Annotated in this window: 31 protein-coding genes (2 of these 31 cut by a window edge); 15 read left to right on the forward strand and 16 right to left on the reverse strand. The window is 69.0% G+C overall.

What is annotated here, in order from left to right:
* On the reverse strand, positions 1 to 1566 hold the 5' portion of the coding sequence (locus ACFY2Z_RS28675) for a polymorphic toxin-type HINT domain-containing protein (RefSeq protein ID WP_390746979.1). Its footprint begins 345 nt before the window's first position; the window shows 1566 of its 1911 coding nt (coding positions 1–1566); it begins with the start codon at positions 1564 to 1566; its stop codon lies off the left edge, out of view.
* Positions 1567 to 3351: 1785 nt separating this feature from the next.
* A complete protein-coding gene (locus ACFY2Z_RS28680; RefSeq protein WP_390746980.1) occupies positions 3352 to 5337 on the reverse strand; it encodes an N-6 DNA methylase in 1986 nt (661 codons plus the stop codon).
* Positions 5338 to 5479: 142 nt separating this feature from the next.
* On the opposite strand from ACFY2Z_RS28680, the gene ACFY2Z_RS28685 reads away from it, so the two are divergent.
* The 4 genes from ACFY2Z_RS28685 (at position 5480) to ACFY2Z_RS28700 (ending at position 15584) form a co-directional block, all read left to right on the forward strand.
* The gene (locus tag ACFY2Z_RS28685; RefSeq protein ID WP_390746981.1) at positions 5480 to 6421 is read left to right on the forward strand and encodes a serine/threonine-protein kinase; all 942 of its coding nucleotides are present in this window, start codon (positions 5480 to 5482) and stop codon (positions 6419 to 6421) included.
* Between the two features lie 177 nt (positions 6422 to 6598).
* Positions 6599 to 7861: a protein kinase gene (locus tag ACFY2Z_RS28690; RefSeq protein ID WP_390746982.1), complete on the forward strand. Its 1263-nt coding sequence runs from the start codon at positions 6599 to 6601 to the stop codon at positions 7859 to 7861.
* A 143-nt stretch (positions 7862 to 8004) separates the two neighbouring features.
* Entirely contained in the window at positions 8005 to 11250 is a 3246-nt protein-coding gene (gene drmD, locus ACFY2Z_RS28695) for a DISARM system SNF2-like helicase DrmD (RefSeq protein ID WP_390746983.1), read from the forward strand.
* Complete coding sequence (locus tag ACFY2Z_RS28700) at positions 11247 to 15584, forward strand: Eco57I restriction-modification methylase domain-containing protein (RefSeq protein ID WP_390746984.1); 4338 nt, start codon at positions 11247 to 11249, stop codon at positions 15582 to 15584. The genes drmD and ACFY2Z_RS28700 overlap by 4 nt, the downstream gene beginning before the upstream one ends.
* 73 nt (positions 15585 to 15657) lie before the next feature.
* Here ACFY2Z_RS28700 and ACFY2Z_RS28705 read toward each other — a convergent pair whose 3' ends face one another.
* Together ACFY2Z_RS28705 and ACFY2Z_RS28710 are read right to left on the reverse strand one after the other, a co-directional pair.
* A complete protein-coding gene (locus ACFY2Z_RS28705) occupies positions 15658 to 15864 on the reverse strand; it encodes a DUF397 domain-containing protein (RefSeq protein WP_390746985.1) in 207 nt (68 codons plus the stop codon).
* Entirely contained in the window at positions 15861 to 16721 is an 861-nt protein-coding gene (locus ACFY2Z_RS28710) for a Scr1 family TA system antitoxin-like transcriptional regulator (protein ID WP_390746986.1), read from the reverse strand. The genes ACFY2Z_RS28705 and ACFY2Z_RS28710 overlap by 4 nt, the downstream gene beginning before the upstream one ends.
* Positions 16722 to 16970: 249 nt before the next feature.
* Here ACFY2Z_RS28710 and ACFY2Z_RS28715 point away from each other — a divergent pair, with 249 nt between their 5' ends.
* From ACFY2Z_RS28715 to ACFY2Z_RS28725, 3 genes are all read left to right on the forward strand, one after another.
* A complete protein-coding gene (locus ACFY2Z_RS28715; protein WP_390746987.1) occupies positions 16971 to 17471 on the forward strand; it encodes an ATP-binding protein in 501 nt (166 codons plus the stop codon).
* 89 nt (positions 17472 to 17560) lie between these two features.
* Complete coding sequence (locus tag ACFY2Z_RS28720; protein WP_390746988.1) at positions 17561 to 19480, forward strand: hypothetical protein; 1920 nt, start codon at positions 17561 to 17563, stop codon at positions 19478 to 19480.
* Between the two features lie 268 nt (positions 19481 to 19748).
* The gene (locus tag ACFY2Z_RS28725) at positions 19749 to 20453 is read left to right on the forward strand and encodes a hypothetical protein (RefSeq protein WP_390746989.1); all 705 of its coding nucleotides are present in this window, start codon (positions 19749 to 19751) and stop codon (positions 20451 to 20453) included.
* Positions 20454 to 20615: 162 nt separating this feature from the next.
* Here the strand turns inward: ACFY2Z_RS28725 and ACFY2Z_RS28730 are convergent, their stop codons facing one another.
* Positions 20616 to 21314 carry a hypothetical protein gene (locus ACFY2Z_RS28730; protein WP_390746990.1) on the reverse strand — a complete coding sequence of 233 codons (699 nt, stop codon included), beginning with the start codon at positions 21312 to 21314 and terminating at the stop codon, positions 20616 to 20618.
* 459 nt (positions 21315 to 21773) lie between these two features.
* Between ACFY2Z_RS28730 and ACFY2Z_RS28735 the strand changes: the two genes are divergently transcribed.
* Entirely contained in the window at positions 21774 to 21986 is a 213-nt protein-coding gene (locus ACFY2Z_RS28735; protein ID WP_390746991.1) for a hypothetical protein, read from the forward strand.
* 7 nt (positions 21987 to 21993) lie between these two features.
* Here the strand turns inward: ACFY2Z_RS28735 and ACFY2Z_RS28740 are convergent, their stop codons facing one another.
* A complete protein-coding gene (locus tag ACFY2Z_RS28740; protein WP_390746992.1) occupies positions 21994 to 25200 on the reverse strand; it encodes a type ISP restriction/modification enzyme in 3207 nt (1068 codons plus the stop codon).
* Between the two features lie 392 nt (positions 25201 to 25592).
* Between ACFY2Z_RS28740 and ACFY2Z_RS28745 the strand changes: the two genes are divergently transcribed.
* On the forward strand, positions 25593 to 27230 hold the full coding sequence (locus tag ACFY2Z_RS28745) for a competence protein CoiA family protein (protein WP_390746993.1): 1638 nt from the start codon (positions 25593 to 25595) through the stop codon (positions 27228 to 27230).
* Positions 27231 to 27343: 113 nt separating this feature from the next.
* On the opposite strand, the gene ACFY2Z_RS28750 is transcribed toward ACFY2Z_RS28745, so the two are convergent.
* Together ACFY2Z_RS28750 and ACFY2Z_RS28755 are read right to left on the reverse strand one after the other, a co-directional pair.
* Positions 27344 to 29356 carry a serine/threonine-protein kinase gene (locus ACFY2Z_RS28750; RefSeq protein ID WP_390746994.1) on the reverse strand — a complete coding sequence of 671 codons (2013 nt, stop codon included), beginning with the start codon at positions 29354 to 29356 and terminating at the stop codon, positions 27344 to 27346.
* A gap of 178 nt (positions 29357 to 29534) precedes the next feature.
* Positions 29535 to 29801: a hypothetical protein gene (locus ACFY2Z_RS28755; RefSeq protein ID WP_390746995.1), complete on the reverse strand. Its 267-nt coding sequence runs from the start codon at positions 29799 to 29801 to the stop codon at positions 29535 to 29537.
* A gap of 352 nt (positions 29802 to 30153) precedes the next feature.
* Here ACFY2Z_RS28755 and ACFY2Z_RS28760 point away from each other — a divergent pair, with 352 nt between their 5' ends.
* Complete coding sequence (locus ACFY2Z_RS28760; protein ID WP_390746996.1) at positions 30154 to 31686, forward strand: hypothetical protein; 1533 nt, start codon at positions 30154 to 30156, stop codon at positions 31684 to 31686.
* On the opposite strand, the gene ACFY2Z_RS28765 is transcribed toward ACFY2Z_RS28760, so the two are convergent.
* The 5 genes from ACFY2Z_RS28765 to ACFY2Z_RS28785 form a co-directional block, all read right to left on the reverse strand.
* On the reverse strand, positions 31671 to 34346 hold the full coding sequence (locus ACFY2Z_RS28765; RefSeq protein WP_390746997.1) for an ADP-ribosylglycohydrolase family protein: 2676 nt from the start codon (positions 34344 to 34346) through the stop codon (positions 31671 to 31673). The genes ACFY2Z_RS28760 and ACFY2Z_RS28765 overlap by 16 nt on opposite strands.
* 127 nt (positions 34347 to 34473) lie before the next feature.
* Positions 34474 to 35289 carry a hypothetical protein gene (locus ACFY2Z_RS28770; protein ID WP_390746998.1) on the reverse strand — a complete coding sequence of 272 codons (816 nt, stop codon included), beginning with the start codon at positions 35287 to 35289 and terminating at the stop codon, positions 34474 to 34476.
* Between the two features lie 40 nt (positions 35290 to 35329).
* Positions 35330 to 35929: a hypothetical protein gene (locus tag ACFY2Z_RS28775; protein WP_390746999.1), complete on the reverse strand. Its 600-nt coding sequence runs from the start codon at positions 35927 to 35929 to the stop codon at positions 35330 to 35332.
* A 42-nt stretch (positions 35930 to 35971) separates the two neighbouring features.
* Complete coding sequence (locus tag ACFY2Z_RS28780) at positions 35972 to 38518, reverse strand: DUF262 domain-containing protein (protein WP_390747000.1); 2547 nt, start codon at positions 38516 to 38518, stop codon at positions 35972 to 35974.
* A 106-nt stretch (positions 38519 to 38624) separates the two neighbouring features.
* Complete coding sequence (locus ACFY2Z_RS28785) at positions 38625 to 39464, reverse strand: hypothetical protein (protein WP_390747001.1); 840 nt, start codon at positions 39462 to 39464, stop codon at positions 38625 to 38627.
* A gap of 353 nt (positions 39465 to 39817) precedes the next feature.
* Here ACFY2Z_RS28785 and ACFY2Z_RS28790 point away from each other — a divergent pair, with 353 nt between their 5' ends.
* Positions 39818 to 45676 carry an AAA domain-containing protein gene (locus ACFY2Z_RS28790; protein WP_390747002.1) on the forward strand — a complete coding sequence of 1953 codons (5859 nt, stop codon included), beginning with the start codon at positions 39818 to 39820 and terminating at the stop codon, positions 45674 to 45676.
* A gap of 58 nt (positions 45677 to 45734) precedes the next feature.
* Here the strand turns inward: ACFY2Z_RS28790 and ACFY2Z_RS28795 are convergent, their stop codons facing one another.
* Positions 45735 to 47906 (reverse strand): UvrD-helicase domain-containing protein, encoded by a 2172-nt coding sequence (locus tag ACFY2Z_RS28795; protein ID WP_390747003.1) that lies wholly within the window; start codon positions 47904 to 47906, stop codon positions 45735 to 45737.
* Positions 47907 to 48088: 182 nt separating this feature from the next.
* On the opposite strand from ACFY2Z_RS28795, the gene drmA reads away from it, so the two are divergent.
* From drmA to drmC, 3 genes are read left to right on the forward strand one after another with little or no spacing between them, the layout of a single operon-like run.
* A complete protein-coding gene (drmA, locus tag ACFY2Z_RS28800) occupies positions 48089 to 51919 on the forward strand; it encodes a DISARM system helicase DrmA (RefSeq protein ID WP_390747004.1) in 3831 nt (1276 codons plus the stop codon).
* The gene (drmB, locus tag ACFY2Z_RS28805; protein ID WP_390747005.1) at positions 51916 to 53811 is read left to right on the forward strand and encodes a DrmB family protein; all 1896 of its coding nucleotides are present in this window, start codon (positions 51916 to 51918) and stop codon (positions 53809 to 53811) included. The genes drmA and drmB overlap by 4 nt, the downstream gene beginning before the upstream one ends.
* Positions 53808 to 54572: a DISARM system phospholipase D-like protein DrmC gene (gene drmC / locus ACFY2Z_RS28810; RefSeq protein WP_390747006.1), complete on the forward strand. Its 765-nt coding sequence runs from the start codon at positions 53808 to 53810 to the stop codon at positions 54570 to 54572. Before drmB ends, drmC begins: the two co-directional genes overlap by 4 nt.
* A 590-nt stretch (positions 54573 to 55162) precedes the next feature.
* On the opposite strand, the gene ACFY2Z_RS28815 is transcribed toward drmC, so the two are convergent.
* Complete coding sequence (locus ACFY2Z_RS28815) at positions 55163 to 55432, reverse strand: GntR family transcriptional regulator (protein WP_390747007.1); 270 nt, start codon at positions 55430 to 55432, stop codon at positions 55163 to 55165.
* Between the two features lie 153 nt (positions 55433 to 55585).
* On the opposite strand from ACFY2Z_RS28815, the gene ACFY2Z_RS28820 reads away from it, so the two are divergent.
* The gene (locus ACFY2Z_RS28820) at positions 55586 to 55852 is read left to right on the forward strand and encodes a hypothetical protein (RefSeq protein ID WP_390747008.1); all 267 of its coding nucleotides are present in this window, start codon (positions 55586 to 55588) and stop codon (positions 55850 to 55852) included.
* Between the two features lie 1603 nt (positions 55853 to 57455).
* Here ACFY2Z_RS28820 and ACFY2Z_RS28825 read toward each other — a convergent pair.
* On the reverse strand, positions 57456 to 57671 hold the end of the coding sequence (locus ACFY2Z_RS28825; RefSeq protein WP_390747009.1) for a hypothetical protein. 288 nt of this gene lie beyond the right edge of the window; the window shows 216 of its 504 coding nt (coding positions 289–504); the start codon falls outside the window, past its right edge; it ends in the stop codon at positions 57456 to 57458.

Below are 57671 nucleotides of genomic sequence, written 5' to 3' on the forward strand. Positions count from 1 at the left end.
GTCGACCAAAAGACTGCATTTGTCCTTCTTGGCGTTGTGGACCAGAAGCGGAGTGCTTCCTGCCAGGACGTAATACGTGTGCAGCTCGTCGACCGTGAGGTTGTAGACCTTCTCCTGGGCGGTCCAGGCGTCCACGTCGGTGATCCGGACGTGTGCACCGTTGTCCCCGCGAAGCCACATCCCGCTCTCGAGGTCGGCGGCGTCGGCCCAGTGGTCGGGGTGCTCGGCGCGGAAGGGGTGATGGTCGGTTGCGATGATGTCGGCCGTCTGGTCACCACTGTCACCATCAGTGTCCACGGTGATCTTCACCAGGTGCTTCACGCCTTCGCCGGTGATCAGGTCGGTGACCTGCTCCACCTGGTTCTGCCCGGTCTCCAGGTCGGCGGCGACGACCTTGTCACCAACGTGTACCTGCTCGATCGGCGTACGGGTGCCATCGGCCATGAGTACGAAGGTGCCTGCGGGGAAACTGTTCGCGGCGCACATGGCGATCTTCTCGCTCTCGCGGGCCTCGCGGATCTCCTCAGCGGTGAGGACCTTACCGCCGCTCTTGAGCCAGTGCAGGACGACCAAGGAGCCCAGCACACGGTCGGTGGTGGTGAGCTCCTCGCCGGTGGCCATGTCCTTGCCCGTGATGGCCTCCACGATGCCCTTGCCATCCCCGATACCGGGAAGCAGGTCGAGCAGCAGCGACATCCTGCGCTGCTGTTCCGCCTGCTCCGCGGCCGAGGTCCCGCCGAGCACATCGCCGATATGCGAGAAGTCGAAGTCGATGTCCGGCAGTTCGCGGAGCTTCAGCGCACCCTCCTTGATGCCAGGGACGGCCTTGTTGAGCTGCTCCATGCCCTTGTCGGCCTCGGAGATGCCCCTGTTCATCTGGTCAAGGCCGCCGTTGACCTCCTTGACGCCCTCGTTCATCTGGTCGAGGCCGCGGTTGGCCTTGTCCATGCCCTCGATCATTCGATCGAACACCTTGTTGAGCTCGGCGAGCTCCTTGCCGAAGTCGATGGCCGGCTTGGTGTCTACGTCCTTCGGCGGCTTGTACTCCGGGTAATGATCACCCACGGCGACGGTGAGTACGGCGAGGGCTTCGAGCGAGTTGCCGTGGGCGCCGATCAACCGCGAGGCCTTGGCGAGATCGTCACCCAGGCTGTCCAGCAGCGGTTCGGCCTCCTTCAAGGTCCTGACGGACTGTTCGAGAATCTTCCTTCGCTGCTCCGGGTCGGGCTCCTTGGACGGGTCGAGCAGCAAGGTGGGCCTGAGCTTGTACAGCGCGGCAAGTTCCTTGTTGAGTTTGTCGAAGGAGGCGCCGTGGTCCTTCATCGCCTCCTGGGTGACATAAAGGAAGAGTCCCACTCCGACGCCGAGCTTCAGCGATTTGATCGCGAAGTCCTTCGCACAGACCGGCCGTTCGAGCAGTGGAAGACGGTCGCAGTTCGCGTACTGGCGAACCCTCTCCACGATCTCCAGAAGCGTGGGATCCGGCTCCTTCTTCCCCGCCTTTTCTGCCGCTGCGGCGGATGCTCCGGCCGCTGCGGTGAAGGTGAGGAACAGGGTGGTGAGCAAGCTGACGGCCCTGTGTCTGAGGAGCCTGAATTGGACGTGCATGAGTTCCCTACTGATGGCGAGGGCCGGTTGCCGGCCTCGCTCCCCCTGGGGGCAAAGCCCGCCGAAGTTACTGGCGCGTAGCACCATGGTCGCCGGTCAACTTAGAGCGTTACCGGCAGTCATCGCGACTCTGGCCTCGGCGGGTCGCCGGTGCCCTGGTTCACGGTGATCGTTCCGAGGGCGATGGCGGCAGACAGTCCCTGGCCGCCAGAACAACCTGGATGTCCGCCTCGTTGCGTAGGCAGGGCCGGGGCAGCAGCTCGGCAGACGCCCCTGGCAGATCTTGCAGCCGGAGCCCCGCTTGCGCGACCACGTCCGTATCGTCAGTGGTCGAATCCGCCCTCGGACACTCCACTCCTCTCCTTATAACGATACGCAAGCGAGGGCCTCGACCTAACGGTCGCGGTCCTCGTTGTGTTGTCGTAGTGATCGTGATGCCCGGGGCTTCGCGGACTGGGCCCTTCCTGTCGGCGTCTGCTGGGCAGATACGTCGCGCAATGTCACCAAAACTCTTGATGATCTTGCGGATCTCGTCAGGGGCAAGCGGTGGATCCTTCTGTCGGGTGACGGCGGATAGGTCGTCGAACTTCTTCTGTGCCGCTTCCCTGTCGCGTTGGCGTCGTTGATCCACTGGGTGACCACGGCTGCGTCGGCTCCGGAGTCGAGGGCGGCCTGGTGGCGGGCGAGGCGCCGCTCGCACTCCTTGATCGCCTGGCGGGCTTGAGCCTGCTCGGGTGTTCGGTGCTCCGCGGCGCTTGCCGTGATGCTGGCCTGGCTGGGTACGGTGAGGAGGGCGGTGAGCCCGCTCGGGGGCGAAGGCGCGGGCGATCCATGCATCCAGGGCCCAGCAGAAGATGTCTTCGCGCAGGTTGAGGGTGCGGGGGGCAAGCCCGTGGTACAGGCCTGCTTCCTGTTCCTTGTACTCGCATCGGTAGTAGACGCGGTCGCGGATCGCGGAGGGCTGCATCTTCCGTCCGCACACCGGCCACCTCACCCGTCCTCGCAGGACGTAGGCCCGCCGGCCGCTTCGCCGGTTGGGCAGTTCCTGCCGCTGGTAGACGCAGGCGCGTTGCCTGCGGGCCCGCTGGACGGCCTCGCACAGTTCCTTGGCGATGAGCGGCTCGTGTGCGGGTTCGTTGACCAGACCCACTCGTCGCTGAAGTTGTGGGTCATGGTGGTGCGGTGGCCGAGGGTGACGTCGTCGAGGTCGATGAGGCGTTCGCGCTGTTTGTTCCAGACCTCGTAGCCGATATAGCGGGGTCGGGGGATAGCCTCATGCCGTCGGCGTGCTGGGTACCGACATAGAGGGTGAAAAGATGCGCAGCCCACCCCGGTCCACCAATGCGTTCACCAGAGCGGCGACACAGCCGAAGTGGTGGTAGAGGCTGCCGAGACGCGCGCTCTGCCCGACGCCTCACGTCACCGTCTGGGTGGACAGGGGTGGAGGCGCTGCAAGCTCTGCGGATCCTGACCGTTCTGGGGGAAATGGTTGACGCGGGCGCGGCGTGCATGTGAGATCAGGGCCAGCAGAAGTTGCGCCATCTCACTGATCGCCGGAGACGCGGTGTGCCGCATAGGCGCCCCTGCGCGCGCTCGGCCGGCACTCGCCGCCATGAAGCCTCCGCCATGACTCGATGACGAGGACTTCCGACGCAGGCGTCAGCGCGTCGCTGCGACCGTTCGGCGCGACACTGCATGGTCGTTACCGGTGTTTGCTGAGCCCGGCCGACCGGCCGGTAAGGGTCAGGTAGCCAGTCCACCTGCGGCAAGGCGATCGCTCATGTCGCTTACCAACCCCTTGCCTGAACGCTCGGCCCTGGCGACGAGCGTCTCGAAGGCCCTGAGGCGACGAAACGTATCCGCGTACACCATCTGCTTCTCCAGGGGAAGCTGGAGTACCTGCAACCGCCGGATGTCGACTCGGGAGGAACTGGAGGCGTGGGTGCCTGCCTGGCGTCCGTTGGCCGGAGCGCGCAGACAGCCGGCGAGGAAGTGGGGATCGAGTTTCTCCGGGTCCACCCGCAGGGTGTACAGCTGCGGGCCGAGAGCCATCGGTGCGCCCTCATGCACCCACGCCTTGAAGGCCCGGATCACTCCGGCGACCACTACATCGCCCTTTTCGGCAAGAGCGTGGGCCGATTGGGTGGCCAGCAGCCCGCTGGGCGCACCGTCGACCAGCAGGTCGGTGATGGTGAGGAACGGTACGGCGGTCCCGCTGACAGGTGCCGTCTTCTCCGGAGGCTGCTGACCGGCGCGCAGCGTCAGCGCACCGGCCTTGACCAGGTCTCCCACTGTCGTCGTGGTCTGCTGGGTGCCGGCCTCGACGTCGAGTGCGGACAGATGTTGTGCCTGATCGGCCAGATCGGTCAGCAGCGACCCGAACTCGCCCCACTTATTGGCAAGTTCTTTCGATGTCGGTTCGGACGCCGACGCGGTGTAGCGTCCCGGGGTGACGTCCACCTCGTCGTCCAGAAGGTCGAGCAAGGGAACGCGGGCGGCGCTCTCCGGCGGCTCTTGATCGGAATGGTCGAGGTTCGCCAGTGCGGTGAGGACGAAGGAACCGAGAGCGTCCCAGTCGGGGCTCGGCTCGCGTGTTCCCGGTCGTGCGAAGCCTGTGGCGTCCACCAGGAGGGCGTCCTGGCTCGGAGGAGGGGCGGCAGGGCCGTCCGGGGCTGCGCGCAGGACCCACAACTGCAGTGACACGCTGTGGGGTTGTGCACTGCCCGGAGGGAGGGACACCACCGCCCGAAGTGCTCCGGTGCGCAGCAGCGAGCCGCGAATACGCCGACCCGCCTTGCGTGATGCCACGGCGGGTGGGAGGACCACCACGGCGACTCCGCCGGGCTTCAGGTGGGTGAGGAGGTGCTGCACCCAGGCCAGTTCGGGCTCGGTCCGTGGGGGCAGCCCATGAGTCCAGCGCTGGTCGGTGGCGAGTTCCTCGTACCCCCAATCCCGTTCATTGAACGGCGGGTTGCACAGTGCGATGTCGGCCTTGGCCCCGGTGAAGGGGTCCTCCCGTAGCGCGTCGGCCGTAGAGACTTGTGTACGGACGTGACGGTCGTCCGCGACGAAGTCGAGCCGGGCGGACGCCAGCGCGGCCAGCGCCGGATCCCGCTCGCACGCGAGCAACTCGAGGCCCGGGCCGTCGTACTCCTGAGCGGCAGCTGCCGCCAGGTGGCCCGTGCCGCACGCCGGATCCAGGACGGTCAGTCCGCCGTCCTGCGGACCGAGACGGGCAGTGAGGGCGATCCGGGTCATCAGTGTGGCGAGTGGTGGCGGCGTGGTGCTGAGCTGTCGGACATGGGTTTCCAGCCACCGTTGCAGCAGGAACTCGAAGGTGTCGCGCGGCCCCTCCGCCCGCCCCAGCTTCGCCGCCTCGGCCACAAGCTCACGAGCCTGCGGAGAGAGCTCGGCATGGGAGATCCGTGCCCTGGACGACCGCATCCGGCGGGCGGCCTCGGCCACGGCCAGCCCCGACTCGTTCCGACTGCCGAGCAACTCGAAGCGTGGCCAGAGGAGTTCCTTGCCGCCGACGTCCCTCAGCTTCCCGTTGTCGCGCAGCCACTGCTCGACCTCGGCGAGCGAGAACTGCGGGCTGACGTCGGTGCCCCCGATCCGTGTGGGGAAGGAGTCGTGGCGTCGGCGCCAGTTGCTCACAGCGGCTCGCCCGACGCCGGCGATCCGGGCGATCTCGGCCAGGCTGACGGGTACGACGTCGGGGGTACTCATCGATCAGTCTCCGAGGTACTTGGTGGCTGGTGGGTGGTCGGCTCCCCAGCAACCGGTGACAAGAAGGCTACTACGCTCATTGACTCTGTTCACAGAGTTTACGTTCCGCCGTGATGTGCGGGAGATGTGGAGGTCGGGGAAGATGCCGGGTCTCGCGCCGGGAATGGTGCTTGGTGGCCGCTATCGGCTGGAGTCGGTGCTGGGCCGCGGTGTGATGGGACAGGTATGGCGGGGGCGGGACCTGCCCCTCGACCGGCCGGTCGCGGTCAAGACCGTTGCCACGGACCTGCTGGCCGTGGCGAGCAGCCGCGACGCGGCCCTGATCCGGTTCAGCCGGGAGACGCGGGCGGCCGCACGCCTGGACCACGCGAACGTCGCGACCGTCTTCGACGCTTCGCTCACGGACGACACCTGCTGCCTGGTGATGGAACTGATCGAAGGCACCACCCTCGAGTACCTCTTCGACCAGCAGGAAGAGGGGCGGTTCGACCTCGCCTCGGCGGTCGCCGTCGCGGCCCAGCTCTGCGCGGGACTGTCGGCGGTCCATGCCGCCGACCTCGTCCACCGGGACCTGAAGACGCAGAACATCATGATCCGGCGGGACGGCGTCGTGAAGATCCTGGACTTCGGGCTGGTCAAGCTGCTCAGGGACACGGATCCGCGGCTGACGGCGACCGGCGAGGGCATCGGCAACCTCTTCTGCGCCTCACCCGAGCTGCTGGCGGGCCGGGACCAGCTCGACGGCCGCAGCGACCTGTACGCCGTGGGCTGCCTGCTGCACCACATGCTGACGGGCGAGACTCCCTTCCCCACTCATCAGCCCGCCCTCTTGTCCTCCCACCATCTCGCCTCGCCCCCGCCCGTCGTCGCCGACTCGGGGGTGGCCGTGCCCGGCGACCTGCAGAACCTGCTCACGGCCCTGCTCGCCAAACGGCCCGAGGATCGCCCTTCCTCCGCGGCCGAGGTCTACGCGGCCCTCGCGCCCCACCTGCCGCAGCCGCGACCCGAGTTGGCCGTCAGGCGCACCGTGCCCGAGGATCCCCGCCGGCCGTTCCTGGTTCCGCAGGGCCCGATGCCGCTGTGAGACGTGCCCCCTTCCTGGCCGCTCCAGGGTGGTTGTAGAAATCATCTTTCTGGGTACCCATAGGCTGGAAGTGCCGTGAGCCGGTGTCACAATGATCGCGTCGGCCGGGTGCCGTGACGTCCCCGGCTGCCGAGAGGCGGCGGGCGCGGGGAGCGCCGGGACTGGGGACGGGGCGCGATGGGGCGAAGCCTTGGGCGGTACGAGCTCACGCACGAACTGGGCCGGGGCGGCATGGGCGTCGTCTGGGCGGCGCACGACCGGGACCATCACCGTGACGTGGCCGTCAAGCTCCTGGCCGGCCGCGGCCGTGGTGCCGAACCCAGCACACTGGAACGCCGCTTCTTGCGCGAGATCCGCCTGACCAGCCGCATGCGCCACCCGGGTGTCCCCGCCGTCCACGACCACGGCAACCACGAAGGCGAGCTCTACCTGGTCATGGACCTCGTCCCCGGCCGAGCCCTGGACGCCGTCCTCAAGAACGACGGACCGCTCGGCATCGAGCGGGCGGCGGACGTCGCCCGTCGCACCGCCGAAGTGCTCTCCTACGCCCACGGTCAGGGCGTCGTGCACCGCGACCTCAAACCGTCGAACCTGATGGTCACCCCGGACGGAGACATCAAAGTCCTGGACTTCGGCGTGGCCGCGGCCCTGGAACCGCAGTCCGGCGAGACGCACTTCACCGCCTCCAACGCCACCCCAGGCACGGTCGTCTATATGGCGCCCGAACAGGCCGTGGGCCGCACGGTGCCCGCGAGCGACCTCTACTCGCTGGGCTGTGTCCTGTACGAGCTCCTGGCCGGCGCACCGCCGTTCACCGACGGCAGCCCCTTCATGCTGTACCACCGGCACGCCAACGAGCCCGCCCCGCCGCTCGCCGACCGCCGCCCCGACGTGCCCGACGGCCTGCGGACCCTGGTCGAGCGTCTGCTGGAGAAGAGGCCGCAGGACCGGCCCGGCTCGGCCGCCGAGGTGGCGGCCCTGCTCACCGCCTGGGCGCCCCGGCCGGCTTGTGCTGCCGAGTCGGCGCCCCCTCATCCACGTCTGGCCGAGATCGAGGCCCTGCGCCGCGCCGGTCGCCCGGCTCATGCCCTCGATGAGTACCGGGAACTGATGGCCGCCCCCGGCCTCGACCGCGCGGGCACGCTCGCCGCGCGGACCGGAGCCGCCCTGTGTGTGGGCGCGCTCGGCCGCACCCGGGAGGCCCTGGACGAGCTGAAGTCGGTCCTCGCCGAACAGCGCAGCCTGCTCGGGCCGGGCCATCCCGCGGTGCTGGACACCCGCTACGAGATCGCCGTACTGCTGATCCGCACCGGAGAAAGACATGCCGCCGAGGAACTGCTGAGGCGCCTGGCCGACGAGGAGGACGCGGTCCTGCCCGCTGCCGGCGCCGGGCACGGGCGCAGCCGGGCACTGCTGGAGCGGTTGCGGCGGTTGGGCTGAAGCGGCCGCATTTCAGCCGCAACTCAACTTTGTGAGCTCTGTTCACAGTTGACGGATCGTGTTACGCTCCGTCGCGCCGTTCCGGTGGGGAGACAGATCACGGTCTACGGACGGCACAGGAGACACCGAGGGGATCAGCGCCCATGACGTCGGCAGTTCAGCGTGCGACCGAGCGGACGGGGGCCGAACAGCTCCCCGAGGAAGGCAATCTCGTCGAGGTCCGCGGACAGTCGTGGGTGGTGGCCCGAGTCGAGCCCTCCCCACGATCCGGTGACGGCGACGACGACCGTCGGGGCGCGACCCTCGTCCACCTCCAGTCCGTCGCCGACGGCCGCTTCGGCGACACCCTCTCCGTCATCTGGGAGGTCGAGCCCGGCCGCCGGGTACTGCCCGCGGGCTCCCTCCCCGACGCCTCCACCGACTCCTACGACTCCCCGAACCGCCTCGCCGCGTTCCTCGACGCCGTCCGCTGGTCCGCCGTCGCCTCCGCCGACGCCAGGACCCTCCAGGCGCCGTTCCGTTCCGGCGTCGCAGTCGAGCCGTACCAGCTGGAGCCGGTGTCCCGCGCGGTCGGCGCACCTCGCGTCAACCTCCTCCTCGCCGACGACGTCGGCCTCGGCAAGACCATCGAGGCCGGACTCGTCGCGCAGGAACTCCTGCTGCGCGGCCGGGCGCGCCGCACCATGGTCGTCTGTCCGGCCGGCCTGACCCTCAAGTGGCGCGACGAGATGGCCGAGAAGTTCGGCCTGGAGTTCACCATCGTCGACTCCGAGCACTGCGCCCGCCTGCGCCGCACCCACGGCACGGCGGCCAACCCCTTCCGCGTCCACCCCCTCACCATCGTCTCCCTGCCCTGGCTGCGCGGCCAGAAGGCCCAGCGCCTCCTCGACGAGGTCATCGGCTCCCCCGAGGAGGGCGGTGACGGTGACCACAAGCGGTTCTTCGACCTGCTCGTCCTCGACGAGGCCCACCACGTCGCGCCCGCCGCGCCCAAGCAGGTGTACGCCGTCGACTCCCAGCAGACCAAGCTGATCCGGCGCCTCGTCCCGCACTTCGAGCACCGGCTGTTCCTCTCCGCCACCCCGCACAACGGCTACCCCGAGTCCTACACCGCCCTGCTCGAACTCATCGACGACCAGCGTTTCGCCCGCGGCGTCGACCCCGACAAGGAAGCCCTGAAGGACACTGTCGTACGGCGCCTGAAGTCCACCGTCACCAACGCCGACGGCACACCCCGCTTCCGCACCCGCCGCACCCGCGAACTCCCCGTCGACTACACACCCCAAGAACGCGAGATCCACGGCCTGCTCGGGGAGTTCGCCGAGCAGCGCCGCAGGAAGCTCACGCCCAAGGCCCGGGGCGGGCGCCGCGCCGCCGACCTGGTGACCCTGCTGCTGAAGAAGCGCCTGTTCTCCTCCCCGGCCGCCTTCCTGCACACCGTCCAGGTCTACCTCTCCCACCTGGAGGACACCGGCCCCACGAAGGGACGCGCGGCCGCCGCCGAAGTCCCCGAGTGGCTGGAGGAGTTCGCCGACCTCGTCGCTGACCTCGACGACACCGGCCTAGTCGATGCCGAGGACGACGCCCTGACCCGCTCCACCTCGCTCACGCCCGCCGAGGACGGCCGGGAACTGGACCTGCTGCAGGAGATGGAGCGCTGGGCCCTCACCCACGAGGCCGCCCCAGACTCCAAGGCGGAGGCCTTCATAGGCGCGCTCAAGGCGATATGCCGGACGTCCGACGACAAGCACTGGACGAACGAGCGGGTCGTCGTCTTCACCGAGTACCGCGACACCCAGGAATGGCTCCACGACCTCCTCCAGCAGGAGCAACTGACCGACGGCGGCCGTGTCGAACGCCTCCACGGCGGGCTGTCCGCCGAGGAGCGCGAACGCATCCGCCTCGGCTTCCAGGCCGACCCCTCCCAGCCCGAGGGCAAGGTGCGCATCCTCCTCGCCACCGACGCCGCCGGCGAGGGCATCGACCTGCAGAACCACTGCCACCGCCTGATCAACTACGACATACCCTTCAACCCCAACAAGCTCGAACAGCGCATCGGCCGCATCGACCGCTGGGGCCAGAAGCGGGACCCGGAGATCACCCACTTCATCGGCTCCGGCTGGCAGCAGGCCCAGGCCGGCTCCTACGAGGCCGACCTCGAATTCCTCTCCCGCGTCGCCAAGAAGGTCGCGCGCATGGAGCACGACCTCGGCTCCGTCAACGCCGTCCTCGCCGACGCCGTACAGCGCCGCATGACCGGCGACACCGCCCCCGTCGACATCGAGAACGCCAAGCCGAAGCCGATCAAGGGCCGCCGCACCGGCGGCGAGGTCGCGCCCGAGCAGAACGTCACCGCCCAGACCAAGCGGCTCGCCGACCAGTACGAGGGCACCGTCTCCGCCCTCGGCCTGACCCCCGCCAACGTCAAGCGCGTCGTCGACACGGCCCTCGCACTCGACCACCAGCCGCCCCTCCTGCCCTCCACCTTCCGCGCCGAGCAGTTCGAGCCCGGCGACCTCTTCGAGGTGCAGCCCCTCTCCGGCAGCTGGGAGCGCGCCACCCGCGGCCTCGCGCACAAGCTGCGGGAGGGCGAGCAGCGCCCGCTCACGTTCTCTCCGGTGGTGGCCGCGCAGGCCGGTGACGACGTGGTCCTCGCCCACCTCAAGCACCCCCTGGTCGCTCTGTCGACGCGTCTGCTCACCGCTGCCGTCTGGAACGCCGACTCGGTAGGCCTCAGCCGCGTCACCGCCGTGGTGACCGACGACCCGGCGGTGACGACCACCCTGGTCTCCGCCTACGCCCGCTACGTCCTCGTCGGCACCGACGGCACCCGCCTGCACGAGGAAGTCCTCTACGCGGGCGGCTGGTTCGGCGACACCGGCCGCTTCCGCCGCTGGGAGTCGGTGAACGAGCAGGGCCGGGTCCTCTCCCAGGCACTCACCGAGGGCGCCGAGGCCGCCCCGCACCTGCGCAAGGAACTCACCGAGGCCTGGCCGGTGCTCCGCGACCCCCTCTACCGGTCCCTGGAGGCCCGCGCCGCCGAACTCGGCCGCCAGCTGGAGAGCCGGCTCGCCGACCGCCGGGCCGAGGAGGAGCGCCGCATCACCGCCAGCCTCGACCGCTTCGAGGCCACCCTGCGCGCCAAGCTCCGGGAGGAGGGCGACGGCGACGGCGAACAGCTCGCCCTGCTGTCCACCCACGAGCTGACCGGCCACGAGCGCCGACAGTTCGAGGACGACCGCCGCCGCTGGCGCGAACGCCTCGAAGGCCTCCCCACCGAGCGCGAGCGCGAACTCGCCGCCATCGCCGCCCGCTACCGCGAGCCCCGCTCCCACCTCTTCCCCGCCGCCGTCGTCTTCGTCGTTCCCGCAAAGGAGGCCCGCCGATGAGCCCCCGCCGCCCCGCGAACTCCGGAATGGCCGCAGCCAAGGCCCAGGCCGCCGACGGCCGACGCCAGCACCAGGAGTGGCTTGACCTCACCGAGGTCTCCGGCCCCTTCCTCACCATGCCCGTCCTGCTGCGCGCCTGGCCCCAGCTCGACGCCCTGGAGAAGGACGAACGCGCCCGGCTGCGCGCCCGTCACGCCGACTGGCAGACGGACACGACCGCCGGCCGCGACGAGTGGGTGGCGCACATCCTGAGCCGCCTGCTCGGCTGGAACGACGCCCTGACGCTTCGCGTCGGCGACTTGGAGCACCACGGCCTGGACCGCCTCACCCTGCGCGTCGCCGAGCACAACACCGAGGTCCGCCCCGACTTCGCCCTCGTCGATCCGGGCACCGACCTGGCGACCGAGCCCAGCACCGAGGCCGCCGCGAAGCGGGTACGGCTGCTCGGCATGACGGTCCCGGCGGGCACCGCGCCCACCGCGCGGGCGGGCGGAGGCGGCGACTGGGCGGCGGCCCCAGCCGACCGTCTGGCGCGGTTGTTGCGCCACCACGGCGTGCCGCTCGGCCTGGTGACGGACGGCCGCTGGTGGTGCCTGGTGTGGGCCCCGCTCGGCGGCGTCACGACGACGGCCGTCTTCGACGCGATCGGCTGGAACGAGGCGGCGGAGCGCAACGTCGTCCGCGCCTTCGTCTCGCTGCTGCGCCGCCGCCGCTTCTTCGAGTACGACGAGCCCGAGACGCTGGTCGGTCTGCTCAAGGAGAGCCTGGCGGCGGGCGAGGACGTCACCGAGGCGCTGGGCGTTCAGGTTCGCCAGGCGGTAGAGCTGCTGGTGGACGCGATCGGCCGCGCGGACGTACGGGCGATGGAGGACGGTGCCCCCGGCTTGCACGCCTCGGGCGTGAGCGCCGGTGAGGTGTACCGCGCCTCGGTCGCCGTGATGATGCGCATAGTGTTCCTGCTCTTCGCCGAGGAACGCGGCCTGCTCCCGGCGGACAACGAGGTCTACGCCCGGTCGTACTCCGCCCGCTTCCTGCGCGACGAGCTGAAGGCGCGCGCCGACGAGGAGGGCGAGGCGTCGCTGGAGCACACCAGGTCGGCGTGGCACCGCCTCATAGCCCTGTTCCATGCCGTGCACGGGGGAGTGGACCACCCCGGCTCCGGCCTCCACCTCCCCGCCTACGACGGCTCGATCTTCGACCCCGACGCCTACCCCTGGCTGGAGCGCACCACCCCGCTCCTCCCGATAGACGACCGCACGGTCCTGCACATGCTCCAGGCGGTGCAGGAGGTCCGCGTCGGTAAGGGCAAGGACCGTGAGGTCCGCACGCTCAGCTTCCGCGCGCTGGACGTCGAGCAGATCGGCTACGTATACGAGGGCCTGCTGTCCTTCGACGGCCGCCGCGCGACCGAGCACATGGTGGGGCTGATCGGCCCGGAGGGCCTGGAGCACGAGGTGCCCCTGCGGGAGCTGGAATCCCTGGCGGCGAAGTCGGGCGGTTCACTGAAGACGCTCGCGAAGTCCATCCACGAGAAGTGGAAGGACCCGAAGCCGCCCGCGACGGCCGGGCAGTTGGAGAAGAAGCTCGCCCCGGTGGGGGCCGAGGCGGCGGAGACGCGACGCCGCCTGAACGCCGTGACGAAGGACCCGGCCCTGACGGAGCGGCTGCTGCCGTTCGCCGGCATCCTCCGCGATGACCTGCGTGGCCTGCCGACGGTCATCCCGAACGGCGCCCTGTACGTCACCGAGTCCTCCCTGCGGAAGAACACGGGCACGCACTACACGCCCCGCTTCCTCGCGGAGGAGGTCGTGCTGCACGCACTGGAGCCCCTGGTGTACGAGCCGGGGCCGCTTCAGACGGCGGACACGGGGGAGTGGCGGCTGAAGTCCTCCGAGCAGATCCTCGACCTGAAGGTCGCGGACATAGCGATGGGTTCGGCGGCGTTCCTGGTGGCGGCCTGCCGTTACCTGGGTGACCGGTTGATAGAGGCCTGGGAAAACGAGGGTCGCTCGGACGCGATGGTCTACCGGGCGGGGCGCGCTGTCGAGGCCGTCACGGCGGCGGACGCGGAGCAGGACCCGGTGGTCGTCGAGGCGCGGCGCCAGATCATCGAGCACTGCCTGTACGGGGTGGACATCAACCCCATGGCGGTGGAGATGGCCAAGCTGTCGCTGTGGCTGGTGTCGATGGACCCGGAGCGGCCCTTCACGTTCCTGGACGACCGCTTGGTGTGCGGCGACTCGCTGCTCGGCGTGCACAGCATGGAGCAGATCCAGGGCGTCCACATGAAGCCCGAGCAGCAGGCTGACATCTTGGCCGAGCAGGCCCGGCAGTTGGTGGACCAGTTGACGCGAGAGCGCCTGGCCATCACGGCGATCAAGGGCGTGGACCTGCCGGCGCTTCAGAGGAAGCGGGAGCGGCTGGAGGAGGTCAACCGGCATTCTCGGCGACTGCGGTTGGTGGGTGACCTGATCGCGGGGGCGGCGATCGCTACGTGCGCTTCGGGGCGGGTGCCTTGGTATGCGGAGGACGGTGGGGAGCGGGTCCGGGATCTGTTCCCGCAGGCGGCGTGGCTCGTGCAGCGGATCATGGAGGACGGGGTCGAGGACGACTCCCAGGTGGTGCGGCAGGCGCGGGCCCGGGCGGAGGAGTGGCTGGGGGCTGAGCTGCCGGAGGGGGCGCTGGAGCGACGGCCGGTGCATTGGCCGTTGGTATTTCCGGAGGTATTCACGCAGAGAGGTGGGTTCGATGCTGTTGTGGGGAATCCACCGTTCTTGGGTGGGAAAAAACTGACCGGCCCGTTTGGGCAGGCCTATCGTGAATATTTGGTCGAGTTTCTTGCAGGCGGCGTTCGCGGTAACGCGGATTTGGTTGCGTACTTCGAGTTGTGCGGCCACAGTCTATTGAATTCGCACGGACAGACTGGCTTCGTCGCAACGAACACGTTGGCGCAGGGCGACACCCGTGAGGTCGGTCTCGATCAACTGGCGCGCCAAGGAGTTGTCATCCGGCGGGCTGTCAAAAGTTCTCCTTGGCCCTCCAAGTCAGCGGTTCTTGAGTACTGTGCCGTGTGGACAAGCAAGGCTGCATTGGCGAGTACTGCATGTTGTGTACTGAACGGCTCCCCTGCTCCTAATGGAGTTTCCACCTCACTTAACCCGGCATCGCGAGTAACGCCATGGGTTATGCCTCTGTCGGCGAATGCCGGCATAGTCTTTCAAGGTGTGATCATTCTAGGATTGGGGTTCCTTCTTTCTGAGGAAGAAGCGCACGAATGGGTTGAAAATGATCCGCGGTACGAGGACGTCCTGTTTCCGTACCTGAATGGCCAGGATGTTAACAATAGTCCCACCCATACCACTAGCCGGTGGGTTATCAACTTTCATGACTGGCAGGAAGGGCGCGCAAAGGAGTATTCACGCGCTTACGTGAAGGTCTTGCGTGATGTGAAGCCAGAACGGCAGCGAGTAGATAGTGCGGGAAACTTCGTGCTCCGCAAACCGCTGCCGCAGAGGTACTGGCAGTACGCAGATAAGCGCCCTGCATTGGTTGCGAAACTCGCGCAATTGCAACGGTGTATCGTGATTACGTTCGTAAGTAAAGTCGTGATGCCAGTCATGGTGCCGACCGGTCAGGTCTTTGCTAACGTTCTCGGTGTTTTCGCCTCGGATGATCCAGCCTTCTTTTCTTTTCTTTCGAGTGCGCCACACTATTGGTGGGCGATGGAGCGTGGATCCACGATGAAGGGAGATCTCCGCTATACGCCGACAGATGTGTTTGAGACCTTGGTTCGCCCTATGTTTACCGACAAGCTTCGCGAACTGGGTATCCGGCTCGACGATTACCGAAAAAACCTTATGCGGGCACGCAACATGGGGCTTACCTCTACCTATAATCTGGTGCACGACCCCGACTGCCAGGATGCAGACATCGTCGAACTTCGTCGCATTCACCGGGAGATCGATAAAGCTACCGTTGAAGCCTACGGCTGGCACGATATGCTTAACGCCCCAGAGGAAGCTTCACCCGCTAATCCCGCCTATGAGACGTACTCACTCGACCACGGCTTCCAGGAGACCGATCAGGGCATCCGCTATACCATCGGTCTGCTCGCCCGGACTGAGATCATCGACCGCCTGCGTGAGCTGAACCACCAGACGTACGCCGACGAGGTTCACCTCGGTCTTCACAAGGGAGTGACCGAGGCGAAGGTGAGGGCGACGCACCGCGACGTGCCAGCGCCCTCCCCGGAGGCCATCCGTACACGCCAGGGGCAACTTGCCGTGCGAGGTGGGTCGGATTTCGCTGAGGGTGCCGAAGGCGCCCTCTTCTGAGGCGGCGGCATGACGACGGGCTCGCTCGCGCTTGAGCGAGCCCGTCGTTCCCCTCTCTGTCACCTGCTCGGCTCTACTCCACCGCGAGTGCTACAAACGCCGCCCACTCGTCCCGGCCGACCCGGAGCACCGGCCCACAACCCATGACCTTCGAGTCCCGTACGTACACGCCGTCCAGACCGGCGGCCACCTCCACGCAGTCGCCACCGTTCGTGCCGCTGTAGCTGCTCTTGAACCAATCGAGTTCAGCGGTCTGATGAGTGTGCCGGTCGGTGCTCATAGCTCCCCTGCCATGCGCTCGATGAGACGAGAGGACTCCTCGGTGTTGAGGGCCTGCGTGCGCAGCATCCCATACCGCAGCCAGAACTCGCTGACCTCGTCATCATCGGACCTGACGGACACCACGCCTTGCGCATCGACATAGACGTGCCGCCTGCGATCCATGGACTCAAGCAACACCATAGGTCCGTTGAGCCCGCTGTGGACACTTCGTGCAGTCGGCATCACTTGAAGCTCGACGTTGCGCATTTGCGCACACGTCATCAGGTGCTCCATCTGCTGACGCAGGACCGCGTTGCTGCCCACGAATCGGCGGAGTGCGCCTTCCTCCACGATGAAAACGAAGACCATGGGCGGGCTCTTGCGCGCCAGCAAGGCCTGCCGAGCCAGGCGGGCTGCCACACGCTGCTCGATGATCTCCTCGTCCAGTGGTGGAAAGTGCGCTTCCAGTAGTGCCTGTGCGTATGCTTCGGTCTGCAACAGCCCAGGAACAAGCAACGGGTCGTAAGAGAACCTGCTCAGCGCCTCGGACTCCAGTAGAGCGACGTTACGAAAGAACCGCGGCAACTTAGCCCGGTCCACCTCATCCTGGAGCACCTCCAGCACCCCACCGGCATCCAGCACCCGCTCGGCCGCCGCAGTGAACGCAGCCTTCGCCGGCCGCCGCCCCTGCTCGACCGAGGCCACCAGCTCCAGCGAGTACCCGATCGCGTCTCCGAGCTGCTGCTGGTTCAACCCGGCCCGCTTCCGCAGATGTTGCAGCAGCACCCCGTACGCCGCCCACACGCCCGGAAGGTCAGGCCCCTCCTCCCTCTCCTTCACCGCCCGCCTGTTGCGCGCATCCCGTACCGTCGTCACACTCCCACGCCCTTCCGTCCCGCAGCAGACCCCCGCCACACCAGCCCCGGCCACGGGCGTCACCCGTCCCGCCACTGGGGCCATGTCCAACGCGGCCCGGCGAAAAGGGGACACGGCCCGGGACCCGTACAACGGCCGTACAAGCCCCGTACAACCGACGCCACCCCACACCGCCCCCTCCGTACGACGCCCCCGACGTACGGCCGTCGTACCTGGTAACCGCCCACACCCGCCCTCCACGCTGACCACGTGACACAGCCCCACCTCGCCGACGAGGCACAGCGCCGCACCCCCACCCACCACCTCACTCTGCGCTTCAGCAGCACCAGACGCGGCGCCCGCCTGGCGCGCCAACTCTCTGTCCAGCAGCTCACCGAGTGGACAGGGCTGCCGTACGACTCCGACCCCGCCCGAACCGTCGCCCTGGCCACAGCCGAACTCGCCTCCAACGCGATCCGCCACGGCAGCCTCCCCGGCCGCGACTTCGGCCTGACGCTGCTCCACCTGCCCCAGACCTTCCGCATCGAGGTGACCGACACCCGCCCAGAGCGCCACCCCGGACCCGCTCCCACCGCCTCGCAGTCGCTCGACGCCTCGTCGGGACGGGGACTGCTGCTGGTGGAGGCGTACACCGAACGCTGGGGCTGGGAATGCCGGGACGTCTACACGAAGACCGTGTGGGGCGAGGTGGCGCTCCCGTCCTCGCCGCAGGCGCAGCCAGCGACGAGTTCGGGGAAGAATCTCTTGTGAACTCAGTGCATGAAGAAGATACTGTTTCCGTACCTGTCGCCCGTGCCCCGTTTGGGCGAACACTCCCCCGGGCGTCCCTGCGAGGTTTCATGCTCGACCACCGTCTCGTGCAGACGGCCGTGATCGGTAACGCAAGCTCCGACCACCCGGTGATCCTCCCCATGGGAGCCGCGGAGCTGGAGGTCTGGCGAAGGCGCCACCCGAACTACACCTACTGGTGTGGCTACGAACTCGGTGGATGTGGCGGCAGGTTGATGGATCGCCTCTACCGCGACAAGGTATGTCACTTCGCCCACGTGGCCGGCGGCCCCACCTGCGGACGTGTCGCCACCGGCGAGTCCAGCGCCGACCACCTGTTCATCAAGAGGGGCCTGCGCAACCTGCTGAGCAAGTATGGGCAGCGGGGAGATGTGCGTACCCATGACCTCGGCTCCGGACCGGGCGGCGCGGTGGACCTGCAGCTGGCCGGCACCCGCCGCAGGCTCCGCTTCCAGCTCGCTCCGCTCGACTACCAAGGCTGGCGACACGCCAGCGCTACGCTCGGGGAGGACATCGATGACGTGGACTGGCTCTTCGGTACAGAGGGCCCCCTGACCAAGGAAATCCTCGCCCGCAATGGCTACAGCCTTCGCTTCCGTCTGGAGACTGACGGCGGTGAGCGCCGTGTACACATCGGCGCGCAGGCGCGGAACGAACCCACCGACTGGACCCCGCTCGATGAGTGCGAGCTGAGATCCGACGGCCTCTGGACCCCGACGGTCGAGAAGATCCGCATATCCCCGCCCCGTCCGCAGCCGGCCGGCTTTCCACTCGCGGGCGGCCTTGTCTTCGCTTTCGACCACAAGGCGCCCGTACCCGACGACTTGCCGTTCTCCACCGATGGACGCCGACTCGTCATGGCTGATGTCAAGCCGATCGGCAGCCCAATAATCCGCGCAGTCCTTTCCCTCCCTGCCGACACCAGATTGCCGCCGGCCCGGCACGTCTTCCGCGCCCCGGACCATTCCCGTCTCCTGGTCCGTGAGGACGGCGGCTGGGCGATCCGCATCGACCGCTACCTGCAGCTCAACGCCATGGACGCTGCCCAGACCGGCCTTGGGCGGATACTGCCCGAGCCGCAGAAGGCGCCGCCGCCCGCCGCGGTTCCCCAGGCCGGGTCCGCGGTCACCAAGTCGGTGAAGGCGAAGGCTTCCGGGGCGGTCGACCGGCCGCAGGAGTCGAACGAGCCCGAAGCGCTCCCCTGGGGCAAGGCCGTCGTCCGGGCCCGTGAAATCCTGACGACTTCGGCAGCCCAGAGGCGCACGCTGCGCTGGTCCGCTCTGGCGTCCCAACTCGGCAACCCCTACTGGGCGAGATCGGAAAGCTTTCGCATCGGCTTCCTCGCGGAGGTCGACAGCCCTCTCCGGGAAGGCAAACCGGTGCTGTCGGCGCTGCTCGGTGACGAAGGAGGCGCCCTGCCGTGTCTGCCCGCCGTGCTGGAAAAGCTCGGTATGGACGGGACTGCGGGCATATCGGCCGGCTCGTCGACCGTGCGCCGGTGGACGGAGCGTGAGCGGGAACGAGCTTTCGCGGCGCATGAGAGACCTCCATCCGTCATGGCGCGCCGCACCGAACCGTGCCAGGTCGACGACACTTCCACGCCGACGAGGAAGCCGAAGAGGGTACCGGTCGTGTCGAGCGGTCGCGCGCGACAAGGCGGGCGCAACGAGCCGACACGTGTCCAGGCCCCGAACTCCACCGCCGAGCAACGGCGGAAAGTCCGTGAAGCGATCGATCGTGTTCAGAGGAAGATGTTCGTCCTCGGCAGCGCATTCCCTGCGAGCAAGCAGGCGCACCAGACAGTTCGCCGCGCCCGTGTGTGGCTGGAGCTCGCCACCCCGGGTGGTGCCGTTCCTACCAATCCCTCGAAGCTGCAACGGCACGCTCTCAGAACGAACGCGCCCGATCTTCTGGCGGAACTGAACCTGGCGGTACTGGAGCTGGCGGCGGTGAAGGCCAAGTTCTTGTGATGCGGCCCGCGCGAAGACGGCTCCACCGGATGCGAAGACCCGGGAAACCGGCGGGCAGGAGTGTCCGCGGCCGATGCTCCGAGTGAGGGCTCCGCCCCAGGCCCGCGGTCGCGTGGAACCTCGCCCGCCCCGATCGCCCTGCCGAGGAAGCGCCGGACCTTCATCACGGAATCGACGTACCCATCCGTACGGCCAGGGTCTGCTTGAGACTTGGCCGTACATCGACGCCCTACGGGCGCTCGCCATCTCGAAAGGACCAGAAACCCCGATGAGCAAGGCCGATGACGCCAAGAACCTGATCCAGCAGGCTCTCGACACGGCGTTGGTCGCCCAGCAGCCGCTGGCGATGAAGAACGTCGAGCGCCTGCGGCGGGTGCACCCCGACGACACTCCTCAGGAGTTGATCCGTCGGTTGGATCGCTATTATCTCGCCGGCGTCACCGCGTCCGGAGGCGCGTCCGGCGCGGCGGGGATCGTGCCCGGCGCCGGGATACCGACGGCTCTGGCCGATGTCATGGTCTTCACCGAAGCGTCGGTGCTCTACACGCTGGCGCTCGCCGAGGTCCACGGCCTGCATCCTGAGGACCTCGAACGACGCAGGCTCTTGGCCCTGACCGTCCTCCTCGGCGACGGAGCGAAGAAGGCCCTGGACAAAACCATCGGGCGCACCGGCCCCTACTGGGCAAGGCGCATCGTCAGTGCGATCCCGATGAGTGCGATCAACAAGGCCAACAAGGTGCTGGGGCCGCGGTTCATCACCAAGTACGGCACCAAGCAAGGCGTCCTGGTGCTGAGCAAGCAGGTGCCGCTCGGCGTCGGTGCCGCGCTCGGCGCCGGCGGCAACCACGTCTCCGGGCGACTGACGATCAAGTCGGCGCGCTCCATCTTCGGAGAACCCCCGTCGAGCTGGGACAGCGGTGATCGTGAGGACGAGATGTCCTCCGGTGCTGGCCTGGAGGATTCGACTCAGTAAACGTCGCTTCGATGTTCAGGCCCGCGAGATTTCACGGTCGGTTGACCAGGGAACAACCGCGACCACGAAGATCCGCGGGCTGCTCGCCTCTGGACCACCCGCACTCCTGATCCCTCCCGCACAGTGACTTGATGAACCTCTTGAGTTGCGGCGAGGCGGGTGTCAGGACGGGTGTCTGCCGTGGGAGAACAGCGCGGCCTCGACCTGGTCTGGCAGCACCCGTGCCTCTCCCGCATGGGCGTGGGCCAACGACAGATACCGGGTGTACCGCGGTGTTGTCCAGCCACCCCCGGGCCATTTCACCTCGGTGTCGGCGGCTCTCAGTGCCCGCGCGACGACACTGTCCAGGATCAGCGGACGCCAAGGTCCCACCGGGTGATCGTGACCGGCGAAGTACAGCAGCTTGGTGAAGAACGCCGGTCCGAGGAACCTGATCCGCTCGCCGTTGTTGAAGGCGACATACGCGCTGACCGCACCCTCCCGCCGCAGCACGTCGAGGGCGGCGGCCAGGCGTGTGTCGATGTCGGAGACCGAGGACGCCGCGAAGATGCGCGCGTGCCGGGCGACCGACCGGGCCTTGGTTCCGCTGCCCCAGACCAGCGAGGCAGTCAGAAGGTGTCGTCGACCTTCGATGGTGTCCGCACGGCGAGAGATGTCGAACACCGTGCTGCGGTCAACTCGCGCTCTGCCTGAGACGATCGGGCACGCGTCGAGTTCTCCTGGCCACCAGCCGGAGCCGGGCAGCAGAGACAGCCAACGCGCCCGGTCGAACGGGATCGCCTGGCCGAGTACGTCGTCACGGCCGGGAACGGTGCTCCCGGCGGGCAGGATGGCTGCCCCGGCTTTCCCGCCTGTTTCCATGGTTCGAGTGTTGCGTATCGCGGCACTTGCGCGCGTTGGAACTGGCGCAGAGGTGCGCTTACTTCAGGCCCGGCGTTCGCGGAACTACGTCTTTCACGGGACACGACAGAGGCCGGGTGTCGTATCCCGATCAGGCCAGATGGAGATGGTGCGTCAGCCCTGACTCCTTTCCCTGCAGGCCGGGCACCCCGCCCTCGTGGACATCATGGACGCGCGGGGCCATCGCGGCCACCGGGGCCAACGGTGCGGGCCATACTGGAAAGCATGCTCGTTCCCACCGGCACTCTGTCACCCCTGCATCACCGTCTGTTGCGGGAGCTGGACCTCTGCGACCTCCCAGTTCCCGATGCGGATATGGCGTCTTACGCGGTCAGGAATCTTGACACGGATGATGTGCGGGATGCCCTGCCTGCACTGCTGTGGGCCGGGCTGGTGGAGCAGAGGGGCGTTGATCACGGCATGCTCGGACTCACCCTGAAGGGTGCTGCCGCTCTGCGCGGGGCGGAGTGCGACGAGCTGGCGGCGCGGCTGAGAGCGGTCATGTCCTTCGCGGACACGGTCGCACGCGGCACGGCGCCCCGCCCCGCCGGCTACGCGCTGAGGCGGCTGGCGGAGGGGGCGTGGACCTTGGAACAGGCCGAGGCGCACGCAGCCGGATCCGGCGGGGAGTAGGACCGGCTCACGGCTGTTCCGGATCGTCGAAATCCAGAACGACGCGCTGCCGGGCCCGATTCGCACGGGACTGCGGTGGGAGAATCCCCGACGAGGTGAGATCGGCCCTGGTGATCACCGGCGAGTCTATGATCTTCGCGGTGACGGCCTGTTGTGCCGGGGCGAGGTCGACCAGCCGCCGCAGTACGGACAGAAGATCGATCAGCTCCTCGGTCCACGGACTCGGCCATGACTGCACATGGATGTCGTCGAGCGGGCTCGTCCTCCGGCTGGTGGGGGACGCCTTCCGGTAACCGAACCACTTCCTGACGATGCGCATCTCACCGACCTCGTAGTTCCAGACGCCCGGTGGTACCCCCGTGAAAACACCTGGCCCCACCTTCAGTGCGTTGCGCTCTTCGTCGTACGTCAGACTCTCGGGTACGTCGGTTCCGATGTGTGTCTCGTACTTCACCTGCCTGGGGTCGCCCGGGGGAAAGCGGACACCGTCCTCACCTGACCTCTGCGCCTTGCCGGGGATGGCGTGCCCGCCGTAGGTCGCCGCCCACAGGAACTCGTGACCGATGCGGACTGCCTCCTGCCACAGTTCCGAGGCGCGGGTGAGCGGCAACCGGACTCCGGCGGTGAGGAGCTCCTCGGCAAAGTGCTCAGTGAACGCACTGTGCCCGGCGACGGCCGCCGCGTAGGCGGCCAGGTCGTGCACGGTCACCTCGCTGAGGCCCAGAGCGTCCGCCAGGTACCGGAGCAGGCCGGTGGGGACGTTGGCCGTGCCGTCCGGATGGAGAACGGGGTGCACTCTCCCGCCACGGCCGTTGAAGTGGTGGGTGTCCGGCAACAGCGCGGTCGCGATGAGAGCGGGGCCGCTGCTGATCTCGTGGCTGCTCTGTTGGTTGAGGAACAACTGGCCCGGCTGCAAAGACTCCCACAGCTCGAGCCGAGGACGATCGATGACTCTGTTGTCGGCGATGAGCCACTGACGGTCGAAACTGCGCAGTGCGATCTGCAAGAGCTGTGGGTCGAAATCACTCTCCTCGAAGATGGTTTTGTTGGAGTGCGTGAATCCTGGTAGCGCTGCTGGGTGCGAGTGGAGTTGACGGCTTTCCGTCTCCTTGAACAGCAGCGCCTTCTCAGCGGGATCCGACTCTCCCATGAGTCGGGCCCATCGTTGCCGCAGGACCACCTCGGACGGAGAGGTCACCCACGACCGGTTCGTTGTGATGCCAAGACTGCCCCACGGAAACACCTCGTCCAGAGCCGGATAGTCGTCCCACCCCGACAACGCCGCCGGCGTGAAAGGCCGTACCCCCTCTGCATGCGCATCGCGCCAGCCCTCGTCGTCCAGGGTCAGTTCGCCGAGGCGAGCGAGCTTCTCCGCGCGCCTGCCGTGCAGGGCCCGGTAGTGAATGCGTGCGGCTCCGGTGGAGTCGTGATCCGCGCGCCGGACGAAGAAGCAGATCGACAGCGGCTGGGCGACGTGCGGGAACACGCGAGTGGCTACCTCTGCCCGCTGCCCCTCCGGCGACAGGTTGATGACCCACCCCTCGTCGCACGTCCTGCGCAGATAGGCGCGCATGCCCCGCCCTGCCGGGCCGGTGGCGAAGGCGGACGGGGTGATGAAGCAGACGACGCCGTGCCGGGCGTCCGCGTGGGCGTCGAAGACCTTCCAGGTGGCCCAACGCCAGAAGTAGATGTACATGTTCTTGAGCGCGTGCTCGTACCGGCCGTTTCCCGGATGACGGAAGTCGTCCAGTGGCGGGCGGCCCTGCCCCTTGACGCGCTTCTCGATCCAGCCCCCGCGGTTCTCGGCCTTGTCGTCGTACGGAGGATTGGCGATGACCACGGTGACCGGGACGTTCGCCTTGACGTGGTTGGCGCGGGCGCGTGACTCCGAGATCGCCGCGTAGGTGTAGACGAACTGCTCCTCCTGGACGAAGGGATCGTCGAGGGCGTCGGTGACGAAGAGGTTCAGCCCGTGCGGCGGCGGTGTCGCACCGTGTTTCCGGAGCAGGTCCGTGGTGCGCATCTCGGCCACGGCGAACGGCCCCATCTGGAGCTCGAAGCCGTAGAGGCGTTCGGCGAGGCGGCCGATCGCGTCGGGTGCCATGGCCTCGCCCTGCCGCTCGGCGGCCTGGCGGGCGACGCGGTCGATGACGGTGTGGAGGTACGTTCCCGTGCCCATCGCGGGATCGACGATGTGGACGTCCTCGTCGCCGAAGCCCCGCGCCCGGCCCAGGCGGGTGCGGAGCACGTCCTCGGCCAGGCGCACCATGTCTGCCACCACCTCGTGTGGGGTGTAGTACGAGCCGCTGCGCTGTCGCAGACCGTCGTCGTAGACGGAGAGGAACGACTCGTACAGGTGGAGGTAGGCGTCGCGGTCGCCGTCCCGGATGGTGTCCCAGTCGACGGCTGCGATGGTCCGGGCCAGGAGGTGCAGGGTCACCTCGAAGCGTTCGTTGACGCTGTCGGTGAGCAGCTGGAGGGCCTTGCCCATGAGTGCGTGGCCGGCGTTGAGGCGGCGGCCGATCTCGTGGAAGCTCGTGCCGGTGACGGGTATGCCCTCGGTGTGGGCGAGCAGCACGGCGAAGGTGACGGTCTGGGCATAGCCGTCCGCGAAGGTCGCGTCGTCGGCCGTGGGGAAGAGCAGCCTGCGCCAGTCGCTCCGCAGGCCGGTGAAGGGGCGGTCGGCGGACGAGACGTTCGCGGAACCCGAGGCCGGGGCGATGTGGGCTTCGGCGCGCAGCTGCTCGCGTACGGCTTCGCGCAGCAACCGGCACAGCGGGGCGAGTTGCCGGACCAGGACCGAGACGCGGTGGATTCTCGTAGGCTCCCACCAGAGCACCGCCTTGGTGAGCGCGTCGAAGGCGCCGAGGTCGTCGGCTGAGAGTTTCTCCCCGGCACTCGTGAGGGACCCGGAGAACACGACCTCGTCGCCCACCTGCACGCCGTATTGGTACAACCGCCAGTGGGTGCCGTTGGTGTAGAGAAGATTGGGGAGATCGCGCAGGCGCTCCCACTGCCGCTTGTTGTGGCCGGTGAAGCGCTCGGGGTCGATGCTTCCGTCCGAGCGCTTCAACTCGATGTATCCGGTGATGTCCGCGCCGACGCGCACAGCCCAGTCGGGGCGGACCCCGAGGTGCGGAACGCGGGTCTCGGGATACCAGGTGACATCGGGCCGGGCGCAGTGCGTGCCCACGGTACGGAACAGCTGTTCCAACGGGCTGCGGATCGCGGCCTCGCGGTCCCCTGGCCCGGCCAGATTGTGTTTGCATTCGGCTCCGAACGCGGACACGGCGTCTCGGAGCCACCGAAGGTGTGCATCAGACATGGTCCCCCGCCCCCCCTGGGCCCGATGAGGGATCCGGGCCTGCCCCTTGTTGGGCAGTATGGGAGGAGCGACGCCAAATGGGTAGAGAGCATGCGAGAGTTGAGGTATGCGCCCATGCGCCCCATCGGGCCGCTGATGCTTTGCCTGTCGGCGCGTCAGCGACTGGCCTACCGTCCCCCCGTCACCATTCTCCGCCTAGCAAGACCTTGTGAACTTAGTGCATGGATCACATACTGGGCTGGCCATTGCTCAACTTTGCGCCGCGCCCAGGAGGCGAGGGCATGTTCCAGGGGACAGGCGTGATCGGTTCGGACAGCAGGCTCGTGCAGACAGCCGTGATCGGGAGCCGGAATTCCGGTAGGGCGATCATCCTGCCCACGGACGCGGACGAACTCGCCCACTGGCGGCGGCGACACCCCCGCTACACGTACTGGTGCGGTACCCAGCTGGGCGGTTGTGGCCATGAACTCTCCGACCGTCTCTGCCGTGACAAGGTGTGCCACTTCGCCCACCGCCCCCACACGTCCTGCCACCGCGTCGCCACCGGGGCGGCCAGCGCAGATCACCTCTTCATCAAGGACGAACTCGCCACCTGGGCAGGCCGGTACAAGCTGAAGGGACAGGCCACTTCGCGCAACCTCGGTTCCGGCCCCGGCGATGCCGTCGACTACCGAATCGGGCAGGCGAAACAGCATGTGCGCTTCCAGTTCAGCAACCTGCCGCACACCGAGTGGAGGGAGACCCGTACGCGCCTGAGCCGGGAAACGTCCACCCTCGACTGGGTCTTCGGCCCCGGTTCGGCCCACCCCGAGACGATGGAGGAGCTGCGCGAGGAGATCGGTTACCTGCTTCGGTTCCGCTTCGAGACGCAGGGCGCGAGCCGACACATCAGTCTCCGGGCGGAAGGCGCCCGCCACAGCACCGAGTGGGTGCCGCTTGCCGCCTGCGCGATGACGCCCGACGGTCTGCGGATCCCGGGAGCCGGATCGCGTCGTCCACACAATGTATCCCGTCCGGCGGTGCGTCAGGAGTCGGAGTCGACCGACGCCCAGGGGCCGCGCTCGCGCGAAGAACTGGTGCTCCTGCTCAGGGAAACGCTGGTGAACGCGGCGCGGAACCGGACTCGGCCGACCTGGCAGACACTGTCCCGTATAGCCGGTGTCGACGTGCTGAGAGTTCCCGCAGCGGAGCGTGTCGAGCTGTTGATCGATGTGGAGCGCGGCCGTACCGACGAAGAAGGTCCACTGTTGTCAGCCCTGCTGCGGACCGAGGACGGCGACCCACCGCCTTATGTCTCGGAAGTCATCGCCGCGCTCCGCTATGGCGTTCCCGCGACGACGGCGGTCCTCAAGCGATGGTGTCAACGTGAGACGGAGCGCGCCTTCGCCGTCCACGGCGTGACTCCCCGCACGGCTCCTCTCAGGCTCCTGATCAACGCCGACGGGAAGTTGGCGATGCAGGAGGCCGAGCGGCGCCAGGTCATCGCCCGGCGCGTGGACGGACCTGCCCGTCAGGTCGGCAGGCAGAGCAAGCCGAGCGAGGCGAGCGCCGAGATCGCGGCCGCGCTCCGCGCCGTCCGGCGACTGGACGCTCCCAGACGGGCTGAGGGCTTCCTCCGCCGGGCGGAAGCGGTGCTGGCCCGAATGCCGGAGCGGTACCGAGCTGAGCTGCGCGAGGAGATGGAGGCCACTCGTCAGTGGTTGAGAACGCACAAGCCCAGCCCCAGGGCGCAAGCCGGCAAGACACGCCAGGAGAGGGCGCAGGCGACGGGCAAGGCGGGAAGCAAGGCGAAGACCACATCGGGCACCAGAGAGGGTGGTAAGGCCCAGCCCAAAAGGGGAGGGACCAAGGACCGCTTGAGGGGCGCTCGGCCGCTGCCTGGGCTGGACCGCTCCCAGCCGAAGCGAAGAGCGAAGTGATCCGCCCTGTGCGCCCACGCCGCTCCCGGGACTCGAGCCGGGCGGTTCGGCTTGACCGCGGCTACGACAACGGCAAGCTCCGAGCATCGATAAGCGTCCCATAGATGAATGACTCAGGAAGGGCAGGCGGCCCCCGTGGTGGCGTCGCCCCAACGCATCATCAAGTAGTGGTTTCCGCCGATCTGCGCCACGGCGTAGCGCGAGTACGGCCACGCGTCACCCGCGCTCTCCCGTTGAGCCACGAGAGCCCGGCACGCCTCGCCGGCGGTCATGGCCGCCCATGACTCGGCCTTGCCCTCGTTCCACGGTGCGTAGTCCGACCAGACGTACATCACCGAGTTGCCGGGGTCGAAGCCCACTTTGATCTCCGCGTTGCCGAGCACGCGGTCGGTGCCGAGGTCCTGGCGCATGGAGTTGCTCCGCTGGATGATCCTCCGGGTGAGGTGGTCGGCGACCCGGATCTCGTCGCCGTCGGTGCTGGGGATCATCGCCTGGCCTAGGCCGTCCTCGTCCGGTGTCCAGTCCTGCGCGTTGCCGTCCGGGTTCTGATCGGTGCCGTCGTCGGCCGCCACCTGGCACTTGGAGTTGGCGACGAAGTCGTCCTGCCAGGTGACCTCGGGGTCCTGGCCCGGTTCGTCCTTCACCATCACGTAACGGCGGTACGGAAGATCCGGGTGCAGACGGAGTACGACATCCCGCGCCGTCAGACACATGTTCCTGGCGATCTCCGTCTCCGCGTACATCGCGCCCTGCTCGTCGGAGCTGAGCGTGTACGAGAGGTAGACCTCCTGGCGCGACTCGTGGAACCGCACGGTCTCCGGGGAGAAGTCGGCGCCGTCGCTCAGCTCCTGGGCGACGACACCCTCGTCGTGCAGGACCGCGCGCGCCACGTCGTGCTCGCCCGCGCCCTGAGCCCCTCGCGCCTGGCTCCAGCTTTCCGCGGTCGCCGAGTCGCCGCTCGCGGACCGCTGAGCCGCCGCCGCGCCGCCCTTCACCGTCTTCGCGGACGGTCGCGCGGATCCGGCCGAGGAGGACGACGAGGCCGAGGCCGACGACGATGCGGGCGCGTCGGTCCCCGTGTCTCGGGGCATCAGCGCAGCCACTCCTCCGGCCAGGCCGCCGATGACGCCCGCCGCGAGGACCAGGCCGGCGACCAGCCGCTTCCTCGGCTGCTTCCAGCCTGCGGTCAGGTGCCATGACGGATCTTCCCCGGCCGGCACGTCCCACAGCGCCGCGACCATGTCCACGGCCGTCGCCGGTCCCGAGCCGGCGCTCCTCACCTGGGTCGCCTCGGAGGCCAGCCGGACCGCGCACTCACGGGCGGCTTCGGCGGCCGACGGGCGGGCACCGGGTTCCTGGGACAGAGCCCTCTCCACGATCCCGCGCAGGGCGGTGGGGACGCCGTCCAGATCCGCCTCACCCGACATCACCCGGAAGGCCACCACGTCGGGTGCGCCCGCCCCGAACGGCAGCCGCCCGGTGGCCGCGTAGGCCACGAGCGCTCCCCAGGCGAACACGTCGCCGGCCGGACCAGCGGTGCCCTGACGGTACTGCTCGGGGCTGATCCAGCCAGGGGTGCCGGTCATCACCCCGGTCCGGGTGACGCTGGTGCCGTCGGCGGCGTGGGCTATGCCGAAGTCCAGCACACGGGGCCCGGAGGGCGTGAGGAGGACGTTCTGCGGCTTTACGTCGCGGTGGACCACTCCCGCGGCGTGAATGGCGGCCAGCGCCTGTGCCGTGGCGGCGGCGAAAGCGTACAGGCTTCCTTCGTAGAGGGGCCCGTGCGCGCTCACGTGCTGGTTCAGCGTCGGCCCGGGCACGTAGGCGGTGGCCAGCCACGGCGTCGGCGCGTCCGGATCTGCGGCGAGCAGCGGGACGAGGTGCGGCCCGGCGACCCGGGAGGACAGTTGCACCTCACGCCTGAACCGGGCCCGGAACTCGGGATCCTGGGCATGCTCGGGGTGGACCACCTTTACCGCCACCCGCATTCCGTCGGAGGTGACTCCGGCGTGGACGGTGCCCATGCCTCCGGCGCCGAGCCGACCGACGATGCGGTACGGGCCTATGCCGGTGGGATCGCCGGGGCGGGCGGGCTGGACTCTTCCGCCGGAGCCGTTCTCGCTCACGCTTACTTCCTTGAATTGTTGATCTGCCCCAGCATGCACGCGTACTGATGGCATGTCAGAGGAATTGGGAGGTCCGAAGACGCGGCGAGCACAGCTGGAGCAGACTCACCGGCGCGACAGGTCGGCTGCGGCGAGCAGGCAGGGCTGTAATGCTTCTGTGTGCTGACGCGGTGAGGCATCAACGGCGGGCGTGGTGCGCCGCGAGGGCCCTCAGCTCGTTGACCCAGAGCTCCACGTCGTCGCCAGTGGGTCGGTACGGAGCACGGCGGGCCAGTTTGAAGAAGCCGCCGGACGGCATGCGCGTCTCCTGCGGCACCTCCAGCGCCGACAGCATGGGCAACGAGCCGTCCGCATTCTCGCGAGCGGAGGCGTCTTCCAACAGGTGAGGCATCGGCCCCTCGTGGGCCGCCACCTGATGATCGAGCCGCTGGAGTTCGTTGCTCACTTGCCCGTACTGCAAGGGTTCCGCCCCCTGGCGCGCTCGGTCCCGCAGAATCCCGACCAGAGCGTCCAGCGCCTGTTCGTATGCGTGACTGCCCTTCCGCATGGGCGGTCCCCTCCCCGTCGGCCATGTACTGCTGGGCGAGCCTATGCCTCCCGCGCGCCGATGGACAGCCTGAGTCTCGATTCAGGTGGCTAATCGTTGTGAACTCAGCGCACGGCAGCCCATACTGATGGCCTTTGACAACGGTTGCCTCACGGGGGTGGCGGGCTACCCGGTCATCCGGCGACCGATCAGGTCGTCCGCATCAGCGGAGTGGGAGGGCTTGGGCATGGGTGGGAACGACGCCGCCAGAGTGAGATTCCTCGAGTTGGGGTGCAGTCTCGAAGACGTCGACACCCTGGTTCGTGCGGGCATCGACCCGGACATCGTCGGAACCCGTGCCCGTGACGCCGTCCCTTTCGCCTCCGCTGCCGTCCACCACGGTCTGGCTGACCCCAACGGCTGGCTGGAGGCCGCAGGTGGCGATCCGGATGAGGCATGGAAGGCCTGGGCGATGGACTCCGTGGAGGGTCCTATGGGCGCAGGGGATGACGAGGGTGACGGAGAAGAGTACGACGAGGGCGACGGCGGCTGTCGCGTCTATGGCTGGGTGAGTGCCTACATCGGCAGCGTCGGCCCAGGTGAGTACACCATCGAGCTGTACGACGATCTGGGGCTGCCGGGCAACGCCACCTACGTGGACACTCTGACCTTCTCCCTGCCCGTACCGGCTGTGCCCGGTTCTCCGAGGGACCGGGACGCCTGCGTCATCAAGGCGGCCACCGAAGAACTCGCCGCCTACGGATGCATTCCGGGATCCGACTTCCTCGGCAGCGACGGCAGCTTCAGCGTCCAGGTGCAGGCCAGCGATCGCGCCCTGGAATGGTTCGAGGACCAGCGGTCGGTGGCGGAGAAACTTGACCTGCTGCTCGCCGGGCTGCACGCTCTGCTGGACGACCCGGCGGCTGTCCGCGCAGGCCGCGACCGGCCCGGCATCGAGGTCATCGCGGAGCCCCGCCCCGGCGGGCCGGGCCGGGCCCCGGAAGGCGCTCGCACATCGATCGTCGACTGGAACGACCGCGAATTGTTCTTGCTGGAGGTCGCTGACCAGCAGCCTGATCAAGTCCTGATCGAGCGGTATCACGGCGGCTGGGCCAGGCGCCTTGACGGAGCGGGCGACCTGAAGCATCCCGGTCTGCGCGGTCTGAAGCATGTGCGGGCGGAGGCGGCGCGGCGCGATGACGAACTGAGTGGTTTCACCGCACTGTTCCGCTCTCGCCACCAGGTGCATCGTCACCAGGTCCAGGCCGACTGGGCGGAGGAGCTCGGCCGCCGACTGAAGGCGTGGGAGCGGGACATCAGGGCCGTGCGGGAAGAGCGGGCTTCCTTTCCCCACCTCAAGTGGTGGGGAAAGCAGCTGCGCGAGGCCCTGCTGAACGACGAGCAATACCTGGCGGCTCAGACGCCCTCGGCTCAGGACCGTCGGGGCGCGGACCTCGCCCGCAGCATGTTCGGCCCCGACTGCCCCGTGCAGTCCGTCTACATCCGGCGCGCCCTCACCAAGGCGCGGGCCAGGCGGGCCGAACTCGCTCTCGAGCAGCAACGGGTCCAATGGAGGGCCGCCGTTCCGGCCTGGGCGGAGCGGCTGGCCGGCTCGGCGGACTTTCTGCAGGGCACGACCGCGGAACGGGCCATGCTCGCCAGCAACCTCCTGTACGCGCACGACCCCGCGGCCGACACACCTGAACTCGTCCGCCTGCTGCGCACCGCGGCTGCCGCTCTTTTGCCATGTGACGGCCAGAGGGCCGCTGACGGGACCGCTGCCTCTGGTCACCACCCGGGATAGCGGTCCCACCAATGCGGGTCCCAGCCGGCGGTGTACTCGCCGCCGCTGGGGGAGTCGGTGAGCTGGGCGACGAGGTCGCGGGCAAGGGTGTCGAGGACCCAGGCCAGTTCGTGGCGGCTGATCAGATCGACGGGCAGCGCCTCCGCGCCGTGCAGCGCTCCGAGTAGCGCCCCGGCCACGCAGGCGACCGAGTCGCCGTCCGGCGCTCCGGCGGCGAAGCGCAGCGCGGCGCCCACCTCGGCTCGGTCGGGGAAGGAAGCGGCGACATACAGGCCGCCGAGCAGTGCCGAGGGCGCCGTGGCGTCCGGTGCGAGCCGCGCGAGCCGTCCAGGGTCCGCGGGGTGATCGGCTGCCTGCGAGAGTGCCGCTTCGAGCTGCTCGAGTTCGCTGCCGGTCAGGGCGTCGGTGCGGGTGAGGGCGCGGACGCCGTCCCTCAACGCCTGCCGCACCTCCGGCCGCTCGCCGGCCGCGGTCAGGCAGTAGCTGACCAGTACGGCAGCGTGGGCCGCCGCGGAGTGCGCGACCGGGTCGCCGTGGGTGAGGGTGGCGAACTGGCGGGCCTGTCCGGCCCAGTACGCCCGGTCGGTACCGGCGACGGCCACAGCGACAGGCAGGGTACGGGTGAGGGCGTGGCAGCCGCGGCTGGCCGTAGGTTTCTCCACTATGCCGTTCTCCGTCTTGGCCAGAGCGGCCACCGTCGCCGGTGCCGAACCGCGCCGCTCGGCCAGCACGGGAACCTGGGCGAGCCAGCCGTCGGGCTTGTCGTCGGGCCAGGACCACCGCTTCGCCTTCAGCCCCTGCAAGGCCGCCCACCGGCAGTAGGCGTGCCACACCACTCCCTTCGGAGCGCATATCCCCTTGTGCTTGCCGCGCACGAAGGCACGGATCACGCCCTCGGTGGTGAAGCAGGCCAGCTGGGTGCTAACTCCTGCCCGCAGCGTGCCGTCGGCCGGCAACTTGCCCCGAGCGGCGCCCAGCGTGTCCCCCAGAGCCAGACCGAGCAGCAACCCGCGCACTCGGGACATCGCGTTCTTCTCCTTCAGGAATTCCCTGGCCCACTTCCGCTCTCCGACCGTGCCCTCCACCCCCTCGTGGCCGGTGGTCCGGTCCTCCTCCCGGATCCGCGCAGAGCCACCGCCGGAGCGGCTGCCCGCGGCCAGGTCGAGCACCGCGTCGTGCAGCTCGGGATGCGCCGACAGCTGCCAGCCGTGCACCAGCACCTCGCGCAAGTCCGACAGCGCGGTCTTGGGATCGGTGCCGGTGGCCAGATGGCTGTAGAGCGCGGCGACGGCCGGTGTGCGGCTCTGTCCGGCAACGCAGTGGAGCAGGACCCGCTTGCCCTCCTGACGCAGTCGCAGCACCTGACGGGCGGCCTGGTCCAGCACGTAGTGGAGGTTGGCGTTCTCTCCCTGGCTGTCCACCAGCCAGACGCGCAGATGCTCGACGTCGGCGCCGGCCAGGATCGGGTCGGAGCCGATGCGGCACAGAGAGACCACGGCGTCAACCGGGACCGCCTCCGTACCCTGGGCCAGGGCCAGATTGCCCAGCACCACCCCGGCGTCGTGCGGGTGGGCGACGGTGAAGCCGTGGGGGGTGGAGGACGAGACGGGCATGCGCGCGGCGGAGGGCCAGCCCGCGGCGTCGTCGCTGCCGCCGCGGGCGGTGAGCGCGGCCAGCCGGACCAGATCGGCCCCGGTGAGGCCGGGCCAGCCGTGCACGTCCCGCTGCCACTCCAGCGGGACGGCGGAACAGCCCCAGCGCGCACCGAGGAGGGCGCCGGCGATCGCCGCGACGGTGTCCGTGTCGGTGCCGGCCCGGACCGCCGCTTCCAGGGCGAGACGTAGGTGCTGCGCGGGGAAGCTTCCCTCGGCGGGGTTCAGCTCGGGAACCCCGGTGCGGGTGATGGCCGACCAGGCGGCCTGCAGAGCATGGATCACCCAGCCGTTGTGGGAGAAGTGGTGCGGTGGGTGGGCCTCCGCTTCGTCCAGCCGTTGCGCCCACACGCCCCGGCGCTCCGCGGGGAGGAGGTCCAGGCCGGCGCGGACGCCGTCGAACGTCCCGTCGAGCACCGCGGTGCGGATACCCGAGCACCACAGCACACAGGCGTCGGCGCAGTCGGGGTCCGGGTGGGTGAGCGCGCTGACGGCGACGGCAGCCTCGGCCATCGCGGCGGCATCAGCGAGGTGGGCCAGGGCGACGATCCCGGTGCGCATCAGCGAGCCGTTGCCGGCACTGCGGTCGTTGCCGGCGCTGAAACGATGGGCGGCCTCCGCCATCGCCGCACCAGGTCTCTCGGACCCTCCGGCGACTGCGTTCAGAACGGTTCTGGTCTGGGAGCCGACATCAGAGGCCCCCTCGCTCAGCCAACGCTGGAAGTTGCGGGCGATCGCGTCGAGAGACTGGGGGCTACGCAGATCCGCGCCGGTCGCCGCCACCTCGGCGATGCAGGCCTGCATCTGGGTGTCGTCGGAGTACTCGCCGGGCTCGTACGGTCCCAGCCCGCCACCGATCATCTGCGGCTGCTGGTCTGCGCGCAGCGTCGCCTGGAACTCGTACGGCACGCCGAGTGCGTCGCCCACGGCCGCGCCGAGCAGCACCCCGGCGGCACGATCGGTGCCCCGGGCGTCCAGGCTGGGGTTCGGTATGTGTGTGCTGGACATGGGACTCCATACGGTCGGCGGCACGCGGCACGCGGCAGGCGCAGAAGGGAATCGGGATTGATGGGGCGTCAGCTTGGCACACTGACCTCTTTATCGTCAACCAGACGATAGTGGGGTTCTCGGCCGGTCAGAGGCCGGCGAAGGCGGGTGCCCAGGCGAGCCGCAGACCGACACTTCCGGCCAGTGCGGCCCAACGGGCCAAGGACGGGGGCCTCTCGAGGACCAGAACCGGATGTAGAACGGTATTGGGGTGCATGCTCCACAATTGGTGTGCGTAGTCGAGGACTTGTCCGATGCCCAGGCGGATCTGCTGTTCCTCACGTGCTCCGGTCAGGCTCTTGACCTCGGCGACGAACACCTCTTCACCGCGAGACCATCCGGCGTCGAACTGGGGGGCGCCGGGAGCGTGGGCACGTGCCTCGACGCCCTGGCGCGACAGGTATGCGATGAGCGCACCGACTGTCGCTTCGTGTGCGGTCGTCGCCTTGTCGAGAGTGCTGAGGTCCAGCGCCAGATCACCGGACAGGCGTCGGCCCGTGCGCCGTACGCGCAGAGGGGCGCCGAGAACGCCACCGCCCTCGGTCGTATCGGCTGCGACGGGACGTACGCGTCCGGCACGCGCCTTTCTCAGCTCCAGGCACGGCGCGGGACGTCCCTTGAGTAACTTGGAGAAGCCGTCCGCGTCCACGACACAGACATGCCGCCCCCGGCTGCGCTCGGCCTCGGCGTCCACGAGCGTACTGCTGTAGGCGCGACGGTCGTCCGTCACGACTTTGCTGGCCAGATCGCCGTAGACGACGAGGGTGACCTTCCGCGAGAAGTCGGTCTTGGGGACCGCGCCTCGCTGCCCGGCTCTCTTGGCGCAGGTGGCTCTGACCGTCCACACGTCGTCGACGAGAACCCGGCCCGTGAAGCAGACGGTGTGGCCCTTGAGCCCGTGCACCGTTCCCCTGCATGCCCCGTCCGGCACAGGCATCCCTCTCTCAGTCGTCGTCCGGCGACAGCCAGTCGATGTGCCGCAGTACGGGCACGATCTTGAAGCAGGTGAAGGCCACCACAGGTGTCTCGTCATCCGCTGCGGGGAAGAACAAGGCGTGCTGCAGTGGCTTCTCGTGCTGCGGATCGTCGAGGTCCACCAGAGGCAGATTCGGGCGGTCGAAGGCGGGCCCCAGGCTGACGCCCTCCCGGGCGGTCAGCTCCCGGAGCCGGGTCAGCCCCACTTGGTCGGCGAGATCCGCTGTCGTGAGGGACTTCTTGACCCGCGGCCTGTCCTGCCTGTCCACATAGGTGGGGAACACCATGATGCGTAGTTCCCCACGCCTCTCGGTGGTGTAGATCCCCGAGCGTAGCCTGTTGTGCAGGTTGGAGAGGGCTGCGGGCATTTCCGGGACAACGGTGGGCTTGTAGAGCACGACGTCCCGCTCGCCATTCGCCCAATGGTTGTCATGCACAGTCAGCACCGGCTGCCCGGGGAGCCGCAGCTCCCATTCGATGGCGCTTGCCCGGGAGAGCACGCCCGAACAGGTTGTGCCTGTCTTCTCCACGCGCGCCCCGTCGTTGCGGGCCAGCGCAAGGTCGTTCATTAACCGCACGGATGATCCCCCTATCGGTGTGCCCGACCACAGTCAGTCCCGCCGCGCCAGATCCAGCGCCACCACCCCCACGAACCAGTCCAGCACCTCGCAGATCTCGTCACCGTGCTCGGCGAAGACCGTCACCGGGAAGGACGGGCGCAGCTCCAGCTTCGCCTCGGGCAGGTCGACGCCGTCGATCTTGTTCAGGCGGTTCAGCAGTTCCCGGCGCTGTTCGGTGTCGTCGAAGGGCGTGCGGGACTTCAGGTGCTGAAAGACCACCTCGACCGTGCCGCTCACCGGGTAGATCGCGACCGGCCAGAGCAGATGGGGGCTACGGCTCGTCCCGGCGTCCAGCATCGGGAAGCAACTGGTCTCCTCATGACGGCCGTAGTTGAGGTAACCGCCTTGCCGGCGCCAGAAATCGAGGGCCCCCATGACGCCGGGGTGCGCGTCCGGCCAGTGCTCCTGCAGCTGCGCGCCGAAGCGCTCGGCCGCCGCCGCGTCCTCCCCCTCGGGGAGCGGGTCGTGCGCCGCGGGCTGTGCCACGTCCTTCCCCAGCAGCGTCGCCAGCTCCGCCGCGGTCAGGCGTTGCGAGCGGTGCGCCCGGCCCCAGGTGTCGAAGCGCACGCCCTCGCTCGTCAGCAGCTCCTGCGGCGGCTGCCGGTCGTCGCCGTCCGCCCAGCGGAAGGAAGGGGAGATCTTGCCTTCCGAGGTGAGCACCCGGTAGGCGCCGATCACCGTCGAGTTGCCGCCCAGGTACGCTCCGACGGCCACCGGGTGGCTGCCGATCAGCTCGGCGACGTCGCCGTACGTGGTCCACGTGCCGCTCGGCATCGCCACCAGCGCGGCCCGCAGCTCGGCCCAGCCCGGGGACTCCTCACCGGCCGGCTTGACCCCGCCGATCGGCCCGGGCCACAGGTTCACCGCGCGCTCGGACAGGCGGTCGGCACGCGCCAGGATCTCCGCCTTGCCCCAGCGCTGCGCCGAGGCGATCTCGAGGTTCATGCGCAGGGCGCTGGAGTCGAGGATCTGTTGCTTGCGCTCGAAGGGGTGGTTGGACAGCTTGCCGTTGTCGCCGGTCAGTGTGAGGTTGCCGAGGGTGTGCACCAGCAGGTCGTGCAGTTCCTGCGGAGTCTGGTTCGGCTCCGTCTCCTCGGAGAGGAGGTCGAACCACGCCGGAGCGGGTCGCTGCGGCAGGACGTGCTCCACGCTCAATGACGCCTTGGCGAAGTCCACGGGCTCGGAGGGACGGTAGCTCTCCTCCAGACGGCGGAGGATGTAACTGCGCTGTGGAGGACGGCCGCTCCAGTAGAACGGCTTGGTGCGGATCGCCTCGCGCAGTTCCTCGTCGCTCGGCCAGCGACGGCGACGGCCGGACAGGAACCGCCGCACCGCCTCGGCGGCGGACCGGTCGGTCTCCAGCTCCTTCGGCGCCTCCATGAAGATCCGGTTGAGGCCGGTCGTCGGCGTCTGGCAGATCAGGCGCCGTACCAGGTAGGACTCGACGTAGCCGAGCGCCTGCGCCGCGTCGTCGGGTGTCGTCCGGTCGGCCGCGAGCAGGTCCAGCAGGTGCAGTGCGAGCGGGTAGTGCGTCTGGCCACCCCAGGAGGCCAGGCGCTCCAGGACCGCGCGCAGGGCGGGGGACTGCTCACGGGCGGGCTCGACGATGCGGAGGAACCTCCGGGCGCGCTCGGCCAGCTGCTCGATCTCGCGCTGCAGCGCGTCCTCGTCGCCGGCCAGCGGCTGGAGTCGTTTCTGCTGTTCCCGGTAGATCTCGCTCTGCTTGGTCTTGTAGTGGCCGCGCACCACCAGGTCGAGCCAGACCAGCAGTTCGAGGTTCTTCGGGCCCAGGCTCTGCTGCATGGGCAGCCACAGCTCCTGGTAGATCCGTTCGCCTCGCTTGGGCAGCAGCATGAAGACGTAGTTGCGCAGCAGGTCGCTCTGGCTGAGCCCGACACCCGTGTTGTTGATCGACTCGAAGATCCGGTAGACGTTGTCACCGGACTCGGCGGTGATCTCCACGATGGACAGCAGATCCTTGAGAGCCGTCTCGACCGTGGCGGTCCACCGCTCGTCGCCCGCCTCATGACCCTCGGCGAGCGCGCCGCGGAAGAACCGGTAGGCGGCCCCGACGTTGTCGCTGCCGCCGGCCTCGGCCCGGGACTGGACGCAGGCGGTGTACGCCTCGCGGTCCGCCTGCGTGGGAAGCAGACGGTAGTGGTCCGCACCCTCGTGGAACTCGTTGACCAGTATCTGGCGGTGCACCCGGTCCACGCCGCGCGCGTCACCCGTCTCCTTCAGATGGTCACGCAGCGCCGTGAAGGCCAGCATCAGAGTGGTCAGCCGCTGCTGCCCGTCCACCACCAGCCATCTCTGCACCCCGCCCGCCTGGATCTGGCCCGGTGCGAGCACCACGGAACCCAGGAAGTGCGGCGCCGCCGCCTCACCGGCCAGATGCTGTTCGACGAGCTCCCCCACGTCCTCCCACAGCCGCTGGAGCTGTTCCCTGCCCCAGCTGTACGTGCGCTGGTAGAGCGGGACCTGGAACTGCTTGTCCCCTTGGACGAGCTTGAGGAAGGTGATCTCCTGGGCGCGCATGCGCCTCCTTTCCCATGTGTCCCCCTGCCGAGTGCCACAGGCCCGGCCCATCCATGTCCCGGTGTTTCTCGCGCCAGGGGCGGCTGTCCGCTGAATCTATGCCTCTTCAGGCGCTGTTGTCCGCCGATGTCAGGGCCGAGCGACTGGAGACGCGGGGCATGGTCTCGTTGGGGGAGCGGCGCAGCAGCTTGATGCTGCGGCCCTCCACCCACGCGTTCCACGCCTTGAGGTAGTAGAGCAGGTGCTCACGTGAGTCGTCGCGGCGCCGGTGTGCGTTGCCCAGGGCCAGGTTGAGCATGGTGTTGCGCAGCGTGAGACGCGGGTCGCCCGGCTCCAGACGCGCGCCGGTGACGACTCCCTCCTCCCAGGCGGACTGGTCGATGTCGGGCCGGGTCTCGGTGGTGACGTACCAGCCGATCGTCGCGGCCGTGACGGTGATGCGGCATCCGCGGTTCATGGCGATGCCGTGCTGCAGGGCGTCGCGGACACCGGGGTGCTTGCCGAGCACATCCAGGAGCTGGTCGTTGCTCGTGACCGACGATCCGCCGCTCCACGCGGAGTTCGGTGCGGTCCGGTAAAGGTGCAGTCCTCGCAGGGCGGCCGCCAGGTGGGTCGCGTTGGCCTCACCCGCGAGGGCGAGCGCGTCGCGGCCGGTGCGCTTGCGGCCTGTGTCCATCACGGTGAACGCCGTGCGCGGCACGCCGCGCGCGACGGTCAGCTGCACGGTGACTCCCGCCTTGGCTATGGCCGCCAGGCGGTGCTGCCCGTCGATCAGGACACCGTCCTCGTCAAAGGCGATGCCTTGGTGAGTCAACTGCCACTCGCCGCGCTGGATCTGGCCGGCCAGTTGTTGCACCGTGCCCTTGCTGAGCGGCCGGTTGTTGGTGTTGCGGGTCAGCCACTGTGCCGCCAACTGGGGCGAGACGTCGACCACTTGCATGTCCATGGCGCGATTGCCCTCCTCCGGGAACTTACGTCACGCCCAACGCACGGGCGACGCCTTCGAAATCCTGCCGTGTAACTGTGAACTCAGTCAATGACTTTCCATCGTCGATGTGGAGGTCTATCGTGACGCCGGGGCGCGCTGAAATCGCTGCTTGATCACTCGCTGTCGAGCTTGCGGCCCGACGGGCCTCAAGGTGGCGTGTGCTGTCAAGGGTTGCTGATACGCTCGCCGCGTGTGCTCAGTTCACACCCAAGTTCGCGCGCCGGGGGGCGTGTGGGCGGCTTGAGGCGGCTGGGCGAGATGTCACGGAACGGGTCATGAGCTGGCCCTCAGCACACAGTGGGGTGGGGCGTGTGAGTCAGGACGAGAGCGTGCCGGGTGACGGCCTGCGGCCGGTCGGTTCCGTCTACCAGTACGACGACGGCCTGTACGTACGGGTGGACGATGTCGTGCCGTACGTACTGGCCGACGCCGACGACAGTCACGGGTACCGGCCGGGTGACGACCTGGTGCGCTGCACCCTGCACCTGAGCAACGGCACCGGGCGGCCCGTAGACGTGGACGGCATCAGCCTGCTGCTGCGCGGCGGCCCGTACGGCAAGACGGCCCGTCAGGTGCACGACCACAGCGGTGTTGTGCTCGACGACGAGCTTGAGGGCACCTTGCGCACGGGACGCAGGCTCTCCGCCACGTGGGCCTACAGCATCCCGGCCGGAACCGCCGACGACCTGGACATCGAGGTCCGTTTCCGGAATGCGCACGACCGGGAGAGCGTCACCTTCACCACGGCCGCGAACGCCGTGCCGGCCGCCCTCGGCACCGGCGCCGCGTCCTTGTCCCGAGACAGCGGCACCCACACCGAGCCCGGCGGCGGCCTCGGCGTCCCCACCGGCGGACCCGGGCAGCAGCACAGCGCCCGCGCCACGCTCGACGCCGTCCCCGCCCAGCCGGCCGGCCCGGGACGCCAGGTCACGCCGTCACCCGCGCCTCAACTCTCCGGCGACGAACTCGACTCCGCACGCGTGCGGCAGATCTTCCGCTTCCTCGCCGAGGCGGAGGAGTCGAAGACGCGCCCCGTGCGCACGCTGGACGGCGCGGCCGGCACCGTGTGGTTCGACGAACTGCCCGACGACGACGGTGTCGAGGTGATGATCGAAGGCATGCTCGGCACCGACGAGCCGGCCTGGCTGACCGTCACCCGCCCCGAGCGCGAGGACGCGCCGCACCCCAAGGCTCTGCTCGCCCCCTGGGTGGACGAGAACCGCATCCGAGACTTCAAGCAGACCCGCGCCCCACACCTGCGCCGGCGCATCGAACCGGAGTTCCCCGACTGGTCGCAGGGCATCCCGCTCGACAAGACCTACCACGAGTTGGACGAGCATCCCCAGCGGGAGAAGATCGAGAAGCTGTACGCCGCCTGGGAACAGGAATGGCTTGCGTGGGCGGAGCGGCGCCGCGCGATCGACCCCGTCGTCAGGCTGTACGACCGGCTGCACAAGATGCACGAAGACGCCGCCAACCTCGGTGAGGCCTACGAGCTCGTGCTCGGTCTCGGCCGTCTGACCTGGCAGACGGTCGCGGGGCAGCGGGTGGAACGACACCTCGTCACCCACCGGGCCACCCTCCGGCTCGATCCGTCCACCGGCACGCTCACCGCCGCCCCCGATCCGACCGGCGCCGGACTGGAACTCGAAGAGGGCATGCTCGAAGGCGCCCAGCACGTGCCGGGTCCCGTGCGGGAGAAGATCGTCGAGGTACTGGAAGACGCCTCGGACGTGACGGACCCCGAACACCTCGACGCCGTGCACACCGCCCTGCGCAGCTGGGTCAACGCCGCGCACAGTGCCGGCGGCTACGCACCGACCGTGGAGCGCGCCAAGCCGCGCAGCCTCGACGTTCCGCAGGTGGGACTCACCCCCGCACTCGTCCTGCGTGAACGCAGCCGCCGCTCGACCATGGACGCGCTCAAGGCCATCGCCCGGCAGATCGACGCGGGCACCCCGCCCACCGAACTGCTCAGCTACATCGCGGGCCGCGGCGGCGCGCTCACCGCGGCCGACCTCGCGGCGGCGGAGGGCGGGACCGCGACCGACAGCGACGAGATGTACTTCGCCCTGCCCGCCAACGAGGAGCAGCGCACGATCGCCGAACGCCTGCGCGCCAACCGGCTAGTCGTCGTCCAGGGTCCGCCCGGCACCGGCAAGACGCACACCATCGCCAATCTGGTCACGGACCTGCTGGCCCAGGGCAAGCGGGTCCTCATCACGAGCCACACCCCGCGTGCCCTGCGCGTGCTGCGGGACAAGCTCCCGGAGTCCATCCGCGACCTGTGCGTGAGCCGCACCGAGGACGGCGCCGCCGCCCAGCGCGAGCTGGAGGCGTCCGTGCACAAAATCCTCAGCGAGTACGCCGGCTATGACGAGAAGGCCTCCTGGAAGGCGGTCAAGGCGCTCCAGTCCCGACTCGCCAAGGCCCGCGCAGCTCAGCAGGCCATGCTGCGCGACCTCGCGGTGCTGCGCGAGCAGGAAACCCATCGCTTCGAGGCGGAGATCGGCGACTACAGCGGCAGCCTCCAGGAGATCGCCGAGCGCCTCACCACGGAGAAGGGACGATACGACTGGCTCGGCCTCGTCCCGCAGGAGCAACCCGCCCTGACCGCCGACGAGGCCCTGCGCCTGCTGCATGCCACCCGCGCGTACACCCCGGACCACCAGGCACTGGCCGCCGAGGTGCCCGGGCCCACCGAGCTGCCGAGCCCCGGTGACTTCGAGGAGGCCGTGCGGGTCGTGCGGTCCACCGAGGACGCACATGCCGCCGCGCGCCAGGATCCCCTGTGCGCGGAGTACGACGCGGCCGTGCGGAGCCTGAGCGAGGCCGAACAGCAGCGGCTGTCCTCGGCGCTCGACGCGTTCTCCGCCGCCCGTGCCCGTGCCGCGTCCCTCGCCACTCCGGCCGGCGACTGGGCCGCGGTGCTGCTGAGAGAGGTGACCGAGGGCCAGGACTGGCAGGCACGCAGCCGGCGGGCCGCCGTCTCCGAGGCCCTCGCCGCCGTCGACGCCTCGCTCGCGACGCTGGGCACGGCCATGGTCAGCGGTCTGGACCGGTACGACCCGGCCACGGCGCTCGCCCAGGCCACCGCTCTGCACGACGGGCTCGGTCAGGGCCAGAAGCTGCGCGGGCCCCTAGGCATGCGCTCCAAGCTGGCGAAGACGGTCGGCGCGTTCGTGGACGCCGTACGGGTCGACGGACGGACTCCGGAGGACGTCCCGACGGCGGCTGTCGTCCTCGCCCGCATCCGACTCGAACTGCGCCTGGCACAGGTGGAGTCGGAGTGGGGCACTCCCGCCGCCGTCTGGCACGGACACGGGCCGCGCCTCGCACGGCTGCGTCAGGAGGCGGAGGTGCTCGACGCGCTGCTCGCCGTCGCCGCCGCGCGTACCGACGTCCTGACCGCCGCGGCCACGTCACCGGCGCTCGCCGTCGCCACCTGGCACGACGCCTCCGTCGAGAACGCCGTGCGCACCCTGCTGCGCGCGGCGACAACGCTGCGCGCGGCCGAGGGATCTCGCAAGATCATCGCGGACACCGAGGAACTGCTGCGGGTCTGGAGCGGCCGGCCCGGTGCCGCGCCCGCGGTCGTGCGCGCCCTCGACGCCGTGAGCGATCGGAACCCCGACGGCTACCGTTCGTTCAGCGACGAGATGGCCGAGGTGCGTGAGGCCGCGAGGCTGCGGGCCGAACAGGACACCGCCCTCACCTGCGTCCGCGAGGCGTTCCCGGCTCTGGCCGAGCGCATCACGGCCACGCACGAGGACACCGCCTGGGACACCCGGCTGCCCGCGCTCGCCGAGGCCTGGGCCTGGTCCGCGTGGCGTGAGCGCATGGAGCGGCTGACCGACCCCGAGGCCGAACGCGCCCTGAGCAAGCGGCTGACGGAGGCGGACGACGAGGCCCGTATCATGCTCGCCCGGCTCGCCGCCGCCCGCGCTTGGCACCGCTGCCTCGGCCTGCTCACCGGCGACCAGTCCCGCGCGCTGAGCGCCTACCAGCAGGCCGCCCGGCGCATCAAGGGCAAATACCAGCACCGCTACCGTCGCGACGCCCAGGCCGCCCTGCGCAAAGCGCAGACGGCGGTACCGGCCTGGATCATGCCGTTGCACCAGGTCGCCGAAACGGTGCCCATGGACCGGCCCGGCATGTTCGACGTCGTCATCGTCGACGAGGCCAGCCAGTCGGGCCTGGAGGCCATGCTGCTGAGCTGGCTCGCCGACCGGATGGTCGTCGTCGGCGACAGCAAGCAGGTCAGCCCGTCCAACGTCGGCCTCAAGCAGGACGAGTACTTCCACCTCAGGGACCGCCTGCTCACCGCGCTGGAGCCGGACGTCCGCAGCCTGTTCGGCCCCGACTCCAGCTTCTTCGATCTCACCGAAGCCCTCTCGGCGGGCCGCGGCACGCTCATGCTCAAGGAGCACTTCCGGTGCATGCCGGAGATCATCTCCTTCTCCAACCACCTCTGCTACAACCGCGATTTGCTGCCCCTGCGGCAGTACGGTGCGGACCGGCTGCCCCCGGTGCGCACCGTGCACGTCGAGCACGGTGAAGCCCTCGGCGCCAACTCCCGGCTGTGCAACCCCGCCGAGGCCGAGGCACTCGTCGACGCCATCGTGCGGTGCTGCGCCGACCCGGCCTACGACGGGAAGACCATGGGGGTCATCAGCCTCCGTGCCAGCAAGGGCCACCTGGCAGAACTGGAGAACTTGCTGGCCGACCGCCTCGACTACGAGCAGCGGGAGGAGCGGCGCATCCGGGTCGGCGACGCCGAGGACTTCCAGGGCGACGAGCGGCACGTCATGTTCGTCTCCTGCGTCAACTCACCGTCCACGGGCGCCGGGTCCGTGCCCGGCGGCTTCAACGGCAAGACCTACGAGCAGCGGATCAACGTGGCGGCCTCGCGCGCTCAGGACCAGATATGGGTGTTCCACAGCGCGCGCGCCGAACAGTTCCACGAGAACGACCTGCGTCGACGGTGGCTCGACCACCTCACCCGACCCGCGGAGGAGGACACCGCCGCGGTCGAGGGTGAAGTCCTGCCCGACGTCAGGCACGAGGCGTTCGACAGTCTGTTCCAGCAGCAGGTGTACCTGGAGCTGACGGCTCGTGGTTACCGGGTCCGCCCGGGATACAAGGTGGGGCGCCACACCCTCGATCTGGTGGTGGAGGGCGGTACGCGCCGGCTCGCGGTCGCCTGCGACGGTGACGCCTTCGCCGACGGCGAGGACGCCTCCACCGCGGCGGCCAGACAGCGAGACCTGGAACGCGTGGACTGGACGTTCGTCCGGGTCCGGGGCAGCCGGTTCCACCTCGACCGCGAGCAGGCACTGGCGCCCCTGTGGGCCGAGCTGGAGCGGGTGGGCATCGAGCCGGTGCGGGAGGAGACGGAGCAGTCGGGCAGCGCAGCCGACACCGGGCGCGGCGGGACGGAGCCGGACGACGAAGGCGTGGCGACCGAGCGCGCGAGCGAGCCGAGCGAGGACTCGGGCGGCATGGGCGCGGTGACCGTAGCCGCCGCCGTGGAGGCAGTTCCAGCGTCCGTGGATCCGCGCGAGTCGCTGCGCGGACCGGCCCTGCAGGTGATGCCGACTCCGGCGAGGCCGTCCGTGGTGTCTTCGGAGAACCGCGTCGGCACCGGACCCTCCGAGGGCCCGGCCCTGTCGGCGGAGCCCGGCGTGGCACCGGACCCGGGCACGCGAGGCTCACTGCCGGTCCGGCAGATCCCCGCCGCGGCCTTCCAGCGACTCGTGCGGGAGGTGCAGCAGTTGCAGGCGGCGCTCGACGCAGCCGACGAGACACCCGACGGGACGGACGCGGCCCAGCTCGTCTTCCTCAGGAAGGCCCAGGCCGACCGGCGCGACCGGCGCACGAAGCGTCTCACCTACCTGCGAACGTTCCTCGACTCCGTCGGCATCGGGCGGGAGCCCACCGTCCCGGACGTGGTGATTCCCGGCGCGCTGCTGGTCCTGGAGTTCGACGGTGACATCGACGAGGACACCCTGTACACGGTCGCCGAACTGCCCACCGCGGAGGCGGACATCGTCTCTCCGTCGTCGCCTCTCGGCCATGCGCTGATGTGGCAGCCTGCCGGACGTGAGATCTCGTACGACGCGTCCCAGGGCAAGAAGCGCACGGTCGTCGTCCGGGAGATAAGAGCCTGAGCCCTTCGACCGTCGGCCCTGTCACACGTACCGCACAGGTGACAGGGCCGCGCGTGTCTCAGCCGGCGACCGGGTCCAGCAGGCGGCTGCGCTGACCGCTCCAGGAGATGGCCAGTGCGTCACGCGCCCGCGTGCAGGCGACGAAGAGCAGGCAGTGCTCGGCCAGCAGATCGGAACGGTGCTGTACGGGGTCCTCGTCGGCGGGCGTCACCTGCGGAGCGAAGGGGAGCACGCTCGACGTCACGCCCACGACGGCCACGCAGCGGAACTCCAGTCCTTTCATCGCGTGCATCGTCGCCACGCGCACACCCGACACCTCCGGGGCCGGGTCGTCCCTGACCGCGACCGCCGGTACGCCCTCCCGGCGCAGACGCGTGATGACCGCGTCGACCAGCGTGTTGAACCGGGCGCACACCGCCACCTCGGACGGCCTCACGCCGTCCTGGTCCACCCAGACCCGGATCTGCTCCACCAGCGCCCGCAGCTCGTCGTCCTGACTGGCATGGCCCCGGGCCACCGGAACGCGGCCGTGCAGCTCGGACCGGTAGCCGTGCAGCGAGTCACGGCCGCCCTCATCGTCGTCGTCCTCACCGAGCCGGCCCACCGGCTGACCGTCCAGGAGCGATGCCGACCAGCGCAGGATCTCCTCGGTACTGCGGTAGTTGATGCGCAGGCGGGACGTGCGCCCACGCACGTGGACACCCAGCGAGCGAAGCGAGACCCGCGAGTCGTAGATGCGCTGGTGAGGATCACCCACGAGGAACAGGTCGTCGGCCTGTTCGGCGACGCAGGCGCGCAGTACCCGCCACTGGGCCGGGTGCAGGTCCTGCGCCTCGTCCACCACGACGTGCCGGTAGCGCGGCCCCTTCTCGGCCAGGATCCGGGCGGCCTGGTCACACAGCATGGTGTACGTCGCCGAGTCGCGCGCGGTCAGGTCCGTCGTGAACCGTTCCATCACCCGCCACAGCCGCGCCCGCTGGACCCGTCCGACCTGCGTGCCGCGCCCCCTGCGCACACAGCGCAGGTACTCCTCGGGCGTCCGCAGGCCCTGAGCCAGGACGACGCTCCGGAACTCCTGGGAGAGGAAGCGCTCGGACCAGGGCAGGTCCTCGCGGGCGGCGGCACGGGTCCAGGCGCTCTTCTCGGCTGCAGCCGACAACGGCTTCGGCGAGCTGCCCCTCGCCTCACGTATCACCCGGGCGGCCAGCGAGTCCACCGTCGTGACGTCGACCCGGTCGAGTAGGTGGGCGTCGGCGTCGCCGAGCAGCAGGGCGAGGCTGTCCCGCAGGGCGGCCGCCATGGCGTTGGTGAAGGTGGTGAGCAGGATCCGGTCGCCCTCGTGCCCGGCGCGCAGCAGATGCCGGACCCGGTGCAGCGCGACGACGGTCTTGCCGGTGCCCGGGCCGCCCGTCACCTGAGCCGGTCCGTTGAATCCGGGATGGTAGGCGTACCGGCGCTGGGCGGGGTGCAGGAAGACGCGCCAGCGGGTGAAATCCTCGGTGAGGATGCGCTCCAGCTCACCGGGGCCGGTGACTTCCACGATGCGGTCGGGCGTGTTGAGGATCGCCTCGCTGAGCGTGACGGCCGGCCGGTCCTCGGCCGTGCGAACCGTCTGCCCGCGTGGAGCGATCAGCTGCTCCCAGACGTCCTCGGGCGAGTAGCCGGCCGCCAGGTACTCCAGCACCTCGTACTGGTCGGCGGGCATCATGGGCGGCGCCATGACCGTCAGGTCGTCCGCCGCGACGCACACCCGCGCCAGCCGCAGCACCTGCTCGTCGATGCCCAGATCGCGCAGCACGGTGTCGGAGTGCTGGGTGAACAGACGTTCCGGCGTCTCGACCGCCTTCGTCTCGAAGTAGGTCTCCATCTGTTCGAGCGCCTCGACATTGCGGACCTCCAGTCCGCCGGTGGCCCCGTTGACCGAGTAGGCGCGCTTGCAGGCCCAGTTGATCGCCTCGTCGTGCGGTGCGACCCGCAGCAGCGTGTAGAGCCCACTTCCGTCGTCCGGGGCAAGGAGCACCCCCCGGTAGAACCGGGTGATCCGGATCGTGCGGATCCGGGGGTCGCGCGCTCCTTCGAGCTTCTCCAGGTGCATTCCCTTGCTGGCGTGCAGTTGAGGCACGGTCAGGCCACGAAACATCTGGATCGCGTCGTTGACCTCCTTCTGAACCGGTCTCTGCAACGAGATCAGATCCGCGACGAAGTCGTCGGAGAGGGCGAGACGGGGCATGGGCGTCCTCGGGTCACGGGCGGGCGGTGGGCGAGCACCAGACTAAAGACTGATCGGGATGCCGGGCGACGGAGCGTCCGGGAATCATTGTGTGAACTCAGTCAACAATCTATATTTCTGACGTCGTCACACCATCGGCGCACGCCCGAATCCCAACGGACCTGTCCGAAAGGACCCACCCCATGCCGGCCCAGCCTGCCCAGGCCGCTGTCCCACATCCGCTCGACGAAGTTCCCCAGACGTTCCGGGCGGGGGACTCATACGCGGTCCGGGACGCACTCGTGACCTACATCCGCCGGGACCTGCTGGGCCCCTGGGACGGCGAGACGGAGACCCTGCTGAGCGCCTCCTCCGGTCCGCGCGACCGTTACCTGGTCGGCATGCTCGGTCCCCGCCCCCAAGCCGTCACCACGGAACGGATCGCCCGGGCCGCGGCACAGAGCGCGGACGGCGAGTCGGGCGACGAGCAGGAAGGTGACGACAGCGCCCTGCAGGACCGGCTGAGCCCGCAGGCCGCCGGGCACATCTGGGCGTCGTCCATGGGGCTGTCCTTCACTGTCCCGGCCTCCGTCGGCACGCTCAGCGCCGTGGTCCGCTGGGGGCGGTACACGCAGTCGGAGGAGGGCACCGAGCGGGGGACGACCCGTAGGGTCTGGTCCCGTGAGCCCGTCGAGCACCTGGTGGACATCGATGTGACGGGCGGGAGTGACCGGGCCGTCGAACTCGACGGCGAAGCCGTCGTCCTCGACGTGCAGGTACGCCGGCACACTGGCCGGACGGATGCTGATGACCTGCGCATAGTCGAGCTGGCCCTGGTGAACCGGCAGCCGGACAGCCGGGACGCACGCGACGCCCACTGGCTCTTCCAGACCGAGATCGACGTCACCGCCTTCCCCGACGACCAGGCCGCGGTCTTCCTGCCGGTGGACGATCCACTCGACGCGGCCGGTCCCGGCAAGGTGCCCGAGGACCCCGAGGAGCGGCGGCTGCGCCTCCTCTACCGGGACAGCCTCAGCCACGCCAAGGGCCGCAACGTGGCCGTGCACGCGCACATCCGTGGTGGCGAACGCAACGCCCATCGCCTGACCACCGTCTGGCTGCCCGAGTACGACGTGAGGGCCACGACCGCCCCGGCACTCGAGGAACAGGACCTGCTCCAGGGGCTGGAGTTGGGCATGGACGAACTGGCCGCGCTCGCTGTGCCCGACCGCCGGTCCGATCTCGGCGCGGCCCTCGCTCCGCTGGCCGACGGGTACGGCGCCTGGCTGGAACAGCAGCGCCGGGCAGCCCGCTCACTCCCCGGCGACCTGCGGGAATCGGCCGAGGTCGCGATCGAGCAGGCACTCGAGGTCTGTGACCGCATCACCCTCGGCATCGACCGGCTCCTGGCCGACGAAACGGCCCTGGCGGCCTTCCGGTTCGCCAACCGGGCCATGGCCCTGCAGCGGCGCAACACCGCCGTCGCGGCCGCGCGCGCCGGCCGCGAGAACGACCCCCTCTCCTACCGTGAGGCCCAGGAGGAGGTCCATGCCAAGGGCAAGGCGGCAGCCAGCTGGCGCCCGTTCCAGCTCGCCTTCGTGCTGCTGAACATCGCCTCCCTCACCCAGCCCGGGCATCCGCACCGCGGCACCGGCCGCGCAGCCCTCGTCGATCTGCTCTTCTTCCCGACCGGCGGCGGCAAGACCGAGGCGTATCTGGGCCTGGCCGCCTACACCTTCGCGCTGAGACGCCTGCAGGGGACGATCGGCTCGGGAGCCGAGGCCCGCAGCGGCGAGGCCGGGGTGGGCGTGCTCATGCGCTACACCCTGCGATTGCTGACGGCCCAGCAGTTCCAGCGCGCCGCCGCACTGGTGAGCGCCTGCGAGGTGCTGCGCCGCGAGGAGTTCGCACGGGACCGGCGCTGGGGCTCCACTCCTTTCCGTATCGGACTCTGGGTGGGCACCTCCGTCTCGCCGAACTGGTTCGACGAGGCGAAGGAACAGATCGCCGAGGCCAAGGAGAGCGCCAGCGACAAGCACGCCCGCGTCCTGCAGGTCCTCACCTGCCCCTGGTGCGGCAGCGGACTGACGGCCCGCTCGAACATGGAGTACGACGAAGGCCGCCGCCGCATCCTGCTGTACTGTCCGCGCGGGGAGGGGGACGACCGCTGCCCCTTCTCCCGTCGCGAAGCGCTCGGGGAGGGGATCCCGGTCCTCACCGTCGACGAGGAGATCTACCGGCTGGCGCCCTCGCTGCTGATCGCCACGGTCGACAAGTTCGCCCAGCTCCCGTGGAACGGCTACGCGGGCCTGCTGTTCGGCAGGGTCACCGAGCTCTGCCCCCGCCACGGGTACCGGCACGACGACCTGGACGCCAAGACCGGCTGCGGCGGCCGGCACAACGCCCGTGGCGCCCTGCCCGGCGTCACCGCCCAGCCCGTCACCCGCCTGCGGCCCCCGGACCTGATCATCCAGGACGAGCTGCACCTGATATCCGGGGCACTCGGCACCACCGTGGGACTCTTCGAAGGCGCCGTCGACCAGTTGTGCACGTGGAGCTTCACCGACGCCCACGGACGACGTCAGGAGACCGGCCCCAAGATCGTCGCGTCCACCGCGACCACCAAGCGTGCCGCCGACCAGGTGCGCGGTGTCTTCGGCCGCGAGGTCGCCGTCTTCCCGCCCCAGGTGCTGGACGTCGGCGACACCTTCTTCTCCCGGCAGGTGGAACTGAGCCGGGAGAACCCGGGCCGTCGCTACCTCGGAGTGTGCGCGCACGGCACGCGACTGAAAGCCGCCGAGATCCGCGTCGCGGAGATCCTGCTCCTCGCCGGACAGCAGCTCTTCGACGACTACGGCAGCTCCGCGGACCCGTACATGACGCTCGTCGGGTACTTCAACGCGACCCGCGAACTCGCCGGTATGCGCAGGTACATGGATGACGACATCACCACCCGGGTGCGTGCCAACGGCAGCCGCAAGGGCCAGGACACGCTCTCGGACCGCATCGTGAGCAGAACGGGGATGCTCAGCATTCAGGAGCTGACCTCCCGTATCTCCTCGGCGGACATCGGAGCCGCCCTGAAGCGGCTGGAGATCGAGTTCGACCCCGAGCGTGATACATCGGTGCGACGGCGCGCCTTCATCCGCGAGTACGCGGCCGCCATGAAGGAGAAGCGAGAGCCCCGCGCCTCCATGACACCGACCGTCCGGCAGGCCGTCGACGTGGTCCTCGCCACCTCCATGCTGCAGGTCGGTGTCGACGTCTCCCGCTTCGGCCTCATGCTGGTCGTCGGCCAGCCCAAGAACACCGCCGAGTACATCCAGGCGTCCTCCCGGGTCGGCCGTGACGCCAGGCGCCCAGGTCTGGTGGTGACCCTCTACAACTGGTCGCGGCCCCGCGACCTCGCGCACTACGAGGACTTCGAGCACTACCACGCGACGTTCTACCGTCAGGTGGAGGCCCTCTCCGTCACCCCGTACACGCGCCGCGCACTCGACCGGGGCGTCGCCGCCACCTACGTCGCCGCGCTGCGGCATGCGGCCTACGACACCTCCCGCAACCTCGACGCCCACCACGTCGACCTCGACGGGCCGCTCGCGCAGGACATCGAACGGCGGCTTCTGGAACGCGCCGAACGGGTGGGCGGCGACCGGCCGCGCCAGTACCTGAGCGAACGGCTGGACCGGCTGAAGGACGAATGGCGCCGCAAGCGCGACGAGAGCAGCTCAGCGCTCGGCTACCGCAAGGAGAAGCACAAGACGACCGTCGTGAACGGACTGCTCAGACGGGCCGACGGATCCCGGTGGACCGAGCTGACCGTCGGCATGTCGATGCGTGAGACGGAGAACGAGATCAACCTGCTCCTGCCCGGCGGCGGAGCGTTCCTGGAAGAAGCCTCGGGTGGCGGACCCGACTGGACGTTCGGCACGCCCGCGACCTACTCCGACGCCGACCCCGACACGGTGACCACCGTGGACAGTGACGAGTACGGGCCCCTCACGGCCGACACGGCCAGGAAGGCACAGCGATGAACACCCATGCCGGCAACCGCAGGGTCGGTGCCGTACGGCCCAGCCACCTCATGTTCACCGCCGGTGTCGGCGCCCTCGTCGACCTGCCGAACTTCTCGGTCCTCATCCGGGGTATCGATTCCTGGAGCCATTCCGGGACCACCGACTACGACATCGACGAGCCCCGCCTCCGCGCCGCGGTCAACCGGTCCCTCCAGCGCTACGGCCGCGGACAGGTCGAGCAGTTGCGGGCCGCTCCCTGGCTCGAGGGCGCCGACACGGATCCGAAGGGCTGGGCGGCCCAGGGAGTCGGCGTGCCCGTCACGCCCTTCCCGCAGTGGCTGCGCTGCACCGCGTGCAACGTGCTGGCGGCCGTCGACTCCGGAGAATTCGCGTTCTTCAACTCCAACCCACGGACACCGCACGAGGCCAAGTTCGTCCACGACTGCAAGCGGGGCAAGCCACTCGCCGTGGCCGCCCGCTTCACCCTGGTCTGCACCGCAGGGCATCTCGACGAGTTCCCGTACACCGCGTACGTCCACCACGGCCAGGCCTGCGGCAAGACCCCACGTCCGAAGCTGCGCATGAAGGACCACGGCGGCAACCAGGCCGCCAACGTCACCATCGAGTGCGTCGCCTGCGGCGTCAAGCGCAACATCCGGGAAGCTATGGGGGAGCGGGGTCGCCGCAACCTACCTTCATGCCGCGGGCGGCACCCGCACCTGGGCACCTTCGAGTCGAACGGCTGCGCGCAGGAGCCCGTCCTGATGGTGGCGGGCGCCTCCAACCAGTGGTTCCCGCTGACTCTCAGCGCGCTGGCCCTGCCCAAGGTCCAGGGCGGAGACATCGACAAGCTCCTCGACGACCACTGGCCTGACCTCGAACTCATCGAGGACCGAATCCAGTTCGACTTCATGGCGCGCATGCCGAAGTTCGCCTTCCTGAAGGAGTTCGACGCCGACGCCGCGGTCGCGGCCATCGCAGCGCGTAAACAGGGAACGGCCGGACCGGCTCCCTCCGCGCCCGACGTTCAGGCCGACCTCTTCGGGCCAGAATGGGACGCGCTCTCCGGACCCCTCCCTGCTCCCAGTGACGACTTCGCGCTGCGGCAGGTCCCGGTGCCGGCCCGTCTGAGCGAGTTGTTCGCCGACCTCAGGCAGGTCGAGCGGCTGCGCGAGGCACGGGCGCTGATCGGTTTCACCCGGCTCGACGCGCCTGACCCGGAATCCCCGGAGATTGCCACGCGAGTCGAACTGTCCCGCGGAGTCCGCAACTGGGTGCCGGCGAGTGAGGTCCGCGGCGAGGGTATCTTCCTGCGCGTACGGGACGGTCTGATGGCGGAGTGGGCCGTCCGTATGGAGAAGTCCGCGCAGATGGAGGCACACAGAGAGGCCTACGCCCGATTCCGGGCCAACCGGAAGTCGGACCGCAAGACGAGTGACTTCGACCCCTACTACGGCTGGCCCGGAGCACGGTACATCGCCCTGCACACCCTCTCCCACCTGCTGATCCGCACCATCGCCCTGGAATGCGGGTACAACTCCGCCTCGCTCGCCGAGCGTATATACGCGGGAGACGAGCAGAATCCGAGGACGGGCATCCTCATATACACCGCGGTCCCCGACTCCGAGGGCACCTTGGGTGGTTTGGTCTCCCTCGCCGAGGAGCGCGAGTTCGACCGGATCGTGCGCCGGGCCCTGACCGACGCCGGTCACTGCTCGGCCGATCCGCTTTGCGCCGAGCGCCTTCCGCACGATCCGGCCGACTTCCTCCACGGAGCCGCGTGCCACGTCTGCCTCTTCGTCTCGGAGACGACGTGCGAACGCGGCAACCGGTTCCTGGACCGTCGTTTCCTCGTCCCGTTGGCCGGGGACAAGGAACCGGTGCTGACGCCGGTCGGTCTGCTGCCGTGAGCCGACCTGGGTTCGAGGCCGCTGCCGAGGCCGCCGTGGCGGCCCTCGGGCTCTCCCGCACCAAGGATCTGGTCGGGCTGCTCGCTCAGGCACGCTCCCGGGAACGGATCCTGACTGCACTGGCCACGCTGGCGGCCGGCGAGGCCGTGGCGCGACTGTGCGACGCCATCGAGTCGGAGTCGGTGCCGCCGGCCGAGGCGGCTGCCTATCTGCGCGGCTACGTCGCCGCCCGGCAGAAGGCCCGGGACACCGTCCGGGTCCGCACGGTGTGGAGTGGTCCCTCCACACCTGCCGTACCCGTCCGTGCCACCGCCCAGGTGCTCATCGAGGTCATCAACGCGGCCGAGCACGAACTGCTGGCCATGACGTACGCGGCTCGTCCCTACCCCGCCCTGATACGTGCCCTGACAGAGGCCGTGGACAGAGGCGTGCAGACGCACGTCGTGGTCGAGACCCTGGCCGGCGCCGGCGGACTTCTCTCGGGGAAGGAGCCTGCCGACGCGTTCGCGTCGGCGCCCGGGGTGAAGCTATGGACCTGGGCCCGGAACCCGGCCCAGCAGACCCGCTCCCGTCAGCACGCCAAGCTCGCCGTCGCCGATCGTCACACCCTCTTCCTAGGCAGCGCCAACCTGACCGAGTCCGCCGCAAGGCGCAACATCGAAGCCGGTGTGCTGGTCACCGGCGGGGAAGCACCCCGACGTGCAGCCGAACACATTGCGGAGTTGCAACGCCTGGGCGTACTGGAGCCTCTTCAGCACTGAACGGCCGAGAACCTCTGGCTCAGTTCTTTGGGCACTCAGAAGAAGCCAAGTTTCTTCGACGAGTACGAGACGAGGAGGTTCTTCCTCTGCTGGCGATACATCTGCCCGCCCTGGTGACACGCCGTTGGCCGTGGCGATGAAGCATCACACCTCGTCAAAGGTGGACCCTCCCTTGCGCCACCAAGACCGTATCGTCAGCCGTCAACTCGCCCCTCGGACACAACCACAACCACAACCACTGACGATACGCGGATGAAGGGCCTCGACCCTTAAAGGTCGAGGCCCTTCATCCGCGTATCCGTACTGATGGTGATGCCGAGGGTCGACCTTCAGTCCGTGGCGGTGATCCACTGCGCGATCGGGCGTGCGTTCAGCCCGGGATCCGGATGTGTTGCGTGGCATGCTCGATGACCCCGAAGTCGAACAGGGGTGCGCCGGTGAGGGGACGGGTCCGACCGGCGTTGCGCTCGGTCTGGAGCTGAGGCTCGCCCCGGTCGAGTGGGCCCGCCCGTGCGAAGTGGTCGTGAAGGCCACTGGGGCGCGGAGTTTCCTTACGGCCACGAGTCGGTAGCCCCTGCGCCCTTGCAGGGCTATACGGACTCTGAACTGGGCTTTTCCGCCACGTAGGTGCCGCGCTGGGGCACCGTGAAGACCTCACCGGACTCCACCAGGACAGCGATAGCCCGCCGTACCGTGCTGCGCGCAAGCCCGTATTGCTGCACTAGCTGAGTCTCAGACGCGATCGCGCGTCCCGGTGCCCAATCTCCTCGCCGGATACGCGCACGCAGAATCTCGGCGAGTTGCCGGTACGGCGTGAGCGGGGCGCCGTGATCAATCTCCGCATTCGGATCAATGGCCATAGCTCGAAGCTAGGCGTGCCCTTTCGTGGCGACAGTTTGAGATACGTCTAGAGACGTATCGATACAAGTCGCTATCATGTACACAGGAGCCCCCCGCGGTGCGGCGAACACCCCCCGGGGGCTTGGCTGATCGCTGAAAAGGAGCGAACGACGATGCGAAGCCTACTGGCGCTGGTTCTCGGCTTTCTGCGGGCCGCCCTCGGAAAGAGCCGGGCGGAAGCCGTGCCGTCGACGCCGATACGAACCTTTCTCGCTCCGCGCTGCCAGCGTGCGGCGGACGTCATCGAGGCGGATTTCCTGCTGGTGGTGAGGCCGTACCTGGTGGTGCACGGGCACGAAAGGCGGCGCCAGCGGGAGAGGCGTCGCGCGACGGTACCGGCCGTCGTGGGGCAGGACTACGTTTCGGCGGCGACCGAATGACCCGCCTTCGACGCCTCCCGTTCAACGGGCCGGAAGGCAAGCCCGCGTACATCCCCGCCAACAACCCAGACGGTCCGCTCTCGCTGTTCGCAGACGCCATCGAGGCACAACAGCTAGAGGTAGGCGCAGCGGTGCTGGGGCTGGTGCGCCCTATGCTGGAGGCGACTTTGACCGCTGATGAGGTCATGTACATGCTGCGGCGTACGGCGGAATGCCTCCGCGACGCGCTAGACGTGGCGGAGTCCCGTGGCCAGCGGCTGAACCTGCCGGACCAACCGCTCTGGGGAACTGCGGCAGAGGTGTTGGGGCAGGCGCTGAAGCGCTCGGGCTCTGACTCGCAGTCAGCGAATGGAGGCGGCGGAGGCGCGTAGCAACTCCACCAGTCCTCAAAGACGCGAAGCCCTGTGAGCGCCTTGGGAGATTCGTAGGTGTCAACAGGGCTTCTCGGATCCGGCCTCGCATGGACGCGGGCCGACTGAACACAGCCGGAGAGAACCCTCGGGGGCCTGTTCCACACCTGGCGACGTGACTCGCCCGCTCTTGCGCAGACGGCCCGGGCCAGCGGCAGAAGCCAGCCACGCACCCTTGGCATCCCAGACTGTGCAGTCGGAGATCCGAAGCCACGCATTTGGCTGCGCAATCGCTCACACCAGCCGACTGCGCAAGACCCTCGACCGGGGTGGTGGCCACCGGCTTGGCCGGAGGAGCGGTCCGCGTTAGCCACCGTGGAGGACAGGCGATGGTTGGGCCTGTGGTCGGCCCGACCATCGCCCCAACCAAGCCGCGTAAGGGACTGATCGTCACAACGGCTAGAGGGGGCGTGGCACGTGGGCGGCCATGAACCCAACCACGGCGGGACGTTGTTGTGGGGTGATGGCGGCGGACCAGTTCGCCCAGATCCCCGACGACCTCTACCCAGACTGTGCGCTCCCCCTCATCTCCCGCGCTTACGGCCCCCCGGCTCATCTCTATCGGCCGCGACGGCCGGCGCGAGGCGTCGCCGAGCCGGCCACGCTGGGGCTGAAGGCCACGGGTGCGGACAGCTCCGTTCACCAGGGAAGTGAAGGGCGCTACTTGTTCCGAGCGCGCAAGGCGGGCGGGAGGCCTGCTCGGCGCGGCCGGCTGTGCACTTCATCATGGTCATGCTTGAGAGCTGCGAGGTGATGCCACCTTCGCAGTATCTGCCGCACCCGAAAGAAAGAGGTCGCTGGCCCGGCTCGGCGGCTCGGAGGGCAGTTTTGGTAGAGGTCGCTGGGATCTGTGGCGCTAACTCATGCGTCGACTGTTGCGGAATCTGTTGCGCCATCTCCTGACCTCGGCCGCTGGTAGGCCTTCGCATACAGCAGGTCAGACGGCGAATTGGCCATGGTCGGGGCGCCGACATCCCCTCTGCTGCCGCTGCCCCTGCCCGAATGATGAATGAAGAGACAAGGCGGGGCGGGCGTGGTCGGTGCGGCGGCATCGGGGATCGGGCCGGGCTCTTTGTGCTGCGCGTCGGCCGGGCCGCCGCGCTCCGGCGCTGACGCGTGGGGTGCCGGCCGGTCCGATGATCCGCCTGTTGACGGCGTGGCAGGCTCACGGTCGTGCTGTCTCCTGCCATAGGTCAGGAGTAGGTCCAGCGCCACCTGCTCCCGCTGGGCGCGCAAGTGATGCCCGTACCACTTGCGTCTGTCGTCGATGCTCCGTGGTCGCTGTTGCGGCGAAACTCGCCGGCGGAATAGCAGTTGCCCGCGTTGGAGACGATCGAGCAGGTGCCCGAAGCATTCTGACTACCGCTACCGCTACCGCTACCGCTACCGCTACCGCTACCGCTACCGCT

It is taken from the genome of Streptomyces sp. NPDC001222, from assembly GCF_042896945.1.
Classification (GTDB): domain Bacteria; phylum Actinomycetota; class Actinomycetes; order Streptomycetales; family Streptomycetaceae; genus Streptomyces; species Streptomyces gibsoniae.

Coding starts and splice junctions, on each gene's coding strand:
- ACFY2Z_RS28680 (WP_390746980.1), bottom strand. CDS start 5,337: ATGAGTACCCCCGACGTCGTACCCGTCAGCCTGGCCGAGATCGCCCGG.
- ACFY2Z_RS28685 (WP_390746981.1), top strand. CDS start 5,480: ATGCCGGGTCTCGCGCCGGGAATGGTGCTTGGTGGCCGCTATCGGCTG.
- ACFY2Z_RS28690 (WP_390746982.1), top strand. CDS start 6,599: ATGGGGCGAAGCCTTGGGCGGTACGAGCTCACGCACGAACTGGGCCGG.
- drmD (WP_390746983.1), top strand. CDS start 8,005: ATGACGTCGGCAGTTCAGCGTGCGACCGAGCGGACGGGGGCCGAACAG.
- ACFY2Z_RS28700 (WP_390746984.1), top strand. CDS start 11,247: ATGAGCCCCCGCCGCCCCGCGAACTCCGGAATGGCCGCAGCCAAGGCC.
- ACFY2Z_RS28705 (WP_390746985.1), bottom strand. CDS start 15,864: ATGAGCACCGACCGGCACACTCATCAGACCGCTGAACTCGATTGGTTC.
- ACFY2Z_RS28720 (WP_390746988.1), top strand. CDS start 17,561: ATGCTCGACCACCGTCTCGTGCAGACGGCCGTGATCGGTAACGCAAGC.
- ACFY2Z_RS28725 (WP_390746989.1), top strand. CDS start 19,749: ATGAGCAAGGCCGATGACGCCAAGAACCTGATCCAGCAGGCTCTCGAC.
- ACFY2Z_RS28730 (WP_390746990.1), bottom strand. CDS start 21,314: ATGGAAACAGGCGGGAAAGCCGGGGCAGCCATCCTGCCCGCCGGGAGC.
- ACFY2Z_RS28735 (WP_390746991.1), top strand. CDS start 21,774: ATGCTCGGACTCACCCTGAAGGGTGCTGCCGCTCTGCGCGGGGCGGAG.
- ACFY2Z_RS28745 (WP_390746993.1), top strand. CDS start 25,593: ATGTTCCAGGGGACAGGCGTGATCGGTTCGGACAGCAGGCTCGTGCAG.
- ACFY2Z_RS28765 (WP_390746997.1), bottom strand. CDS start 34,346: ATGTCCAGCACACACATACCGAACCCCAGCCTGGACGCCCGGGGCACC.
- ACFY2Z_RS28775 (WP_390746999.1), bottom strand. CDS start 35,929: ATGAACGACCTTGCGCTGGCCCGCAACGACGGGGCGCGCGTGGAGAAG.
- ACFY2Z_RS28780 (WP_390747000.1), bottom strand. CDS start 38,518: ATGCGCGCCCAGGAGATCACCTTCCTCAAGCTCGTCCAAGGGGACAAG.
- ACFY2Z_RS28785 (WP_390747001.1), bottom strand. CDS start 39,464: ATGGACATGCAAGTGGTCGACGTCTCGCCCCAGTTGGCGGCACAGTGG.
- ACFY2Z_RS28795 (WP_390747003.1), bottom strand. CDS start 47,906: ATGCCCCGTCTCGCCCTCTCCGACGACTTCGTCGCGGATCTGATCTCG.
- drmA (WP_390747004.1), top strand. CDS start 48,089: ATGCCGGCCCAGCCTGCCCAGGCCGCTGTCCCACATCCGCTCGACGAA.
- drmB (WP_390747005.1), top strand. CDS start 51,916: ATGAACACCCATGCCGGCAACCGCAGGGTCGGTGCCGTACGGCCCAGC.
- ACFY2Z_RS28815 (WP_390747007.1), bottom strand. CDS start 55,432: ATGGCCATTGATCCGAATGCGGAGATTGATCACGGCGCCCCGCTCACG.
- ACFY2Z_RS28820 (WP_390747008.1), top strand. CDS start 55,586: ATGCGAAGCCTACTGGCGCTGGTTCTCGGCTTTCTGCGGGCCGCCCTC.